The organism is Fodinibius roseus, assembly GCF_900129315.1.
GTDB classification, from domain to species: domain Bacteria; phylum Bacteroidota; class Rhodothermia; order Balneolales; family Balneolaceae; genus Fodinibius; species Fodinibius roseus.
The window spans coordinates 1-57,671 of the sequence record NZ_FQUS01000025.1; the positions used below are offsets into that span (position 1 = coordinate 1).

Consider the following 57,671-nt stretch of genomic DNA (forward strand, 5'->3'; position numbering starts at 1 on the left):
GAGGATATCCGGGAGCAGCGCGACGTAGCCGGCGAGCACCCGGAGGTGGTCGACAGCATCCGGACCATCATGGAGCGCGAGCACACCGTCCCCGAGCTGGAACGGTTTCGCATGGAAGCGCTGGGGGATTAAATCGGAGGATTAAGTGGGACTGCCGGGCGCCGGGATCCGGATGACCGGCGGGAAACGATAGTTATATTTCTATTCGCCTCATCAGCTGTTATCATGCTGTTTCAGGCCGACGCGCACCATTAAAATTTCATTACTGAACAAACAATAAATTTTCATAATACACACAGATCATGGATCGAAAAGAAAGCCTTAAGACCCTCTTGCTGGGGACTGCTTCTCTGCCGTTTTTCAAATCATCTGCAAACAATACCACAAAGGAGGAGGGAGAGCGGGGGGACCCGCCCGCCCGTTCCGAACCGATGCGCAGCCGGTGGTCAGAGTGGCCGGATATGCCCTGGGTGGGTCCCGCCTACTGGGGCAACCGCCTGCAGGACTGGAGCATTTCCGATGGAAAGGCGGCATGCGTCTATTCGGGTCCCAACCGCACGCTTCACAGCCTGACCCACCAGCTGGATGCGTACCACGGACATTTTACCACCCGGGTGGTGACAGAAATCCTCAACAAAACGAAATCGGGGGATGATTACGCCGGTTTCCGGCTGGGCGCCCGGGCCGAAGACGACCCGTGTCCCGTCACCTTTACCGACTATCGCCGCTCGGCCGTCTACGGGGAGGGACTTGACGCCGGGATCACCGGAGAGGGCCGGCTGTTTATCGGCGAAAAAACAAGCGGGCAGACGACAGACCCCGCCGGTGCGGTCCGCCTGACACTGGAAGGCGAACCGTCCGCCCGCTCCTATACCCTTAGGCTATCGGCCGTTGAGGTCTCCAGCGGGAGGCAGGTGGACCAGCTGGCAGTCGAAAACGTTGACCCTGAGACCCTGGTGGGGAATGTTGCCCTGGTGTCTCATTTTGCGTCCGGCGACGGAGCCGAAACGACGACGGCGCGCTTTTCGGACTGGCGGCTCTCGGGCAGCAAAGTCCACTCGAACCCCGGGCAGGTCTACGGCCCGGTGGTCTTTGCCCAGTACACCCTGGATCAGGAGGTCGTGAAACTCACGGCGCAGCTGACGCCCATAGAAACGATCGGGGGACATTCGGTGAGCCTGCAGATCCGGGATGGAGAGGCAGAAGAGGGGGGATGGACCCCATTGCAGGAAACCACCGTCGATGAATTGTCCCGTACCGCCCACTTCCGGCTGGAGGAGTGGTCCCGCGAAGAGGATGTGCCCTACCGCATCCGCGTGGAGCTGCCGCTGGGCGACCAGACCAGGGAATATTTTTACGAGGGGACGATCGCGGCCAATCCCGTCTCGTCCGACCGGCTCAAGGCCGCGGTCTTCAGCTGCAACCAGGAGCACGGGTTTCCCGACAACGAAGTGGTCGAAAACGTCAGCAAGCACCAGCCGGATATGGCGATGTTTCTGGGAGACCAGTTTTACGAGTCTTTCGGCGGGTTCGGCGTGGAGCGATCCCAAAACGTGGAAAAAGCAACCCTCGATTACCTGCGCAAGTGGTACATGTTCGGCTGGTCGTACCGGGATATTTTCCGGCACATCCCCTCCCTGTTCATTCCCGACGACCACGATGTCTTTCACGGGAATATATGGGGACAGGGGGGCAAGGCGGCGGACGTAGACAACGGGTACGGAAGTCCTGCCCAGGATACCGGGGGATACCAGATGCCGGCGGAGTGGGTGAAGATGGTTCAGCGCACCCAGACCAGCCACCTGCCGGATCCCTATGATCCCACCCCCGTTGAGCAGGATATCGGGGTGTATTATACCGACTGGAATTACGGGGGCGTCAGCTTCGCCATTCTCGAGGACCGCAAGTTTAAAACCGCCCCCAAAAACGTGCTGCCGGTCGAAGTGTCGAACGGCTTCGTTCAGGACCCCGATTTTGATATTGCCGGCCACCGGGATATCGATGCCGAGCTGCTGGGAGACCGCCAGGAGCGGTTCCTGGAAGAGTGGGTCGCCGACTGGAGCCAGGGCGCCGAAATGAAAGTGGTGCTCTCCCAGTCTCCGTTCTGCGGGGCCCATACGCTGCCGGAAGGGGCAACCTCTGACCGGATCGTGCCGAGGCGCCCGATACCTGCAAGGGGAGAATACCCGTCCGGCGACGTGCCCGCCCGGGACATGGATACGAATGCGTGGCCCATGGACAAGCGGGACCAGGCGCTGGAAATCATACGCAAAGGCTTTGCACTGCATATCGCCGGGGACCAGCACCTGGCGAGCGTCATCAAATACGGGGTAGAGGAGTACGGGGACTCGGGCTTTGTCTATACTCTCCCCGCCCTGAACAATACCTGGCCCCGGCGCTGGTACCCGACCCTGGGAAACGACCACCGGTCGCTGCTGGGAAATCCGAAATACACCGGCAACTTCAAAGATGCTTTTGATAACCGGATCACCGTCTTTTCAGTGGCCAACCCGGTGCAAACCAACCGCAAACCCGCCATTATCTACGACCGCGCCACCGGCTACGGGATCGTTACCTTTGATAAAACAGAACGAACGGCCCGGCTCGAATGCTGGCCCCGCTACGTGGATCCCCAGGCGAATCCGGAGGGACAGTACGACGGGTGGCCGATGCTGATTGACCAGAAAAACAATTATGACCGCCGCGCTGCCGGCTACCTGCCGGAGCTGCAGGTGAGCGGACTGTCAGACCCGGTCGTCCAGGTCTTCAACCAGGACGAAGGTCAGCTGGAATACGCCCTGCGGATCAAGGGCACGACCTTTGCGCCCCCCGTGTTTGCCGGAGGATCATACAGCGTCCGCGTAGGAGATCCCGACCGGGATGACTGGCAGGAATATGAGAACCTCAGCGCGGTGGGGGAGAAAGAGGGTGAAGGCGAGGTTATCCGGTGTGAGTTTACCTGAGCCCCCCTTATAGTCGCATAATCCCTTCCGGCTGCAGCGCCGGGTTTTTACCCTTTATAAAACCCGGCGCTGCCCGGCTTTTCTGCATTCCCGCCCTTCCCGTTCCCCGGCTGCGAAAGCAAATGATGCTGTTCCTGATGTCATCTCCCCCGGCGGGATCTGCATACCTTCCTGGCTAATTCTGACCTGAAATTAAGATCCCCTCCGGAAAGCGGTGAAAAAATAAGAAGAAGAGGTGGTTCTAAAAACAATAAACTGAAAAAATATTCATGCAGAAAAAAGAAAAAGAAAAAAATGTGCTTGTATTTTATTCAACTTTTTTTAAGTTGTGAACAGGGCAACGAAATATACTCTATATGGAATCTGGTAGGGTACAAATCACATATCAAAACTAAAATAAGGGTAAAAAGATGAATTATATGATGAAAAGGCTACTATCTTTGTTTTCTTTCGTGTTCCTTTTTGCGGTGGTGGGACTACAGGCCCAGAATATTGACGTTTCGGGGCAGGTGGTTGACGCCGCGACCGGCGAGTCGCTGCCGGGGGTGAATATCACGGTCCAGGGAACCACATCGGGAACAACCACGGACATAGACGGGAACTATGAAATAACGGTCCCCTCTGATGCGACCCTGGTTTTCTCCTTTGTAGGCTTCCAGCGGACCGAAATCCCGGTAGAGGGAAGGAGCACGATTGACGTGGAACTCCAGGAGTCAACTGCAGCCCTCGATGAAGTGGTTGTGGTCGGTTTCGGAACCCAGCGCAGGGCGGATGTCACGGGCGCCGTGAGTTCGGTTTCCGCCAGCGAGCTGGAAGAACAGCCGCTGACCAATACCGAGCTGGGCCTTCAGGGCATTTCCCCCGGCCTGACCGTCGAATACGAGGGAGGGCAGCCCGGTGAGGAAAATGCCGTAACGCGCATCCGGGGTACCGGCACCCTGAATAATGCCAATCCGCTGGTCCTGGTTGACGGGGTGGAGCAATCGCTCAGCACGCTCGAGCCCTCCTCCATCGAATCCATATCGGTGCTCAAGGATGCGGCTTCCGCTGCTATCTACGGCTCCCGCGCCGCCAACGGGGTTATTTTGGTTACGACCAAAAGGGGTGCCAATTCCGGCATGACTGTCAAGTATAATACGCATGTCGGCATACAGAATGAGCTGGGATTCCCGGAAGGAGCTTCCAAGGAAGACTGGATGAGACTGGAAAACGAGGCGCAGATCAACGCCGGCGGGTCCCCCATTTACTCGGAAGAATATATAAGTAATGTTGTGGCCGGGACCAACCCGCTGCAGTATCCCTTTGCGGAATGGGAGAAAGGCGTATTCCGGGAAAATGCGCTTGAACACAATCACTCGCTGTCCGTGTCAACGGGAAGCGATGTGGGTCGTATCTACGCACTGGTCAACTATACCAATACGGATGGTGTTATTCAAAGCTTCAATAACGAGGAAGCAAGCATTCGCATCAACAGCGATCTGTACCTGACGGATGAACTGACCGCCAAGGCTAATATCCTGTACCGCAACAGGGACGTATCCGGTCCCGGTTTTACCCCCGCCCGCATAACGCAGGGCATTCTTCACATAAACAGGAATGCGGTAATGAGCTACCCGGACGGACAGGAAGCCACCGGGGATCTCCTGTTTGGCCAGTGGAATCCCTTTATCATGGCTAACTCGGGTGAAACCACGAGAATGAGCAACGATATCGTCGGAACCGTGGGACTCGATTATCAAATTAATGAAATGTTTTCGCTGGAGGGCGACTTTACCGCCAATATAACCAGTACGGATGAGACTGTGTTCCGGGAATCACGCAACGGCATGATTAACTATGTGACCGGCGAACCGGTGGCGGCCAGCGGCTGGTTCGGCACCAACACACTCCAGGAAGGCCGCTATGCGGAACGGGAACTGAGTCAACGGTTGTACCTGAACTACGAGCAAACGGTCGGAGCCCACAATATGAGCGGGGTGGCCGGTTACGAGGAAATCTTTAACCGAACCGAGCAGGTCTCGGCAGCCCGGGCCAACTTCTTTAACAATGAGCTGCGGGCACTGAGCGCGGGCGATGCCGGCAACCAGCGCACCTGTCAGCCGTACGACGACCCGGGTCGGTTCACCGATGGGTGTTACGATAATGAGTGGCGGCTTCGATCCTTCTTCGGACGAGCGAACTACTCCTACGACGACCGGTATTCCCTGCAGGCCAATCTGCGGTACGACGGTTCCTCCCGCTTTGGCGACGGAAACCGGTGGGGACTGTATCCCTCCTTCTCGGCGGGATGGAGAATTTCCAGCGAATCGTTTATGGATAATGTGGATGCGGTCAGCAACCTCCGCCTGAGGGGGTCGTGGGGACAGCTGGGGAACCAGGAAATCGGTCTTTTCCAGTTCATGAATACCTACAACCTGAATCAGCCCTACCAGTTCAACGGCAATGTGGTGCCCGGGGCGGCGGTTACGGACGCCGGGAACCCGATCATTACCTGGGAGACCACCACCATGACCAACATCGGACTGGATGTGGGACTGATGGACGACCGGTTTGAAATCATCGGGGAGTACTTCTGGAACTACACCGATGACATCCTGCTGGATCTGCCGATTCCGCCCACCATCGGAGTGGATCCGCCCACGCAAAACGCTGCCGAAGTCTCGAATATCGGCTGGGAGCTCCAGGTCAACTATAACAGCGTATCGCGGGGCGACGACGCGCTGCAGTACTCGATCGGCGTGAACTTCTCCGACGTTGTCAATGAAATTGAAAGCCTGAGCGGTGAAGGTCCGTTCTATCCCGACAAGTTTACGGTTTGGACCGAAGGGGAATCCATTAATTCGCTGCGGGGCTTTACCTCGCCCGGATTGTACCGGTCCCAGGAGGACTTGAATCAATATCCCGCCCGGATCAACCCGAATGCCGGAATAGGCGATATCATCTATAAGGACCTGAACGGGGACGGCAATCTTTCCCAGTCGCTCGCCGTCGACGGGGGCGACCAGGTGATCATGGGCAATGAAGATCCCCGCTACGAATTCGGGGTGAATTTTAACGCCTCCTACCGGGGATTTGACTTCTCCATGTTCTGGCAGGGCGTCCTGAAACAGCATCATACACTCGACGGGGCGCTTATGGAGGGACCCAACTGGCAGAACTTTATTCCCAAGGTTATGGCCGAGAAAACGTTCCACCCGGAACGAAATCCGGACGGGACCTGGCCTAAAGTGACCGCGGGGAATACCTGGAACCTGCAGGAGTCGGATTTCTGGCTCCAGGACACCAAATACGCCAGGCTCAAAAATGTTCAGCTTGGATACAGAATTCCTCAGTCCGTGGTTACCAATCTTCGGATCTATGTGGCGGGCACGAACTTGTTGACCTTTACGCCCACGGATCTGTTTGATCCTGAGTTGCCGAGGGGACGAAGCCAGTTCTTCCCGCATACCAAGAAATTAACCGTAGGCATGAATGTTACGTTTTAAACATTTATTTAAAGAGGATGTTATTATGAAGAATCGAATTATTATAAGTCTGTTTTTAGGAGTCTTTTTGATCGTCGGATGCGACGATGGCCTGGATATTCTGCCCACCGGCACCGTGGCGGAAGAGGTATACTGGCAGCGGCAAAGTGATGCTGTAACGGCCGTTAATGCGGTGTACCGGGAGCTCGACGATCAAACCATGATCAAGCAGCTCGACGGGGTTACCGATATCGGCTACCGGGCGCCATCGGGACCCGGGACCCTGCATGATGTGGGCGCCGGGAATATTGTGCCGTCCAATGACGCCATAGGAGCCATATGGGACGGGTACTACATCGGCGTCCGGAAGGCCAACGACGTGATTACCAACATCAGCGAGGTGGAGACCGGGGACCCGGAGGTGCTGTCGCGCGTGGAAGCGGAAGCGCGGTTCCTGCGGGCCTATTTCTATACGCAGCTCTCCAGCCTGTGGGGCGGCGTGCCACTCATCGAAGAGCCCCTCGACATCAACCAGCATGTGGGACGTACGGATAAAGAGCAGATTGTCAATTTTATTATTGCCGAGCTGGACCAGATCATCGATAACAACAGCCTCCCCATGAGCTACGAAGGGGAAAATATCGGACGCGCGACGCACGGGGCGGCCCTGGCCCTCAAAGCACGGGTTGCGCTGCGGAACAGCCGCTGGACCACTGCCCGGGACGCCGCCCAGGCCGTGATGGACCTGGATATCTACGAGTTGTACCCGGACTACCAGGGACTCTTTCAGTATGAGGGACAAAATTCCTCGGAGGTCATCTTTGACCGGCAGTATGCGCCGGACGGGCAGACCTACGGTGCTTTCGGCTATTCGGCCGCTTCCATCGGGGGCAGCTCCACGGTGGAACCGCTTCACGGGCTCTATCAACTGATGGAGTTCGACGGTCCCCGGAACCCGGACGATCCCTACGAAAATATCGACCCGCGGTGGAACCACACGGTCTACTATACCGGGCAGCCGATCGGGAATTCTACCTATAACTCACGTCCCGACAGTCCCACCCCGGACCGGGTGCAGGGCAGCGAGGCATCCACCCAGCACGGCTACAACCTGAAAAAATGGGTGGATTACGAGAACGACAACGCCAACCCCTCCAACGGCTCGATCAACCTGATCCATATCCGGTATGCCGACGTGCTGCTGATGTATGCGGAGGCTAAAATCGAGCTGAATGAACTCGACCAGTCGGTGTACGACGCCATTAACGAGGTGCGTCAGCGTCCCACAGTAGATATGCCGCCCATCACGGGAGGCAAGACCCAGGACGAACTGCGGGAAATTCTCCGCAGGGAGCGCGGCGTCGAGCTGGCCTTTGAAGGCCTGCGGCTGTTTGACATGAACCGCTGGGGCATCGGCGAGCGAAAAGCCGGACTGGCCCAGGGCTCCTATTTCTATGACGAGCAGGCCGACGAATGGTACCTGCACGACAGGGGATTTAACCGGTCGTTCAACCCGAACAGGGATACGCTGTGGCCTATTCCCACGGACGAGATGAACAGCAACGATGAAATCACCCAGAATAACCCGGGTTATTAATTGATTTTTAACGTATTGTGCGGTTGCAGGGGGTATCCCCGCAACCGCTCTATTTTTAACAACTAAATCAGTAGTAGTATGAGTAACAAACAACAAAGCCGGCGCGACTTTTTATCAACCGTCACGCTGGGGACCCTGGGCACCTTTGGTGCCGCAGGCGTGTTAAAGGGCTGCTCGGATTCAAATGCCAACAGCAGCAGCATCAGAGAAGATCCGTATGTTTCGCTGAGAGACCGGGCCCCGGACGGCGAGCCGCTGAAGGCCGGGCTGGTCGGATGCGGGGGACGCGGGAGCGGGGCCGCCGTGAATTTTCTGGATGCGGGACCCAATCTCGAGATTGTAGCGCTGGGCGATGCCTTTCAGGACCAGCTGGACAAGTGCCGGACCAACCTCAACAAGGCTCGGGGCGTGGAGGTGGCCGACGAGAACTGCTACGTGGGCTTTGACGCCTACCAGAAAGTGATCGACTCCGGGGTGGATATCGTTCTTTTCGCCACCCCGCCCCATTTTCGCCCCATGCACGTCAGGGCCGCCATCGAGGCGGGCAAGCATGTGTTTCAGGAGAAGCCGGTGGCCGTCGACCCGGTCGGGGCACGGATGATGATGGAGACCACCCAACAGGCCAAAGAGAAGGAGCTTGTCATGGTCAGCGGCACCGTCCACCGCTATCAAAGGGATTATATCGAAACCCGCGAGCGCGTCAGGGACGGTGCCATAGGCGAGGTGGTTGGTGCCACGTTCATCCGCAACGGGGGCGCCCTGTGGTGGGTGGATCGCAAGCCCGGGTGGAGCGACATGGAATACATGCTGCGCAACTGGGGCAACTTCGCCTGGCTGTCCGGCGACCATATCGTGGAAATGTTTATCCACCAGCTGGATACGATGAGCTGGCACATGGGAAGCCACCCGGTCAAGGCGGTCGGCTACGGGGGACGCCAGCAGCGGGTGTCCGGGGACCAGTTTGACCAGTTCAGCATTGTATATGAGTATGAGAACGGGAAAAAAGCGCACTGTGCCACCCGCCAGATCAACGACTGCGACAACCGGATGCAGGAGATGATCACCGGCACCGAAGGGTATATCGATGCCACAGGAGCCATCTATAATCACGACGGCGAGGTCGTATGGGAATACCCCTACCCGGATGAAGAGGACGCCGAATCGCAATGGCACGTAACCAACCCCTTCGTTCAGGAGCATATAGAGCTGGTGACGGCCATACGAACCGGGAACTACCACAATGATTCCGAAGAGCAGGTCAAGTCCTCGCGTATTGCGATCATGGGACGCATGGCCGCCTATACCGGCGAGGAAATTACCTGGGACGAAGTCGTTAATTCCGATCTGCGGCTGGGACCCGATACCTATGAATTCGGTCCGGTGGAAGGCATTCCGGAAGAACCGCCTGTTGTGGGGACGGCTCCGGCACCGACGGACCGTTACAGTTAGTAGTTAATTATATTCTATATTACCGTAAGGCGGATGGTATGTCCGGATCTTACGCCGTTGTCACTTTTAAAAGATACCTTGATTATGAAGAAAAATAACAACCAAAGCCGGAGTCAGTTCCTCTCAAAAATGACCTTCGGGGCGGCGGGCATGCTGTCCTCGAACCGCACGGGATCGGGATCCCGGTCCGCCGCTTTCCAACAGAGCGAGCCGTATGTAACGATGGACGATCAGGCCCCGGACGGCGAGCCGCTGAAGGCGGGCCTGGTGGGCTGTGGGGGACGCGGGAGCGGGGCCGCCGTCAACTTCCTGGATGCGGGACCCAATCTCGAGATTACGGCCCTGGGCGATGTGTTCCGGGACCAGCTGGACAAGTGCCGGGCAAACCTGAACAAGGCGCGGGGCGTGGAGGTGGCCGACGAGCACTGCTATGTGGGCTTTGACGCCTACCAGAAAGTGATCGACTCCGGGGTGGACCTGGTTATCTTTGCCACGCCGCCCCATTTTCGTCCCATGCATGTCAAGGCCGCCATCGAAGCGGACAAGCATGTGTTTCAGGAGAAACCGGTGGCCGTCGACCCGGTCGGGGCGCGGATGATGATGGAGACGACCCAAAAAGCCAAAGAGAAGCAGCTCTGCATGGTCACTGGTACAGCCCTGCGGTACGGGAAGGACTATATCGAAACCCGCGAGCGTGTCAAAGACGGCATGATCGGGGAAATCATATCTGGGCAGGCGCTTCGCAACGGGGGCGCCCTGTGGTGGATCGAACGCAAGCCGGAGTGGAGCGACATGGAGTACATGCTGCGCAACTGGGGCAACTTCGCCTGGCTGTCCGGCGACCATATCGTGGAGATGCACATCCATCACCTGGACCAGATGAACTGGTACCTGGGGGAAAATCCCCGGCTGGCCTATGGCTACGGGGGACGTCAACAGCGGATCTCCGGGGATCAGTACGATTATTTCAGTATACAGTACGAATATGAAAACGGCGTGAAGGTCCACGGCTCCATCCGGCAGATCAACGGGACGGACAGCGGAAGGGTGGAAATGATCAAAGGCACCGAAGGCTATGTCGACTGCGGCGGGGCCATTTACAGTCACGACGGCGAGACGCTGTGGGAATATCCCTATCCCGATGAAGAGGACACCGATTCCCCGTGGGCGGTCAACGACCCGTTTGTGCAGGAGCATGTGGAACTCATCAAGGGAATTCGCACCGGTCCCTACATCAATGACTCGGAACTGCAGGTGAACTCCACACGCATGGCGATTATGGGACGCATGGCCGCCTATACCGGCAGGGAAATCACCTGGGATGAGATCCTCAACTCCGACCTGCGGCTGGGACCCGATACCTATGAATTCGGTCCCGTTTCCGGCATCCCGGAAGAGCCGCCTGTCGTCGGGACAGCCCCGTCGCCGACAAACCGGTATTCATAGTTCGTAGTAGCGCAGCAGGTGCCGCTGCCGGTGAATGCTACCATTCTCCTTCTTGGGGCGACGGTTACGGCGGGGAGACAAGCCTTTTGATGAAACAGAAGAAGCGGTAGGAAGGAAAGAAGATATAAACGAAATGGAATAGTGATACAGAAATTGTACACCTAACACAGACCAGGATCAAAAGATATGATGAATAGAAGGGAGTTTGCTAAAAAAGCGTTCATGGGGTCGGCCATGGCTGCGGCAGCCCCGTTTTTACCCCTATCGAAGGCAGAGGGGAAAGAGACGGATTTTCCCGGCCTCGAAGAGATGGTGCCGCAATTTCGACCCCTGTTTAATGGCAAGAACCTGGATGGCTTCGTCGACATGAATACCTCGGAGGACACCTGGTGGGTGGAAGACGGTATTCTCAAATGCACGGGAGAGCCCATCGGCGTGATGCGAACGGAAAAACAGTATGAAAATTTCATCCTGGATATCGAGTGGAGGCACATGGAGCCGGGCGGAAATTCAGGGGTATTCGTATGGGCCGACGGCACGCCTTACCGGGACAATCCCTTCCCGACGGGCATGGAAGTGCAGATGCTGGACCCGCAGTGGGCGGAAATCAACGACGGGGACCCGGAGTATGCGCACGGACATCTTTTCCCGGTCATGGGTCTCGACACCGCCATCCCCGACAACCCTTCCGAAATAGCAAGGGGGAGAAGCTATTCCCTCGAAAACAGGGTCAGGGGCACGGGCGAGTGGAACCGGTACATCGTCGCCTGTATCGACGGGACGCTGAAGCTGGCCATCAACGGGAAGTTCGTGAACGGCATCCGGTCGCCCAAGCGTAAAAAAGGATATATATGCCCCGAGTCCGAAGGATTTGAAGTACACTTCCGGAAGATGGATATCATGGAACTGCCCGGGGGCGTTCTGAAACCGGAGCAGGCAGCGCCGGTGGTGGATGGGTAGACGGTGAAAGGTAGAAAGGTAGAAAGTATATTAGTAGGTGGAAAGCAGAAGGCAAAAAGCAGTAAGCAGAAAATAGTACCTGCTGGGGCGGGGCCGGGGGTGATATTGAGACGGCTCCGATAACCGGTAATTCAGCAAAAAAACAAATAATGAATAACAAGTAACGAATAACGGTACGTATGAAATATCTCTATTTGGTGTGTTTTTTGGGTTTTATGGTAAGCTGCAGTCAGGGTCAGGGCGATGCGCCGCGGCAGGAATCGTCGGCAGCCGACTACGAAGAGCAGGGGTTTACGGCGCTCTACGGGGATGATCTCTCCCAGTGGAAGGGACAGATTTCGGAAGATCCGCGAAAGCTTCCGGCCATCCTGGACACCCTGGAAGGGGAGCGCCGGGAGCTGCAGGAGAAAGTTGACCAGGAGACCTTTGAACACTGGTACATCCAGGACGGCATGATTCTCTACGACGGCACGCGGGGCATCGGGAACATCGAAACCCGCAGGGAATACGGAAACTTCGAGCTGGTCCTCGACTGGAAAATCGGTCCCAAGGGCGACAGCGGCATTTACCTGCGCAACCTGCCCCAGGTACAGATATGGGACCCCCACCACCAGGGCGTCGGTTCAGGGGGACTCTATAACAATGATCCCCGCAACGAGCCTTCGAAGACGATGGACAGGCCCGCCGGGGAATGGAATACCATGCGCATGAAGATGGTCGGCGATACGGTCTGGGTTACCCTCAACGACGAGCTGATTGTGGACGGCGTCCGGATGGACAACATATGGGGAGACTCCATTCCCGAGGAAGGCCCGATTGTGCTCCAGAGTCACAACACCCCCCTCTGGTTTCGCAATGTCTATATTAAGGAATTGGACTAAAAGAGGTTCTGTAATGGTCTTTTTGTCCACTTTCTTCGTTATCGGGATTTTCAAGTCCGTCAATAAGTTGCGGTTTTAAAATCCCTCTGGCCCTGACCCTGAACAAGGGTATTTATTTTGCAAAATTTTCTAAAAGAGGGGAAAGGGGCGTTTTTTAATAATCAAATTAGTGCTAAATTAAATACGGTCAGTTATTATGGACAGGAAAATAACAATGGATAGCAGTATGAATATGAAAGCAAACCACTTCTTATCACTGTTTTTTGCAGGTATCCTGGGTATTGGTCTCTTCTGCGGATTGACCGCAGGCGAGGCCGCGGCCCAGTCGTCCGACGACCCGCTGCGGATTATCGCTTTTGGCGCTCACCCGGATGATTGTGAGGCCGCGGCGGGCGGCGTGGGAGCCCTTTTTGCCGAAGAGGGACACGCTTTCAAGTGCGTGTCCATGACCAACGGCGACATCGGTCACTTTGGGATGTCCGGGGGCGAGCTGGCACTCCGCCGCATGGAAGAGGTGGAAGAGGCGGCCGACGTGCTCGGGATCGCCGAGACGGAAGTCCTGGATATTCATGACGGGGAGCTGATGCCCACCCTCGAAAACCGGAAAACCGTGGCCCGCAAGATTCGCGAGTGGCAGGCCGACATTGTGATGGTCCACCGCCGCTACGACTATCATGCTGATCACCGCTACGCCGGGGTGCTGGTCGACGACGCCATGGTGCTGGTGATGGCCAAATTCTTTACCCCCGACACCGAACCGCTCAGCAGTCCCCCGGTACAGCTCTACTACAGCGACGGCTTTGAAAGACCGTATCCCTTCGACCCGGCCCTCGTGGTGAGCATTGACGGGACCGCCGGGAAGAAGTACGAGGCCCTGGCACAGATGCCCTCCCAGTTCTCGGACAAGCAGTCGTGGACGTGGGGCACGCGCGACCCTGAGAATGTGCCCGAAGATGAGGAAACCCGGATGAAGATGCGTATCAGCGATTTCAGAGAGGGAGACCGAAATATTGCCGATACGTACAGGGATCAGCTGATTGAGCTCTACGGCCAGCAAAGGGGATCGGAGATTGAATATGCCGAGGCCTTTCAGCTGGGCCAGTACGGGCGACAGGTTTCCGTGGAGGAGCTGAAAGCGATGTTCCCTACGTTCGACTGAGCTGCTTTATTATGTATAGAAGCCTTTGCAAAAACGTTTTTTTGGACCAAAGTCGGCGTTATCGGTCGGTTTAAATGCTCACGCATGGGCTGTATGCTGCGAGGGCAACCTCCCCGGGGCCTTGAGCTTGAACAAAATTCCTGGTTTTTCTAAGGCCTCGTATAGAAAAAAATAAGGGAACGGGTATGTTCGTTCCCTTATTTTAATCATCCTTGTATCCGAATTTTCAGGTACATCCACATCAGCTGCCCCGGTACAGGCACGCGCGGTGGATGCTTCAAGAAATAAAGAGCAGAAAAACAATCACATGATGGAACATCCTCCCGCTTCAGGTACAAATGCTACCCCGGAACACTCTCTTGTGTCCCCTCCTGTCATAAAAATCCCCGCGATACCCCTCCTTCAGCCGCTGATGTGTGCGGCCGCGGCTCTGACCCTGACAGCGCTTTTGTGGTTTCCACAGCCCCTCAGCGCCCAGGAGGTCCAGGTCAGTGAAGCCCCGCAGGTGATCACCACCTACCCGTTCGGGGACCCCAACCCCGTGCCGGTGCTGGCCGGGGGCGACGACCATATCTATCCCTATTTTACGTTTGACCGGTACCACCACAGCAGCACCGAAGAGGAATGGAAGGTCGTGACCCTGGAGAATGAACATATCAAGGTGTCCATGCTCCCCGAAGTCGGCGGCAAAATCCGGGGAGCCGTGGAGAAGTCCACGGGACAGGAGTTTATCTACCTGAACGAGGTCCTCAAGTTTCGCAATATCGCGCTGCGGGGACCCTGGACCTCGGGCGGTATCGAATTCAATTTTGGGATCACCGGTCACACCCCCGCCACCTCCACGCCGGTCGATTACCGGGTTCGCGAGCACGAGGACGGCAGCGCAAGCTATATTGCAGGGGGACTCGATCTGCCGTCGCGTACGCAGTGGCGGGTGACGGTTACCGTGCATCCCGACCAGGCCTTCTTTGAAACGGAAAGCTTCTGGTACAATCCCACCGCGCTCGATCAATCCTATTACGTCTGGATGAACGCGGCGGTGGAAGCCTCCGACGACCTGCAGTTTTTCTTTCCGGGCACCCATTATGTGGGGCACTCCGGCGACGCCCATCCCTGGCCGGTGGATGAGGAGGGACGCGATCTTTCCTACTACCGGAACAACGATTTCGGCTCCAGCAAATCATATCACATACTGGGCAAGCGGACCGACTTTTACGGCGGGTACTGGAACGATGACGACTTCGGCTTCGGCAACTGGTCGCTCTACAGCGACATGCCGGGCAAGAAACTGTGGATATGGTCGCTGTCCCGTTCGGGCGGCATCTGGGAGGACCTGCTGACCGACACCGACGGGCAGTATGTGGAGGTGCAGTCCGGCCGCCTGTTTTCCCAGGCGCAGGGACGCAGTGTGGAAACGCCCTTCGACTATGCGGGCTTCCCGCCGGGGAGGGCCGACCGCTGGGAGGAGCTCTGGTTTCCGGTCCGGGAGACCGGCGGACTTTCGGCCGCCTCGCCTCACGGGGTCCTGCATGTGGAGCCCGACCAGGCCGGCGGAAAACTGGGAATAAGCCTGATGGCCCTTCAGCCGGTGGATGATGAGCTGAAGGTAACGATCGGGGGGGAACAGATCAGCAGCCAGGCCGTTTCGCTGGCACCGATGGAGGTCCACCGCGACACCCTCGATATTGATCCCGCCGGCAGCGGGAGCGGCGGGAAGGAGTTCGGGGATATGGACCTGTCCATCGAACTGGGAGAGGGGAAGCTGACCTACACCCATTCCCCATCCTCCGGGACCGACGGCTTTGATCGTCCCCTCGAAACCCGGCGGGAAACCGAAAAGCTGACGGTTTCCCGGCTCTACCAGCGGGCCAAAAACCAGGCGGACAACAGGAACTATGCCGAAGCCATGGAAACCTTTTCGGAGGTGATCAAACAGGATCCCGCCCACATCGACGCCCATGCGGGACTGGCGGAGCTTTTCTACCGGCGGGGCGAATATTCCACAGCCCTCGAACACTCCCGCAGTGCGCTTTCCTACGACACCTATCACCCGCGGTCCAACTTTATTCACGGGACCATCAAAAAGCGGGCCGGACAGTTGGAAGCGGCGCTGGAAGCACTGGGCTGGTCCGCACGCTCGCCCCGGTACCGCTCGTCCGCCTACGCCGCGATGGCGGAAATATATCTCCGGACCGGCCGCCTGGAACGGGCTGTTGACTTTGCCGGCCGGGCACTGAATAATAACTGGAATAACATCAATGCCTATAAAGTTTTGGCGGTTTGCTACCGTGCGCAGGAGAAGGTCGAAAACGCCCGGTCGATCCTGGATCAGCTGCTGAAAGTCGATCCCCTCAACCATTTTGCCCGCTTTGAGCGGTACCTGCTGGACCCGACGGAGGACCGTCTTGAGGAATTCTCCTCCTTCATCCGCAATGAGCTGCCCCATGAAACCTATCTGGAAATAGCCGCCTTCTACGCCGGTGCGGGGCGGACCTCAGACGCCATAGCGCTGCTGGAGCAGGCCCCGGATCACCCGGTGGTGTGGTACTGGCTGGCGTACCTGAGCAAGGATCAGCAGGGGAACCAGAGCCGGGACTACCTGGAGCGGGCCGCCGCGGCTTCGCCGCACCTGGTCTTTCCCTTCCGCTCCGAAAGCATTCCGGTGCTCCGTTGGGCCAGGGAGCAGGGCGATGCCTGGCAACACGACTACTACCTCGGCCTGCTGTACTGGGGCAAGGGACGCACCGCCGAAGCCGGAGAGCTGTTCGACGGACTGGGGGACCGGCCGGATTACGCTCCTTTTTATCTTACGCGGGCTGAGCTCCGCAAGGAGTTGAACGCGGGGGACAAAGAGGTGCTCGGCGACTATCAGACCGCCCGGCGGATGGACCCGGGCAGCTGGCGGAGCCGGGATGCGCTGGTCAGCCACTATATGGAAGCCGGCGAGCCGGAACAGGCCCTGAAGCACGCCGAAGAGGCCTACGGGCAGTTCCCGGACCGCGACCCCATTGAGATGGGCTATGCACGGGCGCTGCTCGCCACCGGAAATTACGCCGAGGGGGCCGCCCTGCTTGACCGCATGCGTATCCTGCCCTATGAGGGGGCCAGCGAGGGACGCGTGTTGTTCGGACGGACCAACACCTTTCTGGCGCTGCAGCAGATGGAGGCAGGGAATTACGAGGCGTCCCTCCGTTCGCTGAAGAAAGCCCAGACGTGGCCGGAGGAGCTGGGCGTGGGCAAGCCCTATAATCCCGACGTGCGCCTGCAGCGCTACCTGCAGGCCGCGGTGAACGAGGAAATGGGCAACAGCGACCGGGCCCGGGCGCTGATGGAGGAAGTGGCGGATTACACCCGCGAGCATCCGGACCGGCGGGGGGCGGGTCTTTACTTCGGGGCGCTCGCACTGCGGCAGACCGGGCGGGAAGCAGCGGCGCGGTCGCTGCTGGAAGAGTGGCAGAGCGAACAGCCCGGCAACAGGATGTCCGACTGGGCCGTGGCCCGCTTTGACGGAAATTCGTCCCAGGCCGAAGACATAGAAAAGGAGATCCTGTCCGGGCAGATGAACACCGGTTCGGCGTTCCCGCTGCTGATCGAAGCCGCCCGTACCCTGGAGCAGATCAGGTAAAAAGCGCAAGAATACGTACCACGGGTGCCCATTTCCCCGGTGCCGGTCCCAACACGGCCGGGAAGGTTGAAAGTTAGCCTGAAATGTTGTAGGTATTATCTGTTTCGAGCGGGGACTCCCCCCGGAGGAGGGAAGGGGGACCGGGATGCGGGGATCCCGAAGACCGTAAAAAGCACGAAACACCAGGTAATCCGTACGATGCAAAAGAAAAGCCAATAAAATTTTTCGGTACTATGGACAACAGCAGAAGAGAATTTCTGAAGAAAACGGGATTGGCGGGACTCACCCTGACGGGCGCCGGCTTTATCGGCTGTGCGCGGCAGTCGGACAGCGGTGATTCCGCCGCCTCCAACCAAGCCTCCAAAGACTGGCGTTCGGACCCCGAGTGGCGGGAAGTAAAATACGGCCCGTGGAGCGGTCCGGGCGTCCCCTCGGGACCGGGTCCCATGGACCACGTGCTGCTCAAGGATTACGCCCCCCGCTCCACGGTCGTCACCGAAGAAACGTTTATCCCCGAAGCCCGGCACCCGGTCATCGACGTCCACATCCACGACTACCCCTCCCGCCAGGAATCCGGCACCCCCGAAGAGCATCTGTCCCGCTGGGTGGATACCATGGACGAGGTGGGCGTGGAGACCTCCGTGGTGCTGACCGGCGCCACCGGCGAGGAGTTCGACCGGCTGACCGAGCTGTACCTGCAGCCCTACCCCGACCGTTTTCAGCTGTACTGCGGGATCGTAACCGACGGCATCGGTGAGGACGATTACCCGGAGCGGGCGGCCGCGGAGCTGGAGCGCTGCTACGAGCAGGGGGCCCGCGGCATCGGCGAGATTACGGACAAGGGATTCGGCATCACCCGCGACCCGGAGCTGGCCCCCGGGGAGCGGCTGCACCCCGACGACGACCGGCTGGATCCGTACTGGGAGAAAGCCGCCGAGCTGAACCTGCCGGTCAACCTGCACATCGCCGACCACCCCTCGGCCTGGGAGCCGCCGAACGTCTTCCAGGAGCGCACGCCCATCTTCCAGCAGTTCAACCAGCACGGGAGCGAAGGGCTCTCCTACGATGAGCTGATCCCCCTGCTGCCGCGGACCCTGCAGAAGCATCCCGACACCACCTTCATCGCCTGTCACCTGGCCAATCTGGGCAACGACCTCGGGCGGCTCTCGGAGATTATGGACCGGCACGACAACCTGTATGTGGATATTTCGGCGCGGGACTACGAAGTGGGCCGCCAGCCCCGCGGGGCCGCGCGCTTTCTGGAGGACTACCGGGACCGCGTGCTGTTCGGCACCGATATGGGCATGGACAAGGGCATGTACCAGTCGTGGTGGCGGCTGCTGGAGAGCGCCGACGAGCATATGACCGGACGCGTGTGGTGGCGTTACTACGGACTTGACCTCTCCGGGGAAATTCTGGAGTCGCTGTACCGCACCAACGCCCGGCGCATCATGAACTGGGAAGAGGTGTAAGGGGGGGGACAGCATATGGGTATTCATGTAACGTAGTATTCATGAATTAAAGAAAGCAGCTATTTTGCGGGATACCCTCCCGGGAGCCCCCGGAGCGGGGACCGGAACAGGAGGAAGGCCCCGGGTAACCGGATGCGGGGAGGAAGGAATGCGCACGAAGCCGGATTTTTCGATAAAAGGTAAATCTAAATTTTCAGTATTATGGGAAACAATCGCAGAGACTTTCTAAAGCAAGCCGGCCTCGCCGGAGCAGGCATGATGATGGGCGGGTCCGCCGCCGGCCGGCAAACCCCTTTCAAACAAAGCCGCGAGCAAACCTTTAACATGCACGGCTACGCCGCCCCGCCGCTGGAGACCGTCCGCGTGGGCCTGGTCGGCATCGGCGCGCGCGGGTCAGGCACCGTCGAGCGGCTGGCCGTGATCGAAGGCGTGGAGATCAAGGCGCTGTGCGACCTGTACGCCGACCGGGTGAGCGATGCCATCGACTCCATCCGGGAATTTTCGGACCACGATCCCGACGCCTACAGCGGCAGCGAGGACGCCTGGAAGCAGCTGTGCGAGCGGGAGGACATCGACCTGGTCTACACGGCCACCCCGTGGGAGCTGCACGCCCCGATTGCGGTGTATGCCATGGAGCAAGGCAAGCACGTCTTTACCGAGCTGCCGGTGGCCACCACCATCGAGGACTGCTGGAAAGTGGTGGAGACCTCCGAGCGCACCCGCCGGCACTGCTACATGGAGGGCGGGGACTGCCACGACGGGATCGCCGCGGTGCTGCTGAATATGGCCCGCCAGGGATTCTTCGGGGAGCTGGTCCACGGGGAGGGCCACTACATCCACGACCGCGTCTCCGACACCGAGGGACGCTGGGTCCGCGACGAGGACAACCACAACTGGTTCGGCTACCGCCCGTGGCGGCTCAAAGAGAACGTCAACCGTAACGGCAACCTGTATCCCGGCCACGGGCTGGGTCCGCTGGCCCAGATGATGGACCTCAACTACGGCGACCAGATGGACTACATGGTCTCCATCTCCAGCCGCGACTTTACCATGGCCGACAAGATGGAAGAGCTGTCCGAAATGGACGACTACTACGAGGCCTACGAGGGCCTGGAGTTCCGGGGCAACATGAACACGAGCATTATCCGGACCAAACGGGGGCGGACCATCATGCTGCAGCACGACATCAGCACCCCGCGCCCGGGCCGGCGGTTCCACCTGATCAGCGGCGACCAGGGCATCTTCGAGGCGCGTCCCCCGCGCATCGCCACCGGCCACGAAGGCTGGCTCCCGGAGGAGGAGTTCGAGTCGCTGGTCGAGGAGTACACGCCCCCGATCACCCGGATGTTCGAGCAGAAAGTCCGCGCAGCCGGCGGGCGCCGGGGCGAACGCTCCTACGAGCGGGTCACGGCCAGCGACTGGCGGCTGATCGACTGCCTGCGCAACGGGCTGCCCCTCAACAAGGATGTCTACGATGCGGCCCTGTGGAGCTGCATCACGCCCCTGAGCGAGTGGTCGGTGGCCCGGGAGGGCAACACCGTGAAGGTGCCCGACTTTACCGGCGGGTCCTGGAAGACCAACGAGCGCGGGATGGACCTGTCCGTAGCGGAAGGAGGGACCACCAACCTGATATAAAATTAACTATAAGTATATAAAGGTAGATGGGAAAACAACGATCCGAGAACAAGCATAAGAACTCGCTTATCAAAAAAATACTTATTGCCCTGAGCGCGGTGGGACCGGGCCTCTTCCTGATCGGCTACAACATCGGCACCGGCAGCATCACCACGATGGGGATGACCGGGGCCCAGCACGGGATGACCCTGCTGTGGGCGCTGCTGCTGTCGGGACTCTTTACCTATATCCTGATGGTGGCCTTCGGGCACCTGACCCTGGTGACCGGGAAGACCGCCCTGCTGAATTTCAAGCGGGAGATCCCCAGCGTCGGCAAGCCGCTGGCGCTCTACATCATCGGGGCGCTGATCCTCGGGGAGCTGCTGGCGCTGATCGGCATCATGGGCATCGTGGCCGAGCTGATCCAGGAGGGGATCCGCCTGGCCTCCGCCGACGGGGGACTGGTGGTGCAGACCGGCTGGATCATCCTGGTCATCAGTGCGGGAATCTTCGCCGTGCTCTGGTACGGGCAGTACAAGATCTTCGAGAAAATCCTGACCACCTTCGTGATCCTGATGGTCGGCTGCTTTGTGGCGGTCTTTTTTATGGTCACCCCATCCTACTCGGCCATCCTCGAGGGCATGATCCCCGGCATCCCGGATACCTCCGGGTCGTACCGGCTGGTGGCCGCCATTGCCGGCACCACCTGTTCGGCGGCCGTCTTTGTGATCCGAAGCACCGTGGTGGCCGAGAAAGGGTGGACCATCGGGAACCTCAAGGATGAAAAGCGGGACGCCTTCGTGTCGGTGTTCACGATGATCTTCCTGAGCGCCATCGTGATGGCCGTGGGAGCCGGCACCCTGCATGTGATGGGGCTGAAGATGGAGACCACCCTGGAGATGATCCGCCTGCTGGAACCCCTCGGGGGCGACCTGGCGGCCTTCCTGATGATCGTGGGTATCGCCGGGGCGGGGCTGTCGACCATCTTCCCGATCGTACTCATCGCCCCCTGGCTGGTGGCCGACTACATGGGCTGGGAGCGGGATATCCAGTCGCCGATGTTCCGGGGGCTGATCGTGGGGGGACTCCTGTTCGCCTTCGGCTCTATTTTCCTGGAGCAGACGCCGCCGGTGCTGATGGTGCTCTCGCAGGCCTTCCAGGCCGCGATCCTGCCGGCCGTGGCCATCCCGGTCTTTTACCTGCTGAACAAAGAGGAGCTGGTGGGCCCCGATCACCTGCCCTCGCGCAAGTGGAATGCCGGGCTGGTGGCCGTGATCATCTTCTCGCTGGTCACCACCTACTTCGCCGTCCGCGGGTTCTTTTAACCCGAACGTCAACTCATACCCTTAAAAAAACAAAACCATGGAAAACAATCGCAGAGATTTTCTCAAAAAAGCCGGGCTTGCGGGACTGGGACTCGCGGGCGGCGGGGTGTTTAACGAGCTGTTCGCCAACCCGCACAGCTCCCAGGCAATGCCCTCAGCACCGGCAGGCCGAAGCAGCGCGGGATCGATGACCTTCTCCGCCAGTGAAGAAGCCGGAACCAGCCTGATCGGCGCCTACGGGAGCTGGGCGGCCTCGCTGATCGAGGGAGAGCTGCCCGAATTCTCCTACCGGAGGGCGGAATGGGAGGATCTCTCCTCCTGGCGCAGGGCCGCCGGCGAGCGTTTTGAAGAGCGGCTGGCCATCCCCGGCATCGGGGACACCCCGGAAGTTACGGTCCGTGACCGCTACAGCTATGACGGGCTGGAGATCGAAGAGCTGAGCTGGCAGCTCCCGTACGGGCGTCCCACCCGGGCCATCCTGCTGAAGCCCCGGGATGCAAAGGGTCCGCTGCCCGGCATCCTTGGCTTTCACGATCACGGGGGCAACAAATACTTCGGGCGGCGCAAGATTACGCGGACCAGCGACGACCGGCATCCCATGATGGAGACCCACCAGCAGGACTACTACGACGGTTTTGCCTGGGCCAATGAAATAGCCAGGCGGGGCTACGTGGTGCTGGTGCCCGACGCCTTTCCCTTTGCCAGCCGCCGGGTGCTGCTGGAGAACGTCCCCGAGCATCTGCGCGACGGGCTGGACGACCGGAACCCGGAGGAACCCGACAACATACGCGCCTACAACGACTGGGCCGGCGACCACGAGCATGTGATGGCCAAATCGCTGTTCAGCGCCGGCACCACCTGGCCCGGCGTCTTCTTCGCTGAAGATCAGAAAGCCCTCGATATCCTGTGTGCCCGCGGCGACGTCGACGAAGACCGCATCGGATGCGGGGGCTTGTCCGGCGGCGGCATGCGCACCGTATTCATGAGCGGTATGGACGAGCGGATCAGCTGCTCCGTCTGCGTCGGCTTCATGACCACCTGGAAAGATCTCATCCTGGCGAAGTCCTACACCCACACCTGGATGACCTACGTGCCCCTGCTGCCCGGCGAGCTGGATTTCCCCGAAATCCTGGGATTGAAAGTACCGTCATTGTCCCCCCTGGTGCTGAACAACGAAGAAGATCCCCTCTTTACCCTCTCCGAGATGAAAAAGGCGGATACCATCCTGGGGGACGTCTACAGCAAGGCGGGAGCCGGCGACCGGTACCGGTGCTCCTTTTACCCGGGCCCCCACAAATTCGACCGGCCCATGCAGCAGGAAGCCTTCGACTGGTTCGACCGCTGGCTGAAAGGGAAAGGGTAGCCCTATTGATCCAGGTCCAGCAGGGTACCGACAAGTTTTTTCAGCGTTTCATCCATAGAATCGCTGGCCTGGAGCATGAACTTTTTATCGCTCTCAACATGTTCGTCATAGCCCAAAAAAGAAGGGGCGTGAGTCTGAACCGCGTACCTTAAAAACCGCAGTTCGACGTTTTCGCGGTCCGCCCGGATCGCATGTTCAAGCATATTCCTTCCCTTTTTAAAGTGGGATAATTTGGAAAAAGGATTGACAACATGCCTGGCCATCATCATGGTAGCGCTTCCTTTATACCCTAACAGGAGCGGTTTTTCAGAGGCGTTCCGGGATTCTGTCAGTCTGATTAGGGTCTCACATGCCTGCTCCTCTTCCGCCGCTTTCAGGTAAAGCAGTCTGACTTTATTTATGAAGTCGGTTTGGGCATAGCAATTTGCACCGAAAAAAAGCAGGAACCATAACAGCAGCGCTGTGTTCTTCATATCCATTTGAGTTTGCATTGCAAAAGGCTGTTGAGCATCAGTCCCAATTTTTTGCCGTTGTTGATTCTGACCCGTTCATTCAATATCCGGTTGGCCGGCAGTCTCCTTATTTTCCTGAATAACGACCGGTAGGTTACGTAAGCAAGATAAACGCCTCCTTTTGCTGAGGCGGGAAGCTGGCGGATTCCCGTCAGCGCTATATTGAAATCATCTTCAATTTCGTCTTCGATCTGTCTTTTGGATTGTTCGTTGAAATCAGTTAAATCCACTTCGGGGAAATAAACTCTCCCCAGAACATGATAATCTTCCCGCAGGTCCCGTAAAAAATTCACTTTTTGAAAAGCCGCTCCCAGTTTCATGGCATACGGCTTCAGCCTCTCGTACATCTGTTGATCTCCCTCGGTGAAAACCTGCAGGCACATCAGGCCTACTGCTTCCGCCGATCCGAAAATGTATTGTTGATAGGTTGAGGAGGTATAATCCACCTTTTTCAAATCCATCTCCATACTTTGAAAAAAAGCTTCAATCAGGTCAGCATTGATGTTGAACTGATGAACCGTCTGCTGGAATGCATTCAGAACCGGATTAAGCGATATTCCTCTGTCGATGGCCTCGTAGGTTTCTTGCTTGAAATCGGAAAGCAGGTATTTCTGGTCATAGCCTTCAAAACTGTCCACAATTTCATCAGCGAGCCGTACAAAACCGTAGATCGCATGGATATGATCTCTCAGGCGATCGTGCAGAAAATAGATGCCCAGGGAAAAACTGGTACTGTAGGTACGGGTCACATTTTTACTGATCTGCGCCGATAGATTGTCATATAGCCGCTTCATGTGTTCGGTTGTTTAAATATTTGAGTAACTGTTGCGAAGCAATTTTGCCGGAAATAAGTGCCGGCGGTACACCGGGTCCGGGAACGGTAAGTTGTCCCGCATAAAAAAGGTTATCGATTTTTTTATTGCTGACTTTTGGTTTCATAATGGCCGTTTGCCTCAAGGTGTTGGCAAGTCCGTAGGCATTGCCCTTGTAGGAATGGTAATCGTCCATAAAATCACTGACGCAATAGCTTTGTTTGAAATCGATATGGGGAGTAAGCGGGGTGCCCGTGTAGTTCTCCAGGCGGCCCATCATAAGCTGAAAATACTTTTCGCGGACCGCCTCGCCATCCTCCAGTCCCGGTGCGATAGGCATCAGGAGAAACAAATTTTCATGTCCCTCGGGAGCAAGCGTGTCGTCGGTGCGGGAGGGACAGCATGCATAAAAGAGGGGATGCGTGGGCCATTGCGCCTCACGGTATATTTGTCTGGAATGCTGAAGCAGATCCCCCTCAAAGAACAGGGTGTGATGCTGCAGGGATGCGATTCTTTTTGAAATACCCAGGTAAAAAATGAGGCAGGAAGGGGCCAGGGTCTTGTTTTGCCAGTATTTTTCGCTGTAATTGCGGTGCGAGGCGGGAAGCAGCTGATGTTCAACATGATGATAATCCGCCGCTGCGATTACCCCGTCAGAGGGAATGTTCTCTCCGTTGCAGATAATCCCCCTTGCCGAACTGTTTTCGACGACAATATGTTCCACACAGGCGTTAAACCGGAACGTTGCGCCATTGGCGGCCGCTACCTCCATAACGGCCTTGACTACGTTTCCGAACCCCCCTTCGGGATACCAGGTTCCGAGTTTTAAACCGGCATAACTCATCAAACTGTATAAGGCCGGAGTATCCTGCGGCATGCCGCCCAGGAAAAGGACGGGAAACTCCATGAGCGCAATCAGCCTGGGGTGAGAAAAATGGGCACGCACATGCCTGCTGAACGACGAGAACATATCCATGCGCAACGCTTTTTTGATCAACCCGGCATCGGCAAACTCGGTAACAGAGAGGCCGGGCTTGTAGGCCATCTCATGCATCCCCTTTTCGTATTTGTATTCCGCTTCCCGCATGAAGGCCCTCAGCTTCTCCGAACTTCCCGTTTCGACGGATTCAAACAGGCTGCACAGCTCGTCAAAACCCGAAGGGATATTCATAAGGGTTTCCTCGCCGGAAAAGACCATCCCGAAGGAGGGATCGAGCAGTTTCAGCCTGTAAAAGTCCGACGGCCTGTACCCGAAATCACCAAAGAACTGTTCGAATATATCGGGCATCCAGTACCAGCTCGGCCCCATGTCGAACACATAGCCGTTCCCGGGGTTCAGTTGCCGGGCGCGTCCCCCCGGCGCGCCATTCTTTTCATACACGGTCACCTCGTGTCCCGCTGCCGACAGATATGCGGCCGCGCTCAACCCGGAAAAACCAGCGCCTATAATCGATATTCTGGACATGATGTTATGTTGATGTTACTTAAAAAACACAACCGCTATGCGTTTAGCTGTTGCTCGAGATGTTCAACTGATTTCAGCCAGATCATGCTCTTTCCCGTTTTCAGCTGACTAATTAAGTCGCGGTTGCCCGACAGGTATATCGTTTTATCGGGAATGCTGTCCTTTAGCTGATCAAGGTATGTACGGCTATTTTCAGGCAAATCGTTGTGCACTAAAAAAAACAGCAGGCGATCGGACCCCGTATCTGCTACGGCATTTCTGAGCAGCTGCAACGGGACATTGGCCCCGAGGTATATCGCCTGATGGCCGGAACGGCGAATAAGATAATGGGCAAACAGCAATCCCAGCTCGTGAAATTCATTTTCGGGAAGGAACAGCAGCCATTTATCCGCCTCCGGTTCAGCAGGGGGCAGCGAATCGATAGCCGTCAGCAGTTTCTGCCTGAGCAGATTACTTAAAAAATGTTCCTGAACCGGCGGCATACGGTCGCTCGTCCACATCAATCCCAGACGCACCATTACAGGGTATATGATCCTGCTGTAGGCATCCGTCATTCCGTATCGCAGCAGGCAGTGAGAAAATACCTTTTCAAAATATAATTCATCATAGCTCATACCGGCTGCTATAAGCTGCAAAACAAAATATTCATCCGTTTGATCGGTCGTCGTTTGTTCCTGTTCCTCTAAAACCAGTTCGTTCAGCTTTTCATCCGGCATCGCACCCAGTTCCCCCAGCTTATAACCGGCATTTTTGAGGCTTACGATATTCAGCAGCCGACGCAGTTGTGCGTTGCTGTAATACCGGGTGTTGCCCTCCGATCGATTCGGCTTCAGGGCACCGTAGCGCTGTTCCCACATCCGGATGGTATGCGGTTTGACGCCCGAAAATTGCGATATCTGCGATATTGAAAAAGTATCCATGTTAATAATTTGCAACATATATTTAAACAGCATAGTTCCAACTGCGCCTGCTTCCTGCCGCCCGGATGCTGCTGGCGGTATCGGTTCAATGAAAAAGATATAAAACTATGGCGTTATTTACTGTTTAAAAGCGTTTTTCTGTTACCATCCTTTTGACAGGGATATTTGTCAACCCGTTGTTTCGGCCGATCTCTGTATGTTGCGATTTCAACATCCCCGGTATAGGCTCATGCACTGCAGGTGTAAGATCGGGTGGTATTGAAGAAAATCCTGTTTAAAGCCTGTGATAATAAAGCCACGCCCCGGGATACGGGGCGTGGCTAATCAGCGTAGAGATCTTAGTAAGAGTCATTCCATTTCCGGACTACCCTGGCATAAGCACCCCGTCGATGATATGGACCACTCCGTTGGTGCCTTCGAGGTCGGCCTGGGTTACCTGGTAGGTATTGCCTTGCTGGTCGGTCAGCGAAACCGTGTTGTCACCTGCAACTTCGATAGTCAGCTCATCCCCATTAACCGTAGTAACGGTTTGTGAGGAGGCAAGGTCCCCGGACAGGACCTTGCTGTCCAGCACGTGATAAGTCAGCACGTCCTGCAGCTGCTGCTGGGAAAGCCCCGACAGGTCGAGTCCCTCAAACGAAGCGTTATCGGGCGCAAACACCGTAAAGGGTCCCTCGCCCTGCAGGGTGGAAACCAAACCCGCTTGTCCGACCGCCCCTTCGAGGGTTTGCAGGTTATATCGTTTGGCTACAATACCCACCACATCCAGGTAACTGTCGGGGAGCACTACCCGGTCAACGGCGTGAATGACCCCGTTGGAGGCTTCCACATCAGCCGTAACAACCGACGCGTTGTCGTTGACCATGACGTCGCCCCCGGTGGCTGTTACAAAAAGGGCGCCCCCGGCCGCCGCCTCCACCGATTGTTCAGCCTGCAGGTCGCCGGCCATAACCGCTGATCCGGCCACCACGTGGTAGCTCAGGATTTCGGTCAGCTGTTCATTGGACAGGCTTTCCAGCAGACCCTCCGGCAGTGCCTGGAATGCTGCATTGGTAGGGGCAAAGACGGTAAAAGGTCCGTTGCCCTGCAAGGTTGCGGCCAGGCCGGCGTCGGTAACGGCCGAGACCAGCGTGCTGAAATCATCATTGGACTGGGCTACCTCGACAATGTTGCCCGGCCCTTCCGGGGCCGTTGGCCCGTCATCGTCATTTGCGCAAGCCGATAGCATGGTGAATGCCAATAAAACGATAAAGATTGTGATCGCCGGAGTTTTTCTCCCCGCAGCGAATTGTTGTGTTCTGCTTTTCATAAGAAATAGGATTGGATTAGGATGTATTTTATGTATGTTTGTTTAAATATTTTTTATAAAATTTAAACAATGTGATTATATATACACCATTAATCCCTCGAAAGTTCCCGGCTTTTGTCGGTTCACCTATTTTATTGGGAGATTCCTCAGATAGCTATTGCGGCTGGTGTTGTTTTTGCCTCAATGGCCTAACCTGTTCAAACGAAAGGATACATCTGAGTCCCCACAAATTGGAGCGGCCCATGCGCAGGAGGCCTTCGAATGGTTCGCGCGCCGGCTGAAAGGGCAGCCTATTTTCTCTTTCCACCTTCTGGAATAATCAGTATAATGTAATTATTGCTGTACACACCAAGTTAAGAGGTAAGTTATGGAGGATATCAAATGAGGCGTTTTTTTGTTCTTTTCATTCAGGCTCAAGTTTCAGCGGTTGAAAAGAACAGAAGTGATCTGTTCCCTGTTCAGTTACCCTGCTGATGAAATAGAGCGTGATTCCACTGCGATATAGAGCTTTTATGGAAGTTTGGAGCCTTACCAGGATTTAATCGCTAAAGAAATGCTTAAGGATTTTATTGTTGAAACAGTTAATCAAGGGCGAATCAGATGGCAGCGGCATGCGCTTGAACGAATGATGGAGCGTAATATTTTTAGGACTGATGTAAAGCAGGTACTTGTAAAGGGTGAACTTATTGAAGAGCATCCTGATGATAGTCCGTTTCCCAGTGGATTATTTTTAGGGTATATCAATGATAAGCCGCTGCATGTTGTTGTAGGGGGTGATAAAGAAAACAAATGGTGTTATGTTGTGACAGCATATCATCCTGATTTAGAACATTTTGAACCGGATTTTAAAACCAGAAAAAAATGACAGCAAAAAATGCATCTCAATATTGTTATGCTTGTGGAGGTACCCTGGAGCAGGGTGAAACCACATTTACAGCGGATTTTGGGTCCGGCGTTGTAGTAGTACGCAACGTCCCGGCTACAGTGTGTTCACAATGTGGAATGGAATGGATTGACGATGATGCAGCTGAAAAGATTGAAAAGATTGTAAAGGATGCTAAAGAAAAACACAGCGTTGTTGAAGTAATGTCTTTGCCGGCCTAATCTTACCCATCTATAGTTCGACCGCCGGCTGAAAGGGCAGCCTATTTCCTCTTTCCACCTTCTGGAATAATCGGTATAATTTGTTGTACGGGCCAAGTTATGAGGTAAGTTACGGAGCATATCAAACTTTATTCAAAATTAATAGAACTGCCTGATGAGTTAAAGCAGGCAGCAGATGACTTTGTGGAGTTTCTTAAAACAAAAGTTAAAGACAAAAAAATTATCTCAAACTAAAAAGGCTGGTTTAGCAATTGGACTGATAAAGATGCAGGAGGATTTTGATAGGTCGTTAGATAATTTTAAAACCTGTCACGATGAGGAAACGTAAATTTAAATGCTATGACTGACTACCTGAAATCGATACTGAACGCTTTTCACGATCTTCTTTTCGTATTTGCCCCGGACGGCAAAATAGAAGATTACATTGCTACAAACCACGAGGATGAGTTAATTCTGCCCAAGCAGGCTTTTATAGGAAAGCATCACGGGGACGTAATGCCGTCCCACGTGAGCAAACAGATTGAGCGAGCCTTTGACAAATTGGATCAGGGAAAAAAACAAGTTAAGTTCGATTACAGCTTAAAGGTAAAGGGAGAAACCCAGTGGTATAATGCTGTATTGTCAAAAATTGGAAAGGAGAATAAGGATGGAGATAGTCCCCGGTACCTGGGTGCCGTACGAAATATTACGGAGCGAAAGCATCAGGAACTGCTTCTCCAGGGGATTCTAAACACCTCTCCCGGGGGCATTATAGTGCTTGATTCCGTCAGGGATGCCGACGGTGCTCCCATTGATTTTCAGATTACCCGCGTCAATAAATCGGCAGAATTGCTGATCGGGGTACCGGCAGAGCAACTCGTCGGACAAAAGATCACGGCCGTAATTGCCGGCAGCATGCAGGAAAAAATGATGGACCGGTTTGCATCCGTCGTAGAAACCGGGAACCCCATTGAATTTCAATACCAGCATACGTATAAGCAGGATGAAGTCTCCTGGTTTCACAGCAAGGTGGCAAAATATAGAGACGGCGTGGTAAGTACCTTCATGGATATCACAAAGCAGAAAAGTACGGAGAAGGAACTTGCCCGTAAAAATAAAGAGCTGCAGCAGCTGAACAGGCATAAAGACAAACTTTTTTCGGTTATATCGCATGACCTCACCAATGCGGTCGGAGGGGCGCAGGGACTATCTTCCATCTTGTTGGAAGACTATGAGGAACTCCCCAAAGAGGAAATTCTGGAATACCTGAAATTGTTAAACAAAAATGCCAAAGAGACCCAGACCTTGTTTGAGGATCTGCTGACCTGGTCAAAGAATCAATTTCAAAATGTAACGCCGAAGCCTGAACGCGTATCCCTTGCCGATCTAACCTCCGATGTGTTTGATAATCTAAGCTCAAAACCGGAGGACAAGGAGATCAGCCTGAAAAACCAGGTGCCCGGCGCGCTGCATGTACACGCCGATGCCAATATGGTGAAAACCATCCTGAGAAACCTGGTCGCCAACGGCATCAAATTTTCCCATCCGGGAGGAAAGGTTGCGGTACAGGCAGAAAAAACAGGAGACAGCGTACGCATATCGGTGTCGGATGAGGGCGTGGGCATGGACAGGGAGGCACAGGAAAAAATCATGGATACCAATAACAATTATACCACATCCGGGACACAGGGAGAAAAAGGGTCGGGGCTTGGACTGGATCTTTGCATTGATTTTGTTGAGATGCACGGGGGCACTCTTTCGGTGGACAGTGAGCCGGGGCAGGGGAGTACATTTACCTTTACCCTGCCGGCCGGATAGTTCCCCATAAGTTGCTTTGCGATGGTCTATTTAATTCTTTATTAAGGAACTTCCACTGCCTTTCACATCCGCTTTCTCGAAAACTAATTTGAATTGCGTTCCATTTTTATTAGAAAAGTAAACATCCCCCTCTAACTGCTGTTTTAACAAATTGATCAACGTCATCCCGATCGTTGATGCCCCCTCTTGCATAATATTACTGGGGAATCCCACGCCATTATCTGTAATTTCAACCACTACATTGCCATTTTCTTCATATAGCTGAATGCCAATCTCTCCTCTCTTTTGAAGATTAAATGCGTGTTTGTAGGCGTTGGTAACTACTTCGTTAACCATCAGAGCACAGGGAATTGCTTGATTAATATTCATCGGTACCTGCTCAACATCCGAAACTATCGTAATCTGTTTACCGGTGTTATATATTTCCTCTAAATTATGAAGCAACTGCTTTACATGTTCTCCAAAGTTCAAATGCGACAGGCTTTCTGAACTATACAGTAACTCATGGATGGTGGCAATAGTTTGAATGCGCTGCTGGGCAGACCGAAGTGCTCCTTGCAGGTCAATATCCTCCGTTTCCATGGCCTGCAGCTGCATCATGCTGGTAACAATAGCCAAGTTATTCTTTACCCGGTGATGTATTTCAGCTAACAGCGTTTCCTTTTCTGTGAGGGATTCCCTCAGCTGCTGCTGGTAGGTGATCTGTTCGCTAAAATCCAGGGCTTCAATAAAAATACCATAGACCTCTCCCTCTTCATCAAACAGAGGGGCGAACAGTAGATTAAAGATATATTTCTGTTTAGAACCCTCGTTATCTTTGTCAATTTGTACGGGGTCTCCAAAACCTAAATAGGGCTCCCCGGTTTGGTAAACCTTTTCCAGCAGATCGATATAGCCCTGCTCCTCGACTTCCGGAAGCACATCAATGACGGGCCTGCCAACGATATCTTCCTGTCCCACCACCTGGCGGTAGGCTTTGTTGGCTATTACATAGCGAAGCTCCGGACCTTCTAACAAGCATTTGGGAGAGGGCGCTTCTTCGAACATCTCCTTTAGCTTATCCCGATCCGCTTCCGCCTTTTTGCGCTGGGCATGTTCTTCTTGCAAGAGTGAACTAAGCTGCTCTTCAAGCTGTTTTTTCTTCGTGACATCTACCCCTGTACCAATAATATATGTTTGACCACTTTGTTGCAGTCGCTCGGCATTAAACCGGTAGATAGCGGGGGTTCCATCTCCCGTCTTTAAGGTCAGCTCAAACACCCGGTATCCTTCCTCCAGAACGGCTCGTATTTCTTCCGGCACTTTTTCCCGGTCAGATTCATGCACAAACTCAGCAGCTGATCGCCCGATGAACTGGTCTGCAGAAAGGCCAAATACTTCCATGGCATGGTCATTAAAGCGTACCACATGGCCCTGGTGATCCAGGACGTAAAACACCCCCGGCAGACTACTCATGACAGCCTCCGTAAATTCCTTCTCCTCCCGCAGCGCTTGCTGCTGCGCTTTTCGGTCGCTGATATCCCGAAAAATCAAGCTGGTCCGCTTTTCACCAGCGTAGTTCACAAACACCGAAGAGGTGAGCTCAACCGGTATTTTTCGCCCCGACTTATGGATAAAGGTTAGCTCACCGGCAAAAGTGCCCAATTGGGACCGCTGTGATAACGCTTTCTGTAATTTTTCATCCCTGGCAACAATTCCGCCACGACCCTGTGCGGTAATTTCCTGTTCGCTCATTCCCAATATATCACAGGCCGCCTGATTTGCCTGAAGGATCTCCCCATTGGGATTGGTCAGCATGATCCCATCCAGGCTATGCTTAAAGAACATATCATTGCTTAGCCGGGTGTTCATTTCACTGGTAAGATCCTTGTACATAACCAGCTGGAAGTCGTGTTCCTCATTATCGAACGTCACCGGATTCCGCACAACCCGGGCGTAGACATATTCGCCATTCTTTTTTTGATGTTTCCAGACTCCTTCATCGCCTACGCTCTGGTTATCTGCCTGAGACAGGTATTTTTTTATCTTTGGCACTTCTTCCCGGGGACGCAGGTCAAACAAGGTGAAGGAGAGCATCTCTTCCCGCGAATACCCATAGGTATCGGCCATAGCCTGATTGACCTTTTGTATTGAATAATCCTCCGGATCATACACCCACATGGGGATGGGATTATCACGGAAAAACTGATCGAAATTTCTAATCTCCATAACCTGCCCCGTCCCTTGTAATAGCGGTTACTTATATTGCCAATGTTCCTTAATACGATAAGTAATTCAAAATTTTCCGCAATTGCCAATGGTATTGAAAGTGTAGGTATTTCCTTTTTCCACCTTTTGAAATAATCAGTTCCCTTTTCAAATACTTTGCTAACAAATTAGAGCCTGATGCCACTGCCTTATATTTTGATTACTTTCTCCGGATGCTTCGCTAAATTGGGGAGCGATACAAATTAATTGTCAGAAGATATTGTCTCCCTTCAAGTCGAATGGCGAACGTTCCTCGAGCGGATCTCCCAGGATATCCTGGATGTAAAGCCTTTTTACAATGACCATTGTGCATCCGATAAGAGGCATAGCCAGCAGGACCCCCAGGAAACCGATTAAATAATAAAGCAAAAATTGTATGGTAATGATCAGAACGGGAGGGACAGAAATAGCCCGCCGGTGGATCATGGGCGTGATGAAATATCCCTCTATGCCTTGCAGGGTAACATAAAAAATACTGGTATAAACAGCCGTATCCACGCCCACCGTCAGGGCTATCAGTAAAACAGGCACCGCAGCGATGATAGGACCTAAATTGGGAATAAAGGTCATGAAAGCAGTAAAGGATCCAAGCAACAAGGCATACGGCACTCCCAACAGCCACAGTCCCAGGGTTGCCAGCGTACCCAGTATAAGCATTGAGCAGATTTGTCCGACCATCCACCACTGCATGGTCAGCGCAATCTCGTTCATGATATCCACCACTCTTTTTCGCCGGTCCTTCGGGAACATACGAAGAAAGCCTTCGGTGTAGAGCGTTGGTTCAGCCGCAATGTAGACGGCAATCACAAAGACCAGGACCAGGGCGGCGATAATAGTGGCTGTGGCCGATAGATAACCCAGGATACTCTTGGTCATGTCGTAATCTTCGCCGGTACCCTCGGTTTCATCCTCGAAAAAATCAGCGAAATTGGGATTTTCCTGGGCCAGTTCACGTCCCCACTCAAATTGAGATATATGTTCCTTGGTCATCTCCCAGGTTTCAGGGATTTGCCTGTAAAAGGTGTCTGCCTGATTTGCGATATGGGGACCCAGTACGTAAGAGAGGCCTGCAACCAAAGCCAGAAAGGAAACAAGAACCAGCGCCAAAGAGATACTCCGGCTGAATTGCAGTTTCTGGTGGATAAAGTCGCGTGCAGCCCGAAAAATAGTACCCAGCAAAATTCCGGCAAAAATAACAAGAAGCGTATCGATAGCCCGGCCTACGAACATGACCAGCAGCGTTACAGCCAGTGCTATAAGAACAAAAATGAGTACCTTCTTTAAAAAAGAATAGGTAGAGTCGTTGTCACTGGTATCCTGGCTTTCCATCAGCGGTTATCCGTTGGTATCTTTATATATAATTAATGATTATGCAGGTCCAAACATCATGGACCGGTAAAAGTCCCGAAAAAGGTGATACATCCCGTTAAATTCGGCTCGTAAAGATATGCGATTTATGAGAACCGGCCTGTAGCAATTTTGATACATTCCTTGTGACAAAAATAAGTGATATTATGCTATGCTGCCTTATATCATAGTATTTTCCGAAAATGGGAATGCTCCACGGCGTTAACATGTAGTGGGAAGTGGAAAAAAGGTCTCGATCTTCCTCTTTTATGTAGAATAAATTTATGTAGAACAAAACCGGATACCTGCGGTTAAATGACTACAGGCAGGATTCATGTACATAGGATAGAATGATCCGGGCCGCTTTTTATTTTCACTTAATTACAGGATTATGCTGATAAATATAAAGGATTCGCTGATCGATATAACTCCGCAGGATGTGCTTCAGGAAGCACGCGATCGCGGCATGGAAGTAGAGACAGTAGAAGATTATATTGCCACCAATCATATGGACGAGTTAATTCTGTCCAGGGAGGCTTTTATAGGGAAGCATCAAATTTTCCCATCCGGGAGGAAAGGTTACGGTACAGGCAGAAAAAACAGGAGACAGCGTACGCATATCGGTGTCGGATGAGGGCGTGGGCATGGACAGGGAGGCACAGGAAAAAATCATGGATACCAATAACAATTATACCACATCCGGGACACAGGGAGAAAAAGGGTCGGGGCTTGGACTGGATCTTTGCATTGATTTTGTTGAGATGCACGGGGGCACTCTTTCGGTGGACAGTGAGCCGGGGCAGGGGAGTACATTTACCTTTACACTGTCGGCCTGACATTCCCTTTGATGAGGAATTTGAGGCAAATAAGGGGTAAATTTTTTGATTGAGTTTCTGAGTAATTGGAAGTAATCTGGTGGTACGAGGATAGACAGCATAATCGAAGAGAAGTGATATTGATGTAATAGATGTTAACTTAGAACGTCGTATATTTGTATTTGAAAGTATATTTCTGGGTTAAAAATATTTTTGACATTCCTTTCTTTTATTACATACTTAGAATTAAGGGTAAGGGGAAAGCAGAAATATAAATTTAGGGCATGTAACGAGAAGAAGGCAATACGGAAGCCCTATGGGTATGGCAATATGATTATACTGATTCAGGCGGTGGAGCAGGTAGTGCTCTAAATTACCTAAATAACTCCTCCTATTGGACTGTTCAGTGGGATGGCGTTATACAAACTTGGACAGCCCCAGGAAGCCTTCAACTGGTTTGGATGAACTATCCCAACCTTAAAAAGGGTTCTGAATAGGAAACAATCATATGTAGATTTTTAACCGTTTAAATATTATTATTTATAAAATTAACTTGTAACAAATAAAACCATCATATTATGTCAGTTACCATTCATAAAAATGATTCTGACAAAGCTATACGGGAAGCCATTCGCAAAGTAATGAATCAAAGAGAACGGAAGAAAAGTATACCATTAGAAAAATATTTCGGGAAGGTATCTTTCGATACCGACGGCTTAACGTACCAAAAGAAGGTAAGAAATGAGTGGTAATATTCTTGCCGATACCTCTTTATTGGTTAACTTTTTTAATGGTGTTGAAATTGCCAATAAAGTTATGGAAGGGCAACATATTTGGGTTTCGTGTATCACAGAGATTGAATTACTTAGCTATTCCAATTTATCTGAGGATGAAGAAAAATTAATACAGTCATTTCTTGACAAATGCAGCATCGTAGAATTATCTCCTGCAATCAGAAAAGTAGCCATTGACATAAGGAAAACACAGAATTTAAAAGTTCCAGATTCTATTATAGCGGCCACTTCCGAACATATAGGATTTCCACTTGTTACGATGGACTCAGATTTTGAAAAGTTACCCGATATAGATCTGATTTTACTGGAATATTGATATTATACCATCGTTGCCAGGATCTTAACGCCAAGCATTTCTTATCTTAAAAGTAGCTAAAAAAGAATTAGGCTTTATTAAATAATCTGCCGCTTGGGAATTCTTTTAAACCGAACCTCAATTCATTCCCCTAAAAAAACCATGGAAAATAATCGCAGGGATTTTCTCAAAAAAACGGACTCGCGGGACTGGGACTCGCGGGCGGCGGGGTGTTTAAAGATCTGATCGCCACCCCTCGTCCCACCCGGGCCATCCTGCTGAAGCCCCGGGATGCAAAAGGTCCGCTGCCGGCGAGCTGAATTTTCCAAAGAAGTGATTGAAGATACCCAGAACAGTTGCTTCGTAAGTACTGCAACTTTATGGGAAATGGGCATTAAGCCTCTATGACTGAGTACCTGGAATCCATACTGAACGCCTTTCACGATCTGCTTTTTGTATTTACCCCGGATGGCAAAATCATATTGCAACCAACCACGAGGACGAGTTAATTCTGCCCAACCTCAACTCGCCTGTGAATCTAAGAAACAGCCCGGCGTTCAGACCGGGCTGCACGGTTCTTTATTGATTATTCGTCTGCTCAAATTCAGCAGCCTTGGACATGCAAGGCCGGCAATGAAAGTAATTTCGTTTATGCCTGCCGCTACCGCAGACGTACGAGGTTGGAAATATATCCCGGGGTCGTCAGTCCTTCCTCATAGGATCCATCCGGAGCATACTTGATGACCCGGTGTTCCCCCTCATCATTGACTTTTAATGTGCCGTAAAAATCCTCGTTGATCAGGAAGGGTTGTTCAGCGTATGAGGGACCAAGCGGCCGGTCGACTTTGCCGATGACTTCATTTTTAGAAAGATTAATCTCGTAGGTCTCCCAGACCGTATCATAGTAGGTAATCCCTTCCACATTTTCCGACCACTCCAGCTGGTCGGTGTCCAGCACTCTCACGTACCCATTGCCTTCCGTTGGAGCGTTGAACAGGCTTAATCCCACTTCTTTGCCTTCGATCTGATCAATAAAATACGGATCAAAGTCCTGGTCAAAACCGTCGGCCCCGGCTTCTTTTCTCAGGATGCATCCGGCTTTATCTTTTTGCCGGGCCTGCCTGCTGAAATGATAGCGCTCGCTCTGGCCATAGTACACGTCCCCATTCGGCATAAAGGCCGGCTCGGTGGCCAGCGCGCAGCGGGTATCTTCCGTGTAGGAAATCACCTGGTCGGCTTCGGTGTCGACAATAGCCAGCCCGGTCTTGTCCAGGTGCGTAGCGGCCTCAAAGTTCACCCATCCCACCGGAATGCTGAGGCGGTTCCCATTCAGCTGGTACCCGTTGAACCCAAGCTGCGTGGAGTATCCCTGGTACCCTGTTGCAAACTCTTCCGGCAGGTCGAAGGAGCCGGTGATGGCCATCTCTTCAGGATTAAAGATCACAATTTGTCCCTGCGTGTTATCAATATAATAGGCTTTGGTATCGCTCAGGAACACTGTCCGCGCCTGCAGGGACGTTACGCCCTCGTTGGCCAGCGAAAACTTTTCGCCCTCTTCAAAACTTTTTCCCTCCTCGGGAATATTGTACCGGGTGAACGTAAGAGTTTCCCCGTTGCCCGTGAAAAAATACCCGGCCTGCGGCTGGGCATAAAAACGGGACTGTCCGGGGACTTCCAACGCTTCGGCCGGATCAACTTCACCGGCTTCCATCAGATCATTGACCAGGGATACGTAATTCGTGCGTCCGTCGGGGGTCTGCAGGCGCCAGTAGACCGCATAAAGTTCTTCCTCCGGTTCGGGATCGGGATCAGAATCGGTAACGGAATTATCGTCGCATGACGTAACGGCCAAAGCAAGCATAACCATCGCCATTAGCAGTAGTCCGCTGCGCTTGGTAAAGTTTCTTATTGCAGGTAATGAAATAGTCATAATGTTGAAAGGTGTGGTTTGAGGTTAAATTAAAGTTGCGTTGTTATTTTAAGGTAAAAGGCCCGACCCGGCTTCTGTACGCCGAAAAAATCGTAGACCCTGGCATCGGTCAGGTTCTGCACTTCGCCGGTGACGGAAGCCCTCGTCGACTGAAAAGAAAACCCATACGTCAGGCCAAAATTCTGGGTAAACTGCGAGGGAATCTCGTCTTTAAACCGTTCCAGTCCCACGCTTTCCCAACCGCGGTAAAACGAATGCACATACCGGTTGCCCAGGAAGAGATTCAGATCATCCGCATTGCTGAAGGGATCCGGCAAGCGGTATGTTGCCCGGAGGTTCGCAAAAAAGTAGGGACGGTTGGGAATGCGATCCCCTTCAAAGCGACCGAATTCTCCCCTCGAGGAGGTGTTGCGGAAGCTTTGCCAGGTGGTATTTCCTTCGATGGTGATGCTGTTATCGGATGATTTCCAGTACCCCGCGGCTTCCATGCCCGTCGACCGGGCTGCAAATACGTTTTGATATTTGAAAATTTCATTGTCGCTGAGTAAGACGATAAGGCGATCCGTACTCCTGAGAAAGCCGTTGACGCCCACATTCCAGCTGCCCGAATCGGCGCTGCCGGAGTAATCAATCTTCAGGTTCACATTGTGGCTTTTTTCCGGTTCCAGCGCCAGATTCGGCATGATCAGGCTTCCGTTGCCAAACAGCTCATTGGTTTTGGGTAGACGGGTGGCCCATTCGTAGGATGCCTTGACCAGCCACTGTTCACTGATGGTATACCGGATGCTGCTGCCTATCCCCGGCGTATGGAAATTGCGGTTTCGGTTTATCGGTGCGCCGCTGGTCTGCTCTTCCGCCCGCACGTTTTGGATATAGTCTTTGACAAAGAGGATATGCTCGATTTTGTCGTCCCCCGGGCTCCACTGGTACTGCAGGCCGTTCACCCAGTTAAACACCGTCCGCACATCATTCAGGGGATCCACGGTTTCAATCTCCTCCCGCCATCGCTCATCACCCGTTCGCCTCACATAGGTCGGGGCGGAAGAAAAATCAAGAACATTGTTCCGGTTGATCCGATACGAGATAGTAAACCGGCTGTAATAGTTGTTGTCCCACAGCACCTGATCGCTGGCCGTACCCAGCTCGCCCGGCGTGCCCCTTTTGCGAATGTCTCCGTCACTGTCCCTTACCGGCTCTCCATGCCAGTTGTAAATGAAACTGGACGTGTCTGTAAAACTTCTTGTATCGTGAGAGTACCCGCTCGCCAGGTTTAGAGAAAGCTTTTTATTAAGCTCCTGCCGGTATTGGCCCAGCAGGCCGTACGAGGTTTTTCCGGACGTGATTTTCCCGTAGGGGACAGACATCACATTATTGTTTTGAATATCCTTGTCATTATTCGAGAAGAATCCCGTCACCGACAATGCTTCAGCCCAGGCTTTATCGCGTACTCCCATCTCCAGGTTACCGCCATAGGCACTATAACTGTCATGAAACCGTTCGACCGTTGCATCTTCCAGCTTGCCGTTGTTTTGGGGGACTTCCACATCGACGTCATAGTTATTTTGGGCATAGTCGACGAATCCGGCCCCGTTCACGAAGAAGCCTGTTGCCTGATCTTCGTATCCCGCGTTGAGCGATGTTCGATGGGTGCCGAAGGAGCCGATCTGATAAGAAGCCGAACCATGCGCGCCCGGGTACCCTTCCGGGGTAACCAGGTTCACGGCCCCGCCCAGCGCATCGGCGCCAAAGCGGATCGGCACCACCCCCTTGTAAATATCCACCCGCTTGATCAAATTAACGGGTACGTTTGCAATACCGAGTGAGTAGCCCGTAAAATTCAGCGGGATCCCGTCGAGGAAGAAACGGATTTGATCGTCCGTGAGTCCATTCAGGGAGAACCGCGTCCCGGAACCCAGTCCCCCGCTTCGGCGCACGCTCACACCCTGCGTCTGGGCCAGCACCTCCCCCAGGTCAGCCGTTTGCAATTTCGTTTCGCTGAGTCCCACCGCCTCCACGGACTGGGCCGAGAGCTCCAGTTCCCGTCCCTCGGACACCCCCTGCACCACCATCTCATCCAGGGCTGTCGTGGCCTTTTTCAGGGAAATCTCCAGGGTGAGGGTTTTACCGGCTTCTACAGTGATAGTTTTCTTTTGCCGTTCATACCCGACGCTCGTTACCACCAGCGTATAACGGCCGGCCGGAATACCCTTGATGATAAATGTTCCCTCTTCCCCCGTAGCCGCTCCGAGGGCCGTGCCTTCCAGTCCGGCGTTCACACCTTCCAACGGCTGACCGCTTGTAGCAGATACCACGCGGCCTTCGATGGTACCCGTCTGGGAGAATGAAGGATTGTTAAGCAGCAACAGTACCACGACGAGGAAAAATGAACGCATACTGTTTGGAAAAATGGATGCCCGCACTAACGTCTGTAATTCATTCGAAAAACCGTTTATTTAGATCAGATCTAAAATATGAAAAGGAATCCAAAAGGGGAAATATAATTTAGACTAAATATAAACAAGTGAAATAGAAGAATAAAAAAGTCCTTTCGCAAAGTAATGAATCAAAAAGAACGGAAGAGTGGCCCCCACAAATTCAGCCGACCCATCCAGCAGGAAGCCTTCGACTGATTCGACCGCTGATTGAAAGGGTAATCTATTTCTCCTTTCCACCATCTGAAATAATCCGTATCATTAGCGCTTTAGCAAGGTACAGGTTAAAAGCGCCTTATTTTTATTAAACAAAGCCTACATTAAACCGAATTATTAAAACCAAACAGCGCTGAGCAAAGAACACCAACATAACGATAATGAACATCACCAGGTTCGGCGATCTTCGCAGCAGCCCCAGGGCTACTACGGCGGCCCCCCGCCCGAATACGGCTATCGCCCCATCGAAGAAGACGAGATCGACCTGGTCGAGCTCTTCCAGACCTTCTGGAGCAAGCGCATCCTCATCGCCAAAATTGTGGGTGCCTTTTTGGTACTGGGACTTCTCATTGCTCTCCTTAGCCCGGACGAATACACCGCTAGTGCTACGCTTATGCCTGAGGCACAATCATCACAGGGACGCGCGGGAAACCTGCTGCAGCAGTACGGAGGCATACTGGGAATTGGGAGCGGAGGAAACGTTGCAGGTGATAATATCCCGCCTTCTCTTTATCCCGATATTATGGGGAGTATCCCCTACCAGGTAGAATTGATGAATCAACCGGTTTATTTTTCAAAATATGATACGACCGTGAATCCACATGTCTTTTTTAGTGAAATCCATAAACCATTCAATTTAATGGGATTTATTAAAAGTTATACGATTGGATTACCGGGCAAGATTATCGGACTGTTTAGAAGTTCGGGTGACAAAGAAATTGAACCTGTCATCACCGAAGTAGACCGTGATTCAGTATTGCGAATAAGCAAAAGCCAGATGGGGACTATTAATAAACTTAAAAGCAGATTGACGGTAAATACGGAGGGTAATACCATTACTATAAACTCTGAATTTCCGGATCCCCAGGCTGCAGCTGAAATAGCACAAAATGGTATCGTGTTATTAAAAGAGTATGTACGTGACTATCGTACGCAGAAAGCCAATGAGGATTTGAAATATGTAGAAGAACAGCTTGCCAGTGCAAAAAAGCGTTTTGAAGCTGCTCAACAGAAGCTGGCAGAGTTCCGGGATAGTAACGTGAGTCTGGCAACGGCCAAAGCCCGTACCCGCGAGCAAGAGTTGCAGTCGCAATACGACTTGGCTTTTGAAATATACAATTCCCTTAATCAGCGCAGAGAACAGGCACGCCTGCAGGTACAGGAGCAGACGCCGGTCTTTTCAGTGCTGCAGCCGGTAAGCGTGCCACTTAACGATAATTCTTCAGGATTGTTGATACTAATAGTATCGGCTATACTGGGCAGTTTCATCGCCCTCGGATGGGTCCTGGTACAAGGCTGGTGGCAGAATGAAAAAAATCGGTTTAAGGAAATTTAATCATGAAGTTAGATAAGCTGGTTACTGTACCACTGGTTGCTGTTCAACTGTAATTCTTCTTTCCACCATCCCAAATAATCCGTATCATAAAAATTTTGCATAGTTATAGGTTAACTATTGAAAATTATATTTGCTGGTAGCTGTAGACCGACCATCATACCGGGTCTTTTCTTTTCTGGAACAATATTTTAGCCGTTCACCTATACAATTTTTATATTTCCTACTTATTAAAAAAGTAAGCAGAAATAGATAAACGCTACAGAACATGCTGATGTCATTTACAGTTTATAATTCATGATAGAATCATTAAAAAAAATATACACCCTGTTCCCAAGCAGTGATCACTATAAGTTGCTTATATTATTTGGGATGATGCTGTTGGCTTCCTTGCTTGAGGTATTGGGCATAGGAATGATTCCTGTTTTTGTAAGTACGGTAGCTTCACCCGACAAGGTCCTAAATTATCCAGTATTAGGCGACCTGTTGCTAAGTTTAGGCGTATCGGACTCAGAGTCGTTGGTTATTTATGGAGCCTTGCTGCTTATTGGTGTATATATTGTAAAAAATACATATTTGGGTTTTTTCCTCTATATAAAAAAGAGGTTTATAGAAAACAGGGGGGTTTATCTGCAGGATCGTATTTTTCGGGCCTATATGACAGCACCCTATAGCTTCTATATTAATCGAAATTCAGCTGAATTATTGCGTAATGTAACCTCAGAGGTTAATAAAATTATTTCAGGTACTTTAATGCCTTTTATGGAGGTGACCCTAAACTTCACGATGTTTCTATTTATCATCGGAACCTTATTTCTCTTTGAGCCACTTATAACGGTTATTTCTATTGTAGTGTTAGGTGGCGGAGGTTACCTTTTTTTACATTATACCAAACAAAAAACAAAAGAATATGGTAAAGACAACCGGGAGGCACGGAAAGAAAAAAATAAGGCTGTCTTACAGGGATTGAACGGATTTAAAGATGCTCGAGTACTCAACCGGGAAGAAAGTTTTTTGGATCACTATAGGTTTAATGCTGAACGCAGCAAGCGGGCTAATACTTATGAGTATGTGGTGGGAAAAATGCCCAAACCTATTATTGAAACCATTGCTGTCGCTGGCATTTTGAGTATTGCCTTACTGATGGTGTGGCAGGGACGTGATGTAGCGTCTATTATACCGGTTTTATCACTGTTTGGAGCAGCAACTGTAAAATTGATGCCGGTATTAAATCAGGTTATTAATCAGTCGACAAAAATACGTTATAATGCTTATTCAGTCTATGCCATTTATGACGATTTAAAGATTCTGGAGAATGATTATCGCACCTTCCGGATGAAAGTGTTGGGTGACCAGGATAAGATAGCCTTTGACCATCAAATTGTATTAAATTCGGTCACCTATAGTTATCCCAATGCCGATGAAAAGGCGGTTCAGGAGGTATCTATAGATATACCGGAAGGCGGTGTGGTAGCATTTGTTGGCCCCTCGGGGGCGGGCAAGACTACGCTGGTGGATATCATTTTAGGTTTATTAGAACCTCAAAAAGGGACTATTGAAGCCGACGGAGTGGATATATTTGAGCAGATACGGGGCTGGCAAAAAAATATAGGTTATATCCCGCAGTCGATCTATTTACTGGATGATACCATTAAGCGCAATATTGCTTTTGGTATACTTGACGATGAAATTGATGACCAAAAACTGTGGGACGCCATTGAAGCTGCTCAGTTGATCGAACTCGTTGAAAGGCTTGCAGAGGGAGTAGAAACCATTGTGGGAGAGCGGGGTGTTCGTCTTTCGGGGGGGCAACAGCAGCGTATTGGTATAGCCCGTGCCCTGTATGATAATCCACAAGTATTGGTCATGGACGAGGCCACTTCTTCATTGGATAATCTTACTGAGAAATATGTGATTAAAGCTATTGAACGACTTCGCGGAGACCGTACTATTATTATGATTGCTCACCGGTTGAGTACTGTTAAAAATTGTGATGTTATCTATATGATGAAGGAAGGCAAAGTAGTTGATGCAGGAACGTATGAGGAGCTATTAGAACAGAGCGCTGATTTTAGAAAAATGAGTCTGGCTGATTAATCGATTTTAAGGAAAAATATTTACTTGTAATTATAAGAGTTAAAAATTAAATGCTTAATAATAAATCAATTTTGATAACCGGGGGGACTGGCTCCTTTGGAAATAAGTTTGTGGAGACGATTTTAAACAGGTATCCAGAAGTAAATCGTCTGGTAATTTATTCAAGAGATGAAATGAAGCAGTTTCGGATGTCACAGATGTTTTCCAAAAAAGAGTATCCAAGTCTCCGGTATTTTATAGGGGATGTCCGTGATGGAGAGCGACTGAAAAGAGCTTGCGAGGGTATCGATACGATTATCCATGCGGCAGCTTTAAAGCAAGTACCGACGGCCGAGTATAACCCTATGGAGGCTATTAAGACGAATGTATTGGGCGCCCAAAATGTGATTGATGCCGCCATGGATTGTGGAATTAACAAAGTGGTTGCATTATCTACAGATAAAGCAGCTGCCCCTATTAATCTCTATGGCGCTACAAAACTTTGTTCGGACAAACTGTTTATCGCCGCTAATAATATGAAAGGTAAGCGGGATTTAACATTTAATGTAGTTCGCTATGGGAATGTTATGGGATCGCGGGGATCAGTAATGCCGTTCTTTATAAATAAAAGAGAAGATGGTGTATTACCCATTACTGATAAACGAATGACCCGCTTTAACATTTCTTTGCAGGATGGAGTGGACTTGGTCATGTATGCCCTTGAACATGCTTGGGGCGGAGAGCTGTTTGTGCCGAAAATTCCCTCTTATAAAATCACCGATTTGGCTGAAGCTATTGGTCCTGACTGCGAACACCCAGAAGTAGGTATCCGCCCCGGTGAGAAAATTCACGAAGAAATGATTACAGCATCCGACTCTTTTAATACAATTGATTTAGGGAAATATTATGCCATCCTCCCACAACAGCCTAATTGGGATAAACAGGAGTATATAGAATATTTTGATGCAAACTATGTGGAGCCAGGTTTCACCTATAATTCTGGACAAAACGATGAATGGGAAACCGTTGAATCGCTTCGTAAAAAAATTAAAAAATACGTCGATCCATCCTTCTCAGTGAATGAAATGAGATCTGATAGACTATAAATAAATTATGAGTAAGAATACAATGGGTCCCATCCCATATGGCACGCAGCATATTACAGATAAGGATATTGAGGCGGTAACAGAAGTATTGCGGGCTGACTATCTGACTCAGGGACCGCAAATACCACAATTTGAAGAAGCCTTTGCCGACTATATAGGAAGTGATTACGCTGTAGCTGTTTCTAATGGTACGGCGGCTTTACATCTTAGTGTGTTGGCATTAGGAGTAGAACCGGGACAAAAAGTAATTACTACACCCATTACATTCGCTGCCTCGGCCAACTGCGTGAAATATGCAGGGGGAGAAGTTGATTTTGTCGATATTGATCTTGATACATTTTTGATAGATCTGGATTTAGTTGAAGAAAAACTGGTAAATGCTAAGCCAGACGATTATGCCGGAATTATTCCGGTAGATTTTACCGGATTAGCGGTAGATACAGAACGTTTACAGGCTATTGCTGATAAGTACGATTTGTGGATTCTAGAAGATGCCTGTCATGCGCCCGGCGGAAGTTTTGAAGATAGTCAGAGAGAGAATGTATATTGCGGAGATTGCCAGTATGCTGATGCCTCTATTTTTTCCTTTCACCCGGTTAAGCATATTGCCGCTGGAGAAGGAGGGATGATCACCACAAACGATAAAGATTTTAAAAAAAAGTTAGAAGTTTTACGAACCCACGGAATTACCAAAGAAACAAATATATTTAAAAATTCTGTAGCGGTAGCATTAGGGGGAAATAATACTATTGATGGCGCGGAAGGGAAGCAGAAGAAAACTACTCAGCGTTCACCGTCCACTGAATATCCAGGGTGGTATTACGAGATGCAGGAACTGGGATATAACTACAGGCTGACTGATATCCAATGTACCCTGGGGTTATCCCAGCTGCAACGTGCTGACCAAGGGCTCCAAAAACGCAGGGGAATTGCCCGAAGGTATGACGAGGCTTTTAAAAATATTGGTGAAATTATTACTCAGAATGTGAGTCCAGAGGATCAGGAAAATCACCATGCCTATCACTTATACGTTATTCAGGTAGAAAACCGAAAAGAGCTCTATAATTACCTGCGGGAGCAAGAAATATACAGCCAGATCCATTATATACCCGTGCATTTATTACCATATTACCAGCAGTTTGGGTGGGAAAAGGGTAACTTTCCCAAGGCCGAAGAATATTATGAACGTTGCATTAGCCTACCAATGTATCCGACCCTTTCCGACGATCAGCAGGAGTTTGTCATCGAGAAGGTTCTGGAAATAGTAACATGAAAAATTTAGCTATTATACCGGCACGAGGAGGGAGTAAGCGAATTCCGCGAAAGAATATTAAAGATTTTTTAGGAAAACCGATCATAGCCTATTCTATTGAAACGACTTTGGAGAGTGGGCTCTTTGATGAAGTTATGGTATCAACGGATGATGAAGAGATCTCGACCGTGGCAAAGAAGTATGGAGCAAATATTCCGTTTATGCGTTCGGATGAAAATGCTGATGATTATGCCACGACGGTAGATGTATTATTAGAAGTCATTGAGGAGTATAGGAACCGGAAAGTGAATTTTGAAAATATTTGTTGTATTTATCCTACAGCTCCATTTACAACTCCACAGGATTTAAAACGGGGATTAGACTTATTAGAAAATTCGACTTCGGTATTACCCGTAGTCGAATTTGAATTTCCGGTACAGCGTGCGTTAAAAAAAGAAAAGAACCGTATTCATTACGTGTGGCCAGAGCATGAAACAAGCCGCTCGCAAGATCTTGAATCTTATTATCATGATGCAGGGCAATGGTATTGGATAGAGAACAAATCATTGCTAAGAGAGCAAACTCTTATTACTTCTAATTGTAAAGCCATTGAAAAGAATAAGATGGCAGTGCAGGATATTGATATACTTCAGGATTGGGAATTAGCAAAAATGAAGTATTCATACTTAAATAATAAATAACGTGCAACGAGTTGTATTTCGGGCAGATGGGAATTCAGAAATTGGGCTTGGACATGTATATCGTTCGCTGGCTTTTGCTGAAATGTTAAAAGAGGATTTTAAAACGGTATTTCTTATTAAAAATTCCATTCCAGAGCTTAAAGACACTATACTCGGTACATGTAGCGAGTGTAGTATCTTATCTGACGAAAAGCAAGACCAAGAATTAATTTCAGTTATAGATTATATTAATGAAGGAGATATTGTTGTGCTGGATGGCTACCATTTTGATGGAGAATATCAGAAGACTGTACGCAAGCATTGTGGGAATGTTATTTCTATTGATGATATGCATCAGGGACATTTTTATAGTGATTATATTTTAAATCACTGTGGGAAGTTAGATCCAGAGATATACGATACAGAATCTTACACGAACTTACTACTTGGAGAACAATATGCATTGCTACGTCCTGAGTTTTTACAAGCTGCACGAGAGAATAATCGGAAGATTGATACGTCAGATACCTTGTTTTTAAGTATGGGGGGCAGTGATTTTCATAATTTAACCCATAAAGTCTTAAGATCAGTAATTGATATAGACAGAATCATGAATGTGAATGTAGTTATTGGTGCTGCTAATAAATATTATGATGAATTAAGAAAAATGGCAGAAGAGAACCCAAAAATAAACATGTTCCGTAATTTATCAGCCGCAGAAATGTGTTTTCTTATGAAGAAGTCAGACATAGCTATTACTCCTGGAAGTGGAATTTCTTTTGAAGTTTGTGCAGTAGGTATGGGATTTATCAGTGGATATTATACAGAAAATCAGCAGGATATTGTCAATTGGTTAGATGAAACTGGATGCGCTTCTATAATAGGAAATTTTTGTAGTTTAGAGGTGAACGATATCCGCAATTATATAAAATCATTTTTGGATAACGTAGATGTGTCGAAGATGGTTACCAATCAACAAATAGTAGATGGATATTCTGATAAACGTCTACGAAATTTTTTCCAGCGGTTATGAAGATTCAGATTTTGATAGATAACCCCAATTCTTGGATAATACCTTATGCTCAACAGTTGGTAGATGAATTATCCTCTGAACATGAAAGTAAATTGGTTCATGAATCATCTGGTGTGAGTGAGGGTGATATCTTAGTATTATTGGGATGTGGCGAAATTTTTAAGGACTTGGAACTTAATGAGCACAATCTGGTAGTTCATGAAAGCGACCTCCCGAGAGGCCGGGGATGGTCACCGCTAACTTGGCAGATTCTTGAAGGAAAGGATGAAATCCCAGTTACGCTTTTTGAAGCCGTTGACGAGGTCGATGCGGGCCCAATCTATTTTCAGAAAACTATTACGTTTGAGGGTCATGAATTAGTGGATGAACTTCGTGAAAAACAAGCTAGAGCGACTATCAAACTTATTAAAAAATTTATAAATCAATATCCAAATATAGAAGGAAAACCTCAGAAAGGTGAAGCAACTTATTATTCCAGACGAACTCCCAAAAATAGTGAATTAGATATTAATAAAACGATTGAAGAACAATTTAATCTCTTACGTGTTTGTGATAATGAACGATATCCGGCTTTTTTTTATAGAAATGGGAGGAAATATAAAATTAAAATAGCTAAAGATTAGGTTTTATGAAGTTAGAGATAGATGAAGTTTTCAATATTGATAATAAAAAGCCGTTTATCATTGCGGAAATGTCCGGCAATCACAATCAATCACTTGATCGGGCAAAAAAAATAATAGATGCTGCTGCTGAAGCAAGTGCTGATGCTATAAAGTTTCAGACATATACTGCAGACACGATGACTATTCAGGCATCACATGGTCTTTTCCAAATTGATGATGAATCTTCATTATGGGAAGGTTATACGCTATATGAATTATATGAGCAGGCACACACGCCTTGGGAGTGGCATAAAGAGCTCTTTGCATATGCTAATGAAAGGGATATTATTCCATTCAGTACTCCATTTGATAATACTGCTGTAGATTTCCTTGAAGATTTAGAGGTTCCTTTTTATAAAATTGGGTCTTTTGAAAACACCCATCATCCCTTGTTGAAAAAAGTGGCTTCAACCGGCAAACCTGTAATTATGTCTACGGGATTGGCAACGGTAGCTGATCTGGACGAATCAGTTCGTGTGTTACGTGATCATGGTTGTGAAAAGTTGGTGTTGTTGAAATGTACGAGTTCGTATCCGGCAGATGCTAGTAGTTCAAATTTAAATACTATCCCGCATCTGGCAGACCTTTTTGAGTGTAAAGTTGGGCTTTCTGATCATACATTGGGTATCGGTGCCCCTATTGCAGCCGTAGCTTTGGGAGCAACTGTATTTGAAAAGCATTTTACACTGAATCGATCTGAGGGAGGAGTAGATGCCGATTTTTCTTTAGAGCCTCAGGAATTAAAAAAACTGGTAGAAGAGACGAATCGAGCTTGTCAAGCATTAGGAAATATTTCATATGGTATTCAGGAGAGTGAAAAAGCAAGTCTTCGGTTTAAACAATCGGTGTATGTGGTCAAGGATGTTGAGAAGGGGCAACACTTTACATCTGAGAACACGCGTGTTATACGTCCGGGTGATGGATTGCCTCCCAAATACTATGAACGAATACTGGGTAAAAAGGCCAAAGAAAATATTGAAACAGGAACACCATTAAGTTGGGATCTTCTGTAATGAATACATATATAGTTGTTTCCTCAAAACCCTGGAATAGACACCTATCCAGCCGCCTACAACAAAGAGTAGGGGGTAAATGGCTGCAAATAAAGCGAAAAGAAGAGTTCGTATATAAGCAGCTAAAAAAAATAGAACCTAAGTATATTTTGATACCACATTGGTCTTATATAATACCAGAAAAGATTTTTGAAAATTTCGAATGTATCGTCTTTCATATGACAGATTTGCCCTATGGCAGGGGTGGGAGCCCATTGCAGAATTTAATTAAAGAAGGTCATGAGCAAACACAGATTTCTGCGATACAAGTGGAAAAAGATTTAGATGCCGGCGATATATATTTAAAACGTCCATTATCCCTATTGGGCACGGCTGAAGAAATTTTTATCCGGGCTGATAAAGTCATTGAAGAGATGATCGTAAATATTATAGAAGAAGATCCGGAACCCAAAAGACAGCAAGGACAAGTAGTTACTTTCAGTCGGCGTAAACCTGAAGATAGCAGGATTAAAGGTATTACAGGATTGGAGGAACTGTTTGATCATATTCGAATGCTGGACGCAGAGGGGTATCCCAATGCATTTTTAGAAACAGAAAGTTTCCGATTGGAATTTAAGCGAGCTTCATTGAAAACTGATAAGTTATTAGCTGATGTTAGAATATTTCAAAAATAAACGTATTTTAGTAGTGGTAGCTCATCCTGATGATGAGCTTCTAGGTCAGGGAGCAACCATTCATAAATTATCAAATGAATATGGTTGTACTTGTCGGGCTGTTATTTTGGGAGAAGGGCTTACTTCAAGGTCCGACGAACGAGATCCTCAAAAATGGAAGCAAGAGCTTGAAGAACACCGGGCCTGTATTCATAAAGCTGTTGATATTATTGGCTATGACTCAGTAGGGATATATGACTTTCCGGACAATCGATTTGACAGTTTCGATTTACTGGATATTATAAAGGTAGTTGAAAAAGAGAAGGAAGAGTTTCAACCGGAAATAATATTTACTCACCATGGCGGAGATTTAAATATTGACCATCAGCGAACCTTTGAATCTGTGATGACAGCAACCCGACCATTGAAAGATGAAAGTGTGAAGACGATTGTTACTTTTGAAACTCCATCAAGTACAGAGTGGCAGGCGTCAACAGATCCACGACAGTTTAAACCGAATTTATTCATTGGGGTTACAGAACAAAATATGCTTGCAAAATGTAATGGGATGGAGGCCTATAAGTTTGAGAAAAGACCTTGGCCTCATCCACGTTCTACTCATGCTTTGAAAATATTGGCTCAAAATTATGGTGTTTCTGTTGGGAAGAAATATAGTGAGGCGTTTAGGCTAATCCGACAGGTAGAATAATTGGTAGAAACAATTAAATATTAAGATATCAAAAAGATAAATCACACGTATTTTAATAGTATAGAATATGACAAATAGGTCTGAAGATAATAAGGCAACTCTTACCTACTTTTTGATCGGAATCTCTTCTTTTCACTTCATTAATGGCATTGAACAGTTTGTTAGGAAGTTTAAGATAGAGCCTGCATTTTGGACTACACATCCTAGAAATATTGTGAATCTAAATAAAAAGTTTTCACAGACAGTCTGCATGAATGCTCATGATCTTACTTGTGCAGATAAAGAAGCAGTAAAAACTGCTATTGGAGTTGATAAACTGGACTTGGAACCACTATCTCCTTCTTTTCAAGAAGAATTTGCGAAGGAAAGATTATTAGTACAGGAAAATTTATTACATCGTTCTGATCCCTTTATAAATAATTATACTCATTCAGAAATTAGAGATACTGTTAACAATTATTTTATTATTGCTTATAACCTTCTCAAGACGTATAACCCTAAGTTTATTTTATATGAAGTAGCACCCCATACAATGTATGATCTTGCACTTTATCAGCTTGCAGAGAACATGGGAAGCAAAAACATCTTACTGGTTGATACGAATATTCCGAGTATATCTTTTGCTACTACAGATTTTAATAATAATAGAAAATTTATAAAACTCTCTCGTAATAGGCAGTTTGGCAGGAATAAACTTGTTAAAACATTTGATGAGCATATCGATAAACAAGGAGAATCAATTCCTTTTTATATGAAGAATCGAAAATTTTCCAGATCATATGGAAATATGATATATGATTTTTTGAAATATTTATATGCCGACTCCAAAAAAAGCCTTGCTACACTTATAAAAACCCAAAATAACTTAAACAAGAAAAAGACAGGCTATCAAAAGAAAAAAGGATATCTACTTCATGAAAAAACAGGAAATTCATTTTCCAAGTTGAAAAAGTTTATTTTGGGCGTACAGTTAGAAATTTTATATAAGGATAAGAGTAAAGGTTTTAGTTTAGAAAATGTTGCATCTTATATATATGTTCCGCTTTCTATGCAACATGAAAGAACTACTATGCCGTCCGCAAGATTTATGTATGATCAAAAAGCGTATATTAAGTTGCTGGCTAATAATTTACCTCCCAAATATACACTTATAGTTAAAGAGAATCCTAAACAATTTACTTATATTCGAGGTGCACGTACGAGAGATAAAAGATTTTATGAGGAATTGGAGAATTTAGATGTTCAGTTTGCCCCTTTGGAATTTAGTTCTCATAAACTAATTAAGTATTCTTCAGCGGTAGCAGTTACTACTGGATCTGCCGGTTTTGAAGCAGTGGTAGGGCATAATAAGCCTGTACTTAAATTTGCAAATAGTTGGTATCAGCAATTACCTGGTATATATGAAATAAATAAAGGAGATGACCTGAAAAGGTTTTTTCTAGAACTTGAAAACGAGAATTGTACTATAAATCAAGAACAAGTAAGGAGTGTTCTAGAAGATTTAAAAAAGTTTGCAATTTATTTATATCCTGCTGGAATAACTGTTAAAAAACAAGGGTGGGATGCTGATTTAATGTCTCAAAATATATCTGCTTTATTAGAACAAGAGTTAGAAGTAGCAGAGTACGTGTAATATTTTTTGCTATATACATGCTTTTTTAAATATCATTATTTTTATTCTACAGATCATAAAATGACAAGTCCAAAAATATTAATCACAGGCGCCGATGGCTTTATTGGGAGCTATTTGACAGAACTGCTACTAGAAGAAGGCTATAATGTTAAGGCCTTTTGTTATTACAACTCTTTTAACTCTTGGGGATGGTTGGATACATTCCCCAAGAATAAGCTGGATCAAATAGAAGTATTTACCGGAGATGTTCGTGATCCCAATGGAGTTCGTACAGCGATGCAAGATGTTGATGCTGTCTTTCATTTAGCAGCACTGATTGGGATCCCTTTTAGTTATCATTCACCGGATAGCTATGTGGATACAAATATTAAAGGTACGCTCAATGTACTGCAGGCAGCTCGTGATCTGGAACTTGAAAGAGTATTGGTAACTTCTACATCTGAGGTTTATGGAACGGCTCAATTTGTTCCAATTACAGAAGATCATCCCAAACAGGGGCAATCTCCTTATTCTGCATCTAAGATTGGTGCGGATTATATGGCTGAATCTTTCTTCCGCAGTTTTGATCTACCGGTTACCTTGGTTCGGCCGTTTAATACGTACGGGCCCCGACAATCAGCTCGTGCGGTAATTCCAACGATTATTACACAGTTAGCAAGTGGTAAGGAAAAGGTTGAAATGGGCGATTTATACCCCACTAGGGACTTTGTATATGTTAAAGATACGGCAAGAGGATTCTTAGAAGTTGCAAAATGTGATGAACTTATCGGAGAAGAGGTAAATATTGCTACCCAAAACGAAATTAGCATCGGTCAATTAGCCGAAGAGATTATTGAACAAGTTAATCCCGATGCTGAAATTGTACAAGATGAGCAGCGTCTTCGTCCCGAAAAAAGTGAAGTCTATCGTTTGTACGGTTCAAATGAAAAGTTAAAGGAGTTTACGGGATGGGTGCCTGAATATTCTCTGAAAAAAGGAATTGCAAAAACAATTGATTGGTATAGTAAAGAAGATAATTTGCAACAGTTTAAGACGGATATTTATAACATTTGATGTCAGATTTAATAGATAATACTGTCAGTTTTATCAGAGATTATTATGAAACGAATGATGTCATCCCTCTCCACGAGCCGCGATTTACAGGGAATGAAAAAGAATACGTGGCTAACACTATTGATTCTACCTTTGTTTCTTCGGTTGGGGCCTATGTAGATCAGTTTGAAGAAAATATTGCCGAGATTTCAGAAACCGATAGAGGAGTAGCCGTAGTAAACGGCACAGCCGCCTTACAGGTGGCATTGCGACTATCAGGGGTAAGCCAGGGGGATGAGGTATTGACCCAGGCGTTAACTTTTATAGCTACAGCCAATGCTATTCGATATAACGGAGCCAAGCCTGTTTTTTTGGATGTGGATCGGGATACCATGGGGCTTTCACCCAGAGCTGTACAACAATTTTTGGAAGAATATGGAGATGTCCTGGAAGACGGCTGCTATAATAAAAAGACCGGTAATCGCATAGCTGCCTGCGTGCCTATGCATACGTTTGGTTTCCCGGTCCATCTGAATGAGTTGCTTTCAGTTTGTGAAAAATGGAATATCCCTGTAGTAGAAGATGCTGCCGAATCATTGGGATCTTTATATCATGGGAAGTCAACCGGTAGTTTTGGGGAATTTGGAATATTCTCATTTAACGGCAATAAAATTGTTACCGCCGGGGGCGGTGGAGCTATTGTTACAAATGATCAGGAAAAGGGGAACCACGCTAAGCATCTTACGACTACGGCTAAGAAGTCCCATGATTACGAGTATTATCATGATGAATTAGGCTATAACTATCGTATGCCCAATTTAAATGCAGCCTTAATTTGTGCCCAGTTGGAGCAGCTTGACAGGTTTATTGATAATAAACGATCTTTAGCTGAAAAATACTCAGATTTTTTTGAGAAAGAAGGGATCACATTTAGAACGGAAAATCCGGGTGCTAAGGTTAATTACTGGTTAATGTGTGTGGAGCTGGAAGACCGGAAGCAACGAGATGATTTCCTGGAGAAAACTAATGAAAAGGGCATCATGACCCGGCCTATATGGCAGCTTATGTACCGTTTGCCTATGTATAAGGATTGTTTCAGGGATGATCAGATGAATGCCGAATATCTGGAAGATCGTATTGTAAATATACCTAGCAGCGTCTATGTCAAATAATAAGAATATAATATTAGGATATTCAGGACATGCTTATGTAGTTGCTGAAGCGGCTTTTAAAGCAGACATAGCAATTCATTATTACGCCGATAAGGAAGAGGCTCAAAATGATCCGTTTAATTTGGATTATTTGGGATATGAAGGAAGTAATGATTTTGAAGGCTGGAACAAAGGGTTTGGTTTTATTCTGGGAACAGGAAATAATGATATTCGATTCAAGATTGGCGAATTAGTTACGAATAAAGAAGAAGAACTATTAACTGTTATACACCCATCAGCTGAGATTTCTAAATGTGCTGATGTTGGGAAGGGTACTTTTGTTTCTTCCCAAGCGAGCGTTAATGCCTTGAGTAAGATAGGTAAATTCGTAATTCTGAATACGAATTGTGTGATTGAACATGAGTGTTATATTGCTGATGGTGTACATATTGCTCCGGGAGCTGTATTAGCAGGAAATGTAAAAGTAGGGAAAGGTTCGTTTATCGGTGCTAATGCTGTTGTAAAGGAAGGAGTTACCATAGGTGAAAATGTAATCGTAGGGGCGGGCGCAACCATTATTAATGATATACCTCATAATAAAAAAATGGTAGGTAATCCGGGTCGAGAAATATGAATTCTGATAAAGTAATAATCATTGCAGAAGCTGGTGTAAATCATAATGGTGATCGTAGTACAGCGGAAAAATTGATTAAGGTTGCAGCTGAAGCGGGCGCTGATTTCGTAAAGTTTCAGACGTTTAACGCAGATAAAATAGTAAGCAGAAAGGCACAGAAAGCAGAATATCAGTCAAATAATGTTGGGGGTAGTTCTGACGATCAGTACAGCATGCTGAAATCCGTAGAGTTGAGCGACGAGGATCATCAATTTATCATAAAGAAATGTGAAGAAAACAATATCAGGTTTTTATCTACCGCTTTTGATGAAGATGGTATCGACTATCTTGATCAGTTAGGATTGCCCTTTTTCAAGAGTCCATCCGGCGAAATTACAAACTACCCTTACTTACGAAAACTGGGACAAAAAGGGAAAACGGTTATCCTTTCCACAGGTATGGCAACCATGCAGGAAGTGAAGAATGCTGTTTCAGTATTGACTGAATACGGATTACAGAAAAAGGACCTAACTGTTCTCCATTGTAATACCGAATATCCTACTCCTATGGAGGATGTAAATTTAAAGGCAATGAACACGATTGCAGAAGCATTGGATGTTAAAGTAGGATATTCTGATCATACTTTAGGAATAGAAGTCCCGATTGCTGCCGTAGCGAGAGGTGCAAAGGTGATAGAGAAGCACTTTACTCTTGATAGAGAACTGCCGGGCCCGGATCACCGAGCCTCTTTAGAACCTGATGAGTTAAAATCGATGGTTGAAGGAATTAGAAATATAGAAAAGGCACTTTCCGGAGATGGCACGAAGAAACCGAGCGAAAGTGAACAGAAGAATATTGATATTGCGAGAAAAAGTATTCATTTAGCTATAAATGTAAAGAAAGGAGATGTTTTGACTGAGAACGATATCATTCCTCTAAGACCAGGAGATGGGATTTCTCCAATGGAATGGAATAATGTTATTGGTAAGCTGGCATTGAAACCACTATCTAAAAATGAACAATTAAGTTGGGATAACCTGCAGTGAAAATAGGTGTATTGACAAGTTCAAGGGCAGATTTTGGTATATATCTGCCATTACTGAAACAACTTAAGGAAGATACAAGTATAATTCTTAAGATTATTGCTTTTGGGACCCATAGCTCGTTCCATCATGGGCAAACCATTCAAGAGATTAAGGAAAATGGATTTCACAATATAGATACTATCAGTTCCTTACTGACGAATGATGATGAGCAATCTATTGCTACCTCTTATGGCTTAACGACGATAAAATTTGCTGACTATTGGTCTTCACATATGTTTGATTTAGTGTTTTGCCTGGGCGACAGGTTTGAGATGTCAGCAGCAGTACAGGCCGGTGTTCCTTTTGGAATAACTTTCGCCCATATTC

Annotated in this window: 46 protein-coding genes (1 of these 46 running past the window's edge); 36 read left to right on the forward strand and 10 right to left on the reverse strand. The window is 49.6% G+C overall.

From position 1 onward, the window contains the following. The first annotated feature begins 302 nt into the window (after positions 1–302). The 13 genes from BUB16_RS17795 (at position 303) to BUB16_RS17855 (ending at position 23,318) form a co-directional block, all read left to right on the forward strand. Complete coding sequence (locus BUB16_RS17795) at positions 303–2,963, forward strand: alkaline phosphatase D family protein (protein ID WP_073067598.1); 2,661 nt, start codon at positions 303–305, stop codon at positions 2,961–2,963. 419 nt (positions 2,964–3,382) lie between these two features. Continuing rightward, complete coding sequence (locus tag BUB16_RS17800; RefSeq protein ID WP_073067684.1) at positions 3,383–6,448, forward strand: SusC/RagA family TonB-linked outer membrane protein; 3,066 nt, start codon at positions 3,383–3,385, stop codon at positions 6,446–6,448. Between the two features lie 25 nt (positions 6,449–6,473). Beyond that, positions 6,474–8,024, forward strand: coding sequence for a RagB/SusD family nutrient uptake outer membrane protein (locus tag BUB16_RS17805; protein ID WP_073067686.1), 1,551 nt, complete (start codon positions 6,474–6,476; stop codon positions 8,022–8,024). Positions 8,025–8,102: 78 nt separating this feature from the next. Further along, positions 8,103–9,473 carry a Gfo/Idh/MocA family protein gene (locus BUB16_RS17810; protein ID WP_073067600.1) on the forward strand — a complete coding sequence of 457 codons (1,371 nt, stop codon included), beginning with the start codon at positions 8,103–8,105 and terminating at the stop codon, positions 9,471–9,473. Positions 9,474–9,557: 84 nt separating this feature from the next. Continuing rightward, the gene (locus tag BUB16_RS17815; protein WP_073067602.1) at positions 9,558–10,919 is read left to right on the forward strand and encodes a Gfo/Idh/MocA family protein; all 1,362 of its coding nucleotides are present in this window, start codon (positions 9,558–9,560) and stop codon (positions 10,917–10,919) included. A gap of 186 nt (positions 10,920–11,105) precedes the next feature. Then, positions 11,106–11,879, forward strand: a complete 774-nt coding sequence (locus BUB16_RS17820; RefSeq protein ID WP_211483226.1) for a 3-keto-disaccharide hydrolase — start codon at positions 11,106–11,108, stop codon at positions 11,877–11,879. A 179-nt stretch (positions 11,880–12,058) separates the two neighbouring features. Then, complete coding sequence (locus tag BUB16_RS17825; protein WP_073067603.1) at positions 12,059–12,760, forward strand: 3-keto-disaccharide hydrolase; 702 nt, start codon at positions 12,059–12,061, stop codon at positions 12,758–12,760. A 196-nt stretch (positions 12,761–12,956) separates the two neighbouring features. Beyond that, complete coding sequence (locus tag BUB16_RS17830; RefSeq protein ID WP_084088417.1) at positions 12,957–13,919, forward strand: PIG-L deacetylase family protein; 963 nt, start codon at positions 12,957–12,959, stop codon at positions 13,917–13,919. A 307-nt stretch (positions 13,920–14,226) separates the two neighbouring features. Then, positions 14,227–17,544 carry a DUF5107 domain-containing protein gene (locus BUB16_RS17835; protein ID WP_139240368.1) on the forward strand — a complete coding sequence of 1,106 codons (3,318 nt, stop codon included), beginning with the start codon at positions 14,227–14,229 and terminating at the stop codon, positions 17,542–17,544. Positions 17,545–17,777: 233 nt separating this feature from the next. Next, positions 17,778–19,016, forward strand: a complete 1,239-nt coding sequence (locus tag BUB16_RS17840) for an amidohydrolase family protein (RefSeq protein WP_073067608.1) — start codon at positions 17,778–17,780, stop codon at positions 19,014–19,016. Between the two features lie 201 nt (positions 19,017–19,217). After that, entirely contained in the window at positions 19,218–20,651 is a 1,434-nt protein-coding gene (locus BUB16_RS17845; protein WP_073067610.1) for a Gfo/Idh/MocA family oxidoreductase, read from the forward strand. A gap of 26 nt (positions 20,652–20,677) precedes the next feature. After that, positions 20,678–21,955 carry an NRAMP family divalent metal transporter gene (locus tag BUB16_RS17850; protein WP_073067612.1) on the forward strand — a complete coding sequence of 426 codons (1,278 nt, stop codon included), beginning with the start codon at positions 20,678–20,680 and terminating at the stop codon, positions 21,953–21,955. A gap of 37 nt (positions 21,956–21,992) precedes the next feature. Further along, entirely contained in the window at positions 21,993–23,318 is a 1,326-nt protein-coding gene (locus BUB16_RS17855; RefSeq protein ID WP_084088418.1) for a twin-arginine translocation signal domain-containing protein, read from the forward strand. A gap of 2 nt (positions 23,319–23,320) precedes the next feature. Here the strand turns inward: BUB16_RS17855 and BUB16_RS17860 are convergent, their stop codons facing one another. From BUB16_RS17860 to BUB16_RS17880, 5 genes are all read right to left on the reverse strand, one after another. Further along, positions 23,321–23,791 (reverse strand): hypothetical protein, encoded by a 471-nt coding sequence (locus BUB16_RS17860; RefSeq protein ID WP_139240369.1) that lies wholly within the window; start codon positions 23,789–23,791, stop codon positions 23,321–23,323. Beyond that, positions 23,788–24,624: a phytoene/squalene synthase family protein gene (locus BUB16_RS17865; RefSeq protein WP_073067616.1), complete on the reverse strand. Its 837-nt coding sequence runs from the start codon at positions 24,622–24,624 to the stop codon at positions 23,788–23,790. The genes BUB16_RS17860 and BUB16_RS17865 overlap by 4 nt, the downstream gene beginning before the upstream one ends. Continuing rightward, the gene (gene crtID, locus BUB16_RS17870) at positions 24,608–26,107 is read right to left on the reverse strand and encodes a bifunctional phytoene desaturase/3,4-desaturase (RefSeq protein ID WP_073067618.1); all 1,500 of its coding nucleotides are present in this window, start codon (positions 26,105–26,107) and stop codon (positions 24,608–24,610) included. Before crtID ends, BUB16_RS17865 begins: the two co-directional genes overlap by 17 nt. A gap of 35 nt (positions 26,108–26,142) precedes the next feature. Further along, positions 26,143–27,027: a MerR family transcriptional regulator gene (locus BUB16_RS17875; protein WP_073067693.1), complete on the reverse strand. Its 885-nt coding sequence runs from the start codon at positions 27,025–27,027 to the stop codon at positions 26,143–26,145. Between the two features lie 364 nt (positions 27,028–27,391). Continuing rightward, complete coding sequence (locus BUB16_RS17880) at positions 27,392–28,336, reverse strand: fasciclin domain-containing protein (RefSeq protein WP_084088420.1); 945 nt, start codon at positions 28,334–28,336, stop codon at positions 27,392–27,394. Positions 28,337–28,889: 553 nt separating this feature from the next. Here BUB16_RS17880 and BUB16_RS17885 point away from each other — a divergent pair. The 3 genes from BUB16_RS17885 to BUB16_RS17900 all read left to right on the forward strand — a co-directional run bounded on the left by BUB16_RS17885 (position 28,890) and on the right by BUB16_RS17900 (position 31,237). Then, the gene (locus BUB16_RS17885) at positions 28,890–29,201 is read left to right on the forward strand and encodes a DUF4258 domain-containing protein (protein ID WP_073067620.1); all 312 of its coding nucleotides are present in this window, start codon (positions 28,890–28,892) and stop codon (positions 29,199–29,201) included. Next, on the forward strand, positions 29,198–29,440 hold the full coding sequence (locus BUB16_RS17890; protein ID WP_073067622.1) for a type II toxin-antitoxin system MqsA family antitoxin: 243 nt from the start codon (positions 29,198–29,200) through the stop codon (positions 29,438–29,440). The genes BUB16_RS17885 and BUB16_RS17890 overlap by 4 nt, the downstream gene beginning before the upstream one ends. Positions 29,441–29,779: 339 nt before the next feature. Beyond that, entirely contained in the window at positions 29,780–31,237 is a 1,458-nt protein-coding gene (locus BUB16_RS17900; protein ID WP_073067624.1) for a sensor histidine kinase, read from the forward strand. A gap of 30 nt (positions 31,238–31,267) precedes the next feature. Here the strand turns inward: BUB16_RS17900 and BUB16_RS17905 are convergent, their stop codons facing one another. Continuing rightward, a complete protein-coding gene (locus BUB16_RS17905) occupies positions 31,268–33,445 on the reverse strand; it encodes a PAS domain S-box protein (protein WP_073067626.1) in 2,178 nt (725 codons plus the stop codon). 249 nt (positions 33,446–33,694) lie between these two features. Next, positions 33,695–34,813 carry an AI-2E family transporter gene (locus tag BUB16_RS17910; RefSeq protein ID WP_073067628.1) on the reverse strand — a complete coding sequence of 373 codons (1,119 nt, stop codon included), beginning with the start codon at positions 34,811–34,813 and terminating at the stop codon, positions 33,695–33,697. A gap of 409 nt (positions 34,814–35,222) precedes the next feature. Here BUB16_RS17910 and BUB16_RS17915 point away from each other — a divergent pair, with 409 nt between their 5' ends. From BUB16_RS17915 to BUB16_RS17925, 4 genes are all read left to right on the forward strand, one after another. Then, positions 35,223–35,465, forward strand: a complete 243-nt coding sequence (locus BUB16_RS17915; protein WP_073067630.1) for a hypothetical protein — start codon at positions 35,223–35,225, stop codon at positions 35,463–35,465. Then, complete coding sequence (locus BUB16_RS17920; protein WP_084088421.1) at positions 35,383–35,667, forward strand: sensor histidine kinase; 285 nt, start codon at positions 35,383–35,385, stop codon at positions 35,665–35,667. Before BUB16_RS17915 ends, BUB16_RS17920 begins: the two co-directional genes overlap by 83 nt. 557 nt (positions 35,668–36,224) lie before the next feature. Then, positions 36,225–36,398, forward strand: a complete 174-nt coding sequence (locus tag BUB16_RS21655; protein ID WP_170864457.1) for a hypothetical protein — start codon at positions 36,225–36,227, stop codon at positions 36,396–36,398. After that, positions 36,388–36,756 (forward strand): type II toxin-antitoxin system VapC family toxin, encoded by a 369-nt coding sequence (locus BUB16_RS17925; protein WP_073067633.1) that lies wholly within the window; start codon positions 36,388–36,390, stop codon positions 36,754–36,756. Before BUB16_RS21655 ends, BUB16_RS17925 begins: the two co-directional genes overlap by 11 nt. A 122-nt stretch (positions 36,757–36,878) precedes the next feature. Here the strand turns inward: BUB16_RS17925 and BUB16_RS21660 are convergent, their stop codons facing one another. The 3 genes from BUB16_RS21660 to BUB16_RS17940 form a co-directional block, all read right to left on the reverse strand. Next, on the reverse strand, positions 36,879–37,064 hold the full coding sequence (locus BUB16_RS21660; RefSeq protein WP_170864458.1) for a hypothetical protein: 186 nt from the start codon (positions 37,062–37,064) through the stop codon (positions 36,879–36,881). A 332-nt stretch (positions 37,065–37,396) separates the two neighbouring features. Beyond that, a complete protein-coding gene (locus BUB16_RS17935) occupies positions 37,397–38,665 on the reverse strand; it encodes a hypothetical protein (protein ID WP_139240370.1) in 1,269 nt (422 codons plus the stop codon). 29 nt (positions 38,666–38,694) lie between these two features. Then, entirely contained in the window at positions 38,695–41,058 is a 2,364-nt protein-coding gene (locus tag BUB16_RS17940; RefSeq protein WP_084088422.1) for a TonB-dependent receptor, read from the reverse strand. Positions 41,059–41,578: 520 nt separating this feature from the next. Between BUB16_RS17940 and BUB16_RS17945 the strand changes: the two genes are divergently transcribed. The 16 genes from BUB16_RS17945 to neuC all read left to right on the forward strand — a co-directional run. Continuing rightward, positions 41,579–42,649, forward strand: a complete 1,071-nt coding sequence (locus BUB16_RS17945) for a Wzz/FepE/Etk N-terminal domain-containing protein (RefSeq protein ID WP_280173668.1) — start codon at positions 41,579–41,581, stop codon at positions 42,647–42,649. Positions 42,650–42,943: 294 nt separating this feature from the next. Continuing rightward, the gene (locus BUB16_RS17950) at positions 42,944–44,743 is read left to right on the forward strand and encodes an ABC transporter ATP-binding protein (protein WP_073067641.1); all 1,800 of its coding nucleotides are present in this window, start codon (positions 42,944–42,946) and stop codon (positions 44,741–44,743) included. A 50-nt stretch (positions 44,744–44,793) separates the two neighbouring features. Further along, a complete protein-coding gene (gene pseB / locus BUB16_RS17955) occupies positions 44,794–45,828 on the forward strand; it encodes a UDP-N-acetylglucosamine 4,6-dehydratase (inverting) (RefSeq protein WP_073067643.1) in 1,035 nt (344 codons plus the stop codon). Positions 45,829–45,835: 7 nt separating this feature from the next. Continuing rightward, on the forward strand, positions 45,836–47,101 hold the full coding sequence (gene pseC, locus BUB16_RS17960; protein ID WP_244545741.1) for a UDP-4-amino-4,6-dideoxy-N-acetyl-beta-L-altrosamine transaminase: 1,266 nt from the start codon (positions 45,836–45,838) through the stop codon (positions 47,099–47,101). Beyond that, the gene (gene pseF / locus BUB16_RS17965) at positions 47,098–47,781 is read left to right on the forward strand and encodes a pseudaminic acid cytidylyltransferase (protein WP_073067647.1); all 684 of its coding nucleotides are present in this window, start codon (positions 47,098–47,100) and stop codon (positions 47,779–47,781) included. The genes pseC and pseF overlap by 4 nt, the downstream gene beginning before the upstream one ends. A gap of 1 nt (position 47,782) precedes the next feature. Then, positions 47,783–48,793, forward strand: coding sequence for a UDP-2,4-diacetamido-2,4,6-trideoxy-beta-L-altropyranose hydrolase (gene pseG, locus BUB16_RS17970; protein ID WP_073067649.1), 1,011 nt, complete (start codon positions 47,783–47,785; stop codon positions 48,791–48,793). Next, positions 48,790–49,416, forward strand: coding sequence for a formyltransferase family protein (locus tag BUB16_RS17975; protein ID WP_073067651.1), 627 nt, complete (start codon positions 48,790–48,792; stop codon positions 49,414–49,416). The genes pseG and BUB16_RS17975 overlap by 4 nt, the downstream gene beginning before the upstream one ends. A 5-nt stretch (positions 49,417–49,421) precedes the next feature. Continuing rightward, complete coding sequence (gene pseI / locus BUB16_RS17980; protein ID WP_073067653.1) at positions 49,422–50,468, forward strand: pseudaminic acid synthase; 1,047 nt, start codon at positions 49,422–49,424, stop codon at positions 50,466–50,468. Then, the gene (locus BUB16_RS17985; protein ID WP_073067655.1) at positions 50,468–51,142 is read left to right on the forward strand and encodes a formyl transferase; all 675 of its coding nucleotides are present in this window, start codon (positions 50,468–50,470) and stop codon (positions 51,140–51,142) included. The genes pseI and BUB16_RS17985 overlap by 1 nt, the downstream gene beginning before the upstream one ends. Beyond that, positions 51,120–51,830 (forward strand): PIG-L deacetylase family protein, encoded by a 711-nt coding sequence (locus tag BUB16_RS17990; RefSeq protein ID WP_073067657.1) that lies wholly within the window; start codon positions 51,120–51,122, stop codon positions 51,828–51,830. Before BUB16_RS17985 ends, BUB16_RS17990 begins: the two co-directional genes overlap by 23 nt. A 67-nt stretch (positions 51,831–51,897) precedes the next feature. Continuing rightward, a complete protein-coding gene (locus BUB16_RS17995) occupies positions 51,898–53,463 on the forward strand; it encodes a capsular polysaccharide export protein, LipB/KpsS family (protein ID WP_073067659.1) in 1,566 nt (521 codons plus the stop codon). A gap of 60 nt (positions 53,464–53,523) precedes the next feature. Beyond that, the gene (locus BUB16_RS18000; RefSeq protein WP_073067661.1) at positions 53,524–54,516 is read left to right on the forward strand and encodes an NAD-dependent 4,6-dehydratase LegB; all 993 of its coding nucleotides are present in this window, start codon (positions 53,524–53,526) and stop codon (positions 54,514–54,516) included. Then, positions 54,516–55,667: a LegC family aminotransferase gene (locus BUB16_RS18005; RefSeq protein WP_073067663.1), complete on the forward strand. Its 1,152-nt coding sequence runs from the start codon at positions 54,516–54,518 to the stop codon at positions 55,665–55,667. Before BUB16_RS18000 ends, BUB16_RS18005 begins: the two co-directional genes overlap by 1 nt. Further along, a complete protein-coding gene (locus BUB16_RS18010; protein ID WP_073067665.1) occupies positions 55,657–56,280 on the forward strand; it encodes an acetyltransferase in 624 nt (207 codons plus the stop codon). The genes BUB16_RS18005 and BUB16_RS18010 overlap by 11 nt, the downstream gene beginning before the upstream one ends. Next, the gene (neuB, locus tag BUB16_RS18015) at positions 56,277–57,305 is read left to right on the forward strand and encodes an N-acetylneuraminate synthase (protein ID WP_073067667.1); all 1,029 of its coding nucleotides are present in this window, start codon (positions 56,277–56,279) and stop codon (positions 57,303–57,305) included. The genes BUB16_RS18010 and neuB overlap by 4 nt, the downstream gene beginning before the upstream one ends. Beyond that, on the forward strand, positions 57,302–57,671 hold the beginning of the coding sequence (gene neuC, locus BUB16_RS18020; RefSeq protein WP_073067669.1) for a UDP-N-acetylglucosamine 2-epimerase. It continues 746 nt past the right edge of the window; only the first 370 of its 1,116 coding nucleotides appear in the window; the start codon lies at positions 57,302–57,304; its stop codon lies off the right edge, out of view. The genes neuB and neuC overlap by 4 nt, the downstream gene beginning before the upstream one ends.

Bases quoted from the DNA above. Each gene is read 5' to 3' on its own strand.
- BUB16_RS17795 (WP_073067598.1), top strand. From the start codon at position 303: ATGGATCGAAAAGAAAGCCTTAAGACCCTCTTGCTGGGGACTGCTTCT.
- BUB16_RS17800 (WP_073067684.1), top strand. From the start codon at position 3,383: ATGATGAAAAGGCTACTATCTTTGTTTTCTTTCGTGTTCCTTTTTGCG.
- BUB16_RS17805 (WP_073067686.1), top strand. From the start codon at position 6,474: ATGAAGAATCGAATTATTATAAGTCTGTTTTTAGGAGTCTTTTTGATC.
- BUB16_RS17810 (WP_073067600.1), top strand. From the start codon at position 8,103: ATGAGTAACAAACAACAAAGCCGGCGCGACTTTTTATCAACCGTCACG.
- BUB16_RS17815 (WP_073067602.1), top strand. From the start codon at position 9,558: ATGAAGAAAAATAACAACCAAAGCCGGAGTCAGTTCCTCTCAAAAATG.
- BUB16_RS17820 (WP_211483226.1), top strand. From the start codon at position 11,106: ATGATGAATAGAAGGGAGTTTGCTAAAAAAGCGTTCATGGGGTCGGCC.
- BUB16_RS17825 (WP_073067603.1), top strand. From the start codon at position 12,059: ATGAAATATCTCTATTTGGTGTGTTTTTTGGGTTTTATGGTAAGCTGC.
- BUB16_RS17830 (WP_084088417.1), top strand. From the start codon at position 12,957: ATGGACAGGAAAATAACAATGGATAGCAGTATGAATATGAAAGCAAAC.
- BUB16_RS17835 (WP_139240368.1), top strand. From the start codon at position 14,227: ATGATGGAACATCCTCCCGCTTCAGGTACAAATGCTACCCCGGAACAC.
- BUB16_RS17840 (WP_073067608.1), top strand. From the start codon at position 17,778: ATGGACAACAGCAGAAGAGAATTTCTGAAGAAAACGGGATTGGCGGGA.
- BUB16_RS17845 (WP_073067610.1), top strand. From the start codon at position 19,218: ATGGGAAACAATCGCAGAGACTTTCTAAAGCAAGCCGGCCTCGCCGGA.
- BUB16_RS17850 (WP_073067612.1), top strand. From the start codon at position 20,678: ATGGGAAAACAACGATCCGAGAACAAGCATAAGAACTCGCTTATCAAA.
- BUB16_RS17855 (WP_084088418.1), top strand. From the start codon at position 21,993: ATGGAAAACAATCGCAGAGATTTTCTCAAAAAAGCCGGGCTTGCGGGA.
- BUB16_RS17860 (WP_139240369.1), bottom strand. From the start codon at position 23,791: ATGAAGAACACAGCGCTGCTGTTATGGTTCCTGCTTTTTTTCGGTGCA.
- BUB16_RS17865 (WP_073067616.1), bottom strand. From the start codon at position 24,624: ATGAAGCGGCTATATGACAATCTATCGGCGCAGATCAGTAAAAATGTG.
- crtID (WP_073067618.1), bottom strand. From the start codon at position 26,107: ATGTCCAGAATATCGATTATAGGCGCTGGTTTTTCCGGGTTGAGCGCG.
- BUB16_RS17875 (WP_073067693.1), bottom strand. From the start codon at position 27,027: ATGGATACTTTTTCAATATCGCAGATATCGCAATTTTCGGGCGTCAAA.
- BUB16_RS17880 (WP_084088420.1), bottom strand. From the start codon at position 28,336: ATGAAAAGCAGAACACAACAATTCGCTGCGGGGAGAAAAACTCCGGCG.
- BUB16_RS17885 (WP_073067620.1), top strand. From the start codon at position 28,890: ATGCTTAAGGATTTTATTGTTGAAACAGTTAATCAAGGGCGAATCAGA.
- BUB16_RS17890 (WP_073067622.1), top strand. From the start codon at position 29,198: ATGACAGCAAAAAATGCATCTCAATATTGTTATGCTTGTGGAGGTACC.
- BUB16_RS17900 (WP_073067624.1), top strand. From the start codon at position 29,780: ATGACTGACTACCTGAAATCGATACTGAACGCTTTTCACGATCTTCTT.
- BUB16_RS17905 (WP_073067626.1), bottom strand. From the start codon at position 33,445: ATGGAGATTAGAAATTTCGATCAGTTTTTCCGTGATAATCCCATCCCC.
- BUB16_RS17910 (WP_073067628.1), bottom strand. From the start codon at position 34,813: ATGGAAAGCCAGGATACCAGTGACAACGACTCTACCTATTCTTTTTTA.
- BUB16_RS17915 (WP_073067630.1), top strand. From the start codon at position 35,223: ATGCTGATAAATATAAAGGATTCGCTGATCGATATAACTCCGCAGGAT.
- BUB16_RS21655 (WP_170864457.1), top strand. From the start codon at position 36,225: ATGTCAGTTACCATTCATAAAAATGATTCTGACAAAGCTATACGGGAA.
- BUB16_RS17925 (WP_073067633.1), top strand. From the start codon at position 36,388: ATGAGTGGTAATATTCTTGCCGATACCTCTTTATTGGTTAACTTTTTT.
- BUB16_RS17935 (WP_139240370.1), bottom strand. From the start codon at position 38,665: ATGACTATTTCATTACCTGCAATAAGAAACTTTACCAAGCGCAGCGGA.
- BUB16_RS17940 (WP_084088422.1), bottom strand. From the start codon at position 41,058: ATGCGTTCATTTTTCCTCGTCGTGGTACTGTTGCTGCTTAACAATCCT.
- BUB16_RS17950 (WP_073067641.1), top strand. From the start codon at position 42,944: ATGATAGAATCATTAAAAAAAATATACACCCTGTTCCCAAGCAGTGAT.
- pseB (WP_073067643.1), top strand. From the start codon at position 44,794: ATGCTTAATAATAAATCAATTTTGATAACCGGGGGGACTGGCTCCTTT.
- pseC (WP_244545741.1), top strand. From the start codon at position 45,836: ATGAGTAAGAATACAATGGGTCCCATCCCATATGGCACGCAGCATATT.
- pseF (WP_073067647.1), top strand. From the start codon at position 47,098: ATGAAAAATTTAGCTATTATACCGGCACGAGGAGGGAGTAAGCGAATT.
- BUB16_RS17975 (WP_073067651.1), top strand. From the start codon at position 48,790: ATGAAGATTCAGATTTTGATAGATAACCCCAATTCTTGGATAATACCT.
- pseI (WP_073067653.1), top strand. From the start codon at position 49,422: ATGAAGTTAGAGATAGATGAAGTTTTCAATATTGATAATAAAAAGCCG.
- BUB16_RS17985 (WP_073067655.1), top strand. From the start codon at position 50,468: ATGAATACATATATAGTTGTTTCCTCAAAACCCTGGAATAGACACCTA.
- BUB16_RS17990 (WP_073067657.1), top strand. From the start codon at position 51,120: ATGTTAGAATATTTCAAAAATAAACGTATTTTAGTAGTGGTAGCTCAT.
- BUB16_RS17995 (WP_073067659.1), top strand. From the start codon at position 51,898: ATGACAAATAGGTCTGAAGATAATAAGGCAACTCTTACCTACTTTTTG.
- BUB16_RS18000 (WP_073067661.1), top strand. From the start codon at position 53,524: ATGACAAGTCCAAAAATATTAATCACAGGCGCCGATGGCTTTATTGGG.
- BUB16_RS18005 (WP_073067663.1), top strand. From the start codon at position 54,516: ATGTCAGATTTAATAGATAATACTGTCAGTTTTATCAGAGATTATTAT.
- BUB16_RS18010 (WP_073067665.1), top strand. From the start codon at position 55,657: ATGTCAAATAATAAGAATATAATATTAGGATATTCAGGACATGCTTAT.
- neuB (WP_073067667.1), top strand. From the start codon at position 56,277: ATGAATTCTGATAAAGTAATAATCATTGCAGAAGCTGGTGTAAATCAT.